Origin of the sequence: Yersinia proxima (genome assembly GCF_902170785.1) — a bacterium.
Taxonomy (GTDB): Bacteria; Pseudomonadota; Gammaproteobacteria; order Enterobacterales; family Enterobacteriaceae; genus Yersinia; species Yersinia proxima.
The window spans coordinates 115343-165260 of record NZ_CABHYG010000013.1 but is presented as its reverse complement, the minus strand read 5'-3'; the positions used below and the strand labels follow the sequence as shown (position 1 = coordinate 165260).

Genomic DNA, 49918 nt, shown 5'->3' with positions numbered 1-49918 from the left:
TCTTCTGCCTGTCGAAACAGGCTTCGATATCGTCTTGCGAGTGCCCACACAGATTGTCTGATAAATTGTTAAAGAGCGTTCGTTACCCGTTTGCCTTGCGGCGAATCTTACGGTAACGCGGGAGGCAGATAATACGCTTTCCCGCTGAAGAGTCAAGAGTTTATTTGGTTTCTTTCGAAGTCAAACTCAATCATTTCTCTTCCTGACCCGGCGAAGTGTGTTTCGTTGTTCCCGGTCAGTGGAGGCGCATTATAGGGAGTTCCTGACAGCCTGCAACCCCTAATTTCAAAAAACTTTTCAACCGCTCACTAATGCGGCAAAAACACGAAATACGGTGAAAAAGACAACAAAAAGGGGGCGATTTCTCGCCCCCTCAAGGAGTTACCATTACTGTTTGGCAATGATATGCCCATTTTCCACATCAAGAGTAACAGGGACTCCCGGTATTAATTTGCCGGAAAGTATCTGTTGCGCCAGTGGATTCTCGATTTCCTGCTGGATTGCGCGTTTCAATGGCCGCGCACCATAAACAGGATCGAAACCAGTCTCGCCCAAGAACTCCAACGCAGGCTGAGTGATGGTGACCTGATAGCCACGTTCTTCCAACCGTTTGTACAGGCGCTCCAGTTGGATGCTGGCAATTGAAGCCAGATGCGCTCGACCCAGTGGATGGAAGACAACAACCTCATCTATACGGTTGATAAATTCAGGGCGGAAGTGGTGAGTAACAACTTCCATCACCATTTCCTTCATTTCGCTATAACTTCTTTCACCGAAACGTTCCTGAATCAAATCGGAACCGAGGTTAGAGGTCATGATGACCACCGTATTACGGAAGTCGACTGTTCTACCCTGCCCGTCAGTCAAACGCCCGTCATCCAAAACCTGTAAAAGAATGTTGAATACATCCGGATGCGCTTTTTCTACCTCATCCAGCAGAATGACAGAATAAGGGCGACGGCGCACAGCTTCTGTCAGGTAGCCACCTTCTTCATAACCCACATAGCCTGGAGGTGCACCAACCAACCGAGAAACGGAATGTTTTTCCATAAACTCGGACATATCAATACGCACCATGGCATCATCACTGTCGAACAGGAAGGTTGCCAGCGCTTTACACAACTCGGTTTTACCGACCCCTGTTGGCCCTAAGAATAAGAAGGAACCAATTGGGCGGTTCGGATCTGATAACCCAGCACGACTACGGCGAATAGCATTGGATACAGCTTCAACAGCTTCATCCTGCCCAATCACGCGTTTATGTAGATCCTGTTCCATGCGCAGCAACTTATCACGCTCACTTTCCAGCATGCGAGATACAGGAATCCCCGTCCAGCGCGCCAGCACTTCCGCAATTTCTGCTTCCGTCACCCGGTTACGCAGCAACTTCATGGTTTTCCCTTCAAGCGCCGTTGCCGCCGCTAGCTGTTTTTCCAGCTCAGGAATTTTACCGTACTGAAGTTCTGACATCCGCGCCAAATCGCCCACACGACGAGCTTGCTCTAAGCTGATTTTGGCTTGTTCCAATTCGGTTTTAATATTCTGAGTTCCGGTGAGGGCGGCTTTTTCTGCCTTCCACTCCTCTTCCAGCTCTGAATATTCACGTTCTTTTTGCTCTAATTCGGTATTGAGCATTTCCAGACGTTTTTTGCTGGCATCATCAGATTCTTTCTTCAATGCCTGCTGTTCCAGTTTCAATTGGATAATCCGGCGCTCCAGACGATCCAATGATTCCGGTTTTGAATCCATCTGCATACGGATACTAGAACCAGCCTCGTCAATAAGGTCGATAGCTTTATCCGGTAACTGACGATCCGAAATATAACGGTGCGATAGCGTTGCCGCAGCCACAATTGCCGGGTCAGTTATCTGCACATGGTGATGCAGTTCATAGCGCTCTTTCAGCCCGCGTAAAATGGCGATAGTGTCTTCAACAGTTGGCTCCGCCACATACACTTTCTGGAAACGCCGCTCTAGCGCCGCATCCTTCTCTATATATTGACGGTACTCATCAAGTGTTGTGGCACCAACGCAATGTAATTCACCGCGCGCTAACGCAGGTTTCAGCATGTTGCCGGCATCCATCGCCCCGTCGCCTTTCCCGGCTCCGACCATGGTATGCAATTCATCAATGAACAAGATCACACTACCTTCTTGTTTTGATAAATCATTCAACACGCCTTTCAAGCGCTCTTCAAACTCACCGCGATACTTCGCACCTGCAATCAGTGCACCCATATCTAATGAAAGCACACGTTTATGCTTCAGGCCTTCTGGCACTTCACCATTCACGATTCGTTGCGCCAGACCTTCAACAATGGCTGTTTTACCCACACCAGGTTCACCAATTAACACCGGGTTATTTTTAGTCCGGCGCTGTAGTACCTGAATAGTACGGCGAATCTCTTCATCACGGCCAATAACCGGATCGAGCTTGCCTTGCTCCGCCCGCTCAGTCAGGTCGATAGTGAATTTTTTCAATGCCTGACGCTGGTCTTCAGCACCCTGGTCATCAACTTTGTCACCACCACGCATATCTTCAATTGCCTTATTTATTTTATCTTTTGTTGCACCGGCTGCTTTTAACATGTCAGTTAAAGTGCCGCGATCTTCAAGTACGGCCAGAACAAACAGTTCTGACGAAATAAACTTATCTGCACGTTTTTGCGCTAATTTGTCGCAAAGATTCAATACACGGACTAGCTCATTTGATGGCTGAACATCACCGCCAGTCCCTTCAACTTGTGGAAGACGACCTAATGCTTGCTCAATGCCGCTGCGCAAACTGGCGACATTAATACCCGCCGAGGTCAACAATGGGCGAACCGTCCCCCCATCCTGATTGAGCAGTGCGCTCATCAAATGTAACGGTTCAATAAATTGGTTGTCGCGCCCAAGAGCTAAAGATTGGGCATCGGCGAGGGCAAGCTGGAATTTGCTAGTAAGACGATCCAGACGCATAACACCTCCAATATTGGTCAAAATTGCTACTGGAGATTAGATGAGGTCATCCCTCAAATTTTCAAGGTTATTTCGACACTATATTTAAAGTACAACGTCATGCGCCAGCGGATCGCCCTAGCCCAATAGGTTATATCAGCCAGATTAAACTTGCCATACGTCCAGTGATTCCATCGCGCCGATAAGAGAAAAAATGTTGTTTTTCAGTCACTGTGCAGCGATCACCGCCATATATAGCGTGAATACCTGCGGCCTGTAACCGCAATCGAGCTAATAAATAGATGTCGGCGAGATATTTAGAGCCGGAAGGTGTGAACGCAGTCGCGAATTGTGCGTCGATTTGGATAAATGCCTGTTTAACCTCTTCACCCACTTCAAACTGCTGCGGGCCAATTGCCGGGCCTAACCAGGCAATAATAGAAGAAGAGCCAGCATTGAACTGAGCTAACGTTTGCTCCAGAACACCGGCACAAAGGCCACGCCACCCCGCATGAGCAGCGGCCACTTCATCACCTGCCGACGAGCAAAACAGCACTGGCAAACAATCTGCTGTCATTACGGCACAAACTTGCCCAGCGACGCGGCTATAAACAGCATCGGCCTGTACATCAGAAATAGTCTTGCCGTCCAGATGCAGGACACGAGTGCCATGCACCTGCTCGAGCCAAACAGGCATTTGCGGCAATCCCGCTTGCTCCACTAAAGATTGGCGATTTGCAACCACACTGGCGACAATATCCCCGACATGGGTGCCAAGGTTTAATGAATCATAAGGGAATTCGCTGATACCACCATGACGGGTAGTACTACATGCCTTAACAGTGGCAGGCATCGGCCAGTCGGGAAGTATCAGCTTGTTCATTACCAATCCATCTGATCTTTGAATTCTTCAGTATCGGCTTTCAGCGCATTAATCAGCTCAACCATATCTTCTGGTAATGCCGCATGCCATTCCATTTGAATGCCACTGATTGGGTGATACAAACGCAACATAGTTGCATGCAGCGCCTGGCGGTCAAAGCCGCGCAAAATAGCAATAAAGGAATCAGAGGCACCGCGCGGTGGACGTGGACGACCGCCATACAGCTGATCGCCTACCAACGGATGGTTGATATGAGACATATGCACACGGATCTGGTGTGTACGGCCCGTTTCTAAACGCAAGCGCAGGCGAGTATGAGCACGGAAATGCTCCATAATACGATAATGCGTGGTCGCCGGTTTACCCATCGGATGCACCGCCATATGTGTCCGCTTGGTAGAGTGACGAGAAATAGGCTCGTCAACTCTGCCACCAGCTGTCATATTGCCGATTGCTACCGCTTCGTATTCACGGGTAATCTCACGCGCTTGGAGCGCTTCCACCAAACGAGTCTGTGCCGGAACGGTTTTCGCCACCACCATCAAGCCCGTGGTGTCTTTATCCAGGCGATGTACGATACCCGCGCGTGGGACATCCATGATTTCTGGATAATAGTAGAGCAATGCATTCAGAACCGTGCCGTCCGGATTACCGGCGCCAGGGTGCACGACTAAACCACGGGGTTTATTAATAACGAGAATATCGTTATCTTCATAGACGATATCCAGTGGGATTTCTTGAGGCGCCCAGCGGGCATCTTCCTCAATTTGCGCGTCAATTGCGACGAGCTCACCACCCAACACTTTTTCTTTAGGCTTGTTAATAGTTTTACCGTTTACAGTCACCTTGTCTTCCAAGATCCATTCTTTTATGCGAGATCTTGAATAATCAGGGAACAATTCGGCCAAAGCCTGATCTAACCGTTGACCGAGTTGTGATTCGGCCACCGTTGCGCTGAGTTGTACTTGTTGTGCCATATGCAGCTTCTTGTTCGTTAACGTTGGGTTTTGACGGCGATGCCGTTTAATATAATGTGCTATTGTATCTAGATCTTTGTCGGGAGCTTAACGGACAGTCTCCCGGAATAACACTTCGAGGATAATCAAAACGTCATGACGCGTATGAAATATCTGGTGGCTGCCGCCACGTTGAGCCTGGTGCTGACCGGTTGCTCCAGTAACAAGGACGTGGTTCCCGATAACCCGCCTTCTGAGCTCTATGCTACCGCTCAGCAAAAACTGCAGGACGGTAACTTTAAGGGAGCCATTACGCAACTAGAAGCGTTAGATAACCGCTATCCTTTCGGGCCTTACTCCCAGCAAGTTCAGCTTGATTTGATTTATGCGTATTATAAATCTGCTGATCTGCCGTTGGCGCAAGCCTCAATCGATCGCTTTATGCGCCTCAATCCCACACATCCTAACATCGATTACGTATTATATATGCGTGGTTTGACTGACATGGCTCTGGATGACAGCGCATTGCAAGGCTTCTTTGGGATTGATCGTTCAGACCGCGATCCGCAACATGCTAAAGCTGCATTCCGCGATTTTAACCAGTTGATTCAAAGTTATCCGAACAGCCAATACGCAACTGACGCTCAAAAACGTTTGGTGTTCCTGAAAAATCGTCTGGCCAAGCATGAATTGGCCGTGGCGCAATATTACACTAAACGAGGCGCTTACGTCGCGGTAGTTAACCGTGTCGAGCAAATGTTGAGAGATTATCCGGATACTCAAGCAACTCGCGATGCGCTACCGTTGATGGAAAATGCTTATAAGCAATTGCAACTGAATGCAGAGGCAGACAAAGTTGCCAAGATAATTGCGGCCAACCCAGCCTGATATTGTCAGTTACGAGAAAATAACAAACGGCAGCCTAGGCTGCCGTTTTCAATTCTGTCTTATCATCATAAATCCAAGAGATTCATGTCATCAGACTATCGCGCTGATATCTTATCGGAAAGGCAAAAATAATGCCGTTTTTGACTATATCCAGGCGATATAACTTATCGATAATGCGGCATTCTGTTCAATGATTCAAGCCCTCAGCACCTATTCCTGACGTTAAATCACAGTTCCCACGACCTTTGCAAAAAGTGACAAAAATTAGTGATCTTGATCATACATTTTGGTAAAAAGCGAGGTATGCTGAAGTTATCCAAGATGGAGTAGACAGAGAGGTAAGTCATATGACAGTCAACATCACCAGTAAACAAATGGATATTACCCCAGCAATCCGTAAACATGTCGAAGACCGTCTCACCAAACTGGATAAATGGCAGGCCCAGTTGATAAACCCACATATTGTACTGTCTAAAGATCCGCAAGGATTTGTTGCAGACGCCACAATCAGTACACCGATGGGCCCATTGGTTGCCAGTGCCAAACATGATGATATGTATGCTGCAATTAATGAACTGATCACCAAACTAGAACGCCAATTAAATAAAGTGCAACACAAAGGTGAAGCTCGTCGCGCAGCAAGCAGTGTTAAAGAAGCTAATCTGGAGTCAGCAGATGTAGATGTAGAGGAAGAAGAGTCCGAGCAGCAACAATAGCCGGCATAATCCATCTCATTTCGGATCTAACGCGCCTTTGGGCGCGTTTTTTATTGACAGCAATTCAGGCTGGCGGTTAGTTTAGAGGCTGCTTGTTTTAGCTATAACATATCGTTTCAGTCAGTATCAAAAACAGCCTTCAATAACAGGTAAGCAGCAACGATGATGAATAAAGTGTTTTTCTTCGCATTCTTTTTTACCTTCCCCTGATTGGGAGGCGTTTCGTCGTGTGATAAAGAATGCGAAGACGAACAACAAAGCCTCCCAAGCGGGAGGCTTTTTTTATGCACAAAACATTTAGAATGATAATTAAGGCAAATCCCTATGACCGATAATCCATTACTGGTGCTACGTGAACGCATCAGCGCACTAGACTTAAAACTGCTGGCATTGCTGGCAGAACGGCGTGAATTAGCGGTAGATGTGGCTAAAACCAAACAACTTCATCACCGCCCGATCCGCGATAAAGAGCGTGAGCGTGATTTGCTGGATGCGCTCATCACCGCCGCCAAACCTTATGACCTTGATGGCTTCTATATCACTCGCCTGTTCCAGCTGATTATTGAAGATTCAGTATTAACTCAGCAGGCACTGTTACAACATCAGCTAAATCAAACCGCCCAGCACTCAGCCCGTATCGCCTTCCTTGGTCCAAAAGGCTCTTACTCACATCTGGCAGCGCGCCAATATGCGGCTCGTCACTTTGAACAATTGATTGAATGTGGTTGCCAAAAATTCCAGGATATCTTTACTCAAGTAGAAACAGGCCAGGCGGATTACGCCGTATTACCCATAGAGAACACCAGTTCAGGTTCTATTAATGATGTATATGACTTGCTGCAACACACCAGCTTGTCAATTGTCGGTGAGATAACCAATCCGATTGATCACTGTGTGCTGGTCGCGGCTGAAACAGATCTGAGTAAAATTAAAACCGTCTACAGCCATCCACAGCCTTTCCAGCAGTGCAGTCAATTCATTAACCGTTTCCCGCATTGGAAAATCGAGTATTGCGAAAGCAGTGCTGCGGCAATGGAAAAAGTAGCGCAATTGAACTCGCCTGAAGCGGCTGCATTAGGAAGTGAAGCCGGTGGCGCGCTGTATAATTTGCAGGTGTTGGAGCACAATCTGGCAAATCAGCAGCAGAACATCACTCGCTTTATTGTTCTTGCCCGTAAAGCTATTGATGTCTCTGACCAAATCCCGGCAAAAACCACCCTAATTATGGCGACAGGCCAACAGTCAGGGGCATTGGTTGAAGCACTACTGGTACTGAGAGATCACGGTATCATCATGACGAAACTCGAATCACGGCCAATAAATGGCAATCCGTGGGAAGAGATGTTTTATATCGATGTACAGGCTAACTTGCGTTCTGAATCTATGCAAAAAGCGCTGGCAGATCTGACGCCAATAACTCGGTCATTAAAAGTATTAGGCTGCTACCCAAGTGAAAACGTGGTTCCGGTCAATCCGAGCTGACGTCGCTTTTGAGGCTCTTCCATTAGGCTTTACGCAACGTGAGATCTATACCCTATAGATTTCACGTTGCAGGAAGGCGGCAAACAAGTGAGTCCCGATGAGCTTACTCAAGTAAGTGATTCGGGTAAACGAGTGCAGCCAACACACCTGCGGCTTGAAAGATGACGGGGATGATTACTGGCGATTATCGTTCGCCTGACGCAATAATGAACGGCTCTCTACCAGGAAGCGTTCCGCATAATCCCCAAACCAATGCTCAACTTTCTGGAAACTTTGCACAAAGGCTTGTTTATCACTTTGCTCAAGCAAGGTGATCGCCTCACCAAAACGTTTGTAATAGCGTTTAATCAGCGCCAGATTATCTTCCGATGACATGATAATGTCGGCGTAAAGCTGTGGATCTTGGGCGAATAGCCGGCCCACCATGGCCAGTTCCAGCCGATAAATCGGTGAAGAGAGCGCCAATAGCTGCTCAAGCTGCACATTTTCTTCTGCTAAATGTAGCCCATAGGCAAAGGTTGCAAAATGGCGCAATGCTTGAATGAACGCCATATTCTGGTCATGCTCAACCGCACTAATACGATGTAATCTCGCGCCCCACACCTGTAACTGCTCAAGCAGCCACTGATAGGCTTGCGGGTCACGCCCATCGCAATACACCACTACTTGCTTTGCCAGACTACCAACATCTGGCCCAAACATTGGGTGTAATCCTACCACCGGCCCTTCATGGGCAGCGAGCATGGCTTGCAGCGGTTTATTTTTGACTGAAGCAAGATCCAACAAAATGCAATCTGACGGCAATTTTGGCAATCGGGCTATCACTTCTTCAGTGATATGAATGGGCACACTGACAATCACCATCCCGGCATCTGCCAAAATAGATTCAGCCTTTGCCCAGTCCTGTTGCTCAAGCGTTTTTACCTGATATCCGGACAGTGTGAGCATTCGGTTAAATAAGCGCCCCATTTGCCCTTCACCACCAATGATGACCACCGGGCGCAGCTGTGGGCATAGCGTCTTAAACCCTTTGTCGTTTTCGCTGGTATAAGACTCTCGCATTATCCGACGCAATACGTCTTCAATCAAATCAGGTGGAACACCTAAAGCCTCGGCTTCCTGTCGGCGTGAGGCCAACATCGCCGCCTCACGGTCTGGAACATAAATAGGCAAACCATAACGGCTTTTAACTTCACCTACTTCTGCGACTAAATGCAGGCGCTTTGCCAGCAAATCCAATAGTGCTTTATCGACTTCATCAATTTGATCACGTAAAGCGGTCAGTTCAGCCACCATACTTACTTTTCCTCTGCAGTCCGTGCCGCCAGCGCTGAACGTAATTCCTGGTGCATGCCTCGTAACAGGGTTTCGGTACTGTCCCAATCAATACAGGCATCGGTCACTGAAACACCGTAGCGCATATCAGCGCGTGGTTGCTCAGAGGATTGATTACCTTCATGAATGTTACTTTCCAGCATCACACCAGTGATAGAACGATTGCCAGCCTTGATCTGTTCAGCCACAGATTCAGCGACCGCAGTCTGACGACGATAGTCTTTATTCGAATTACCATGACTGCAATCTATCATTAAGGATGGAACGAGTCCCGCATCCTGCATCTGTTTTTCACATTGCGCGACATCTTGTGCACTGTAATTAGGTGTTTTACCGCCACGCAAAATCACATGACCGTGTGGATTTCCCTGCGTTTGCAATAAGCAAACCTGACCTGACTGGTTAATCCCCATGAAGCGGTGTGGCATGGCGGCGGCACGCATAGCATTAATAGCCGTGCCCAAACTGCCGTCAGTGCCATTTTTAAACCCAACTGGCATCGACAAACCCGAAGCCATTTCACGGTGAGTTTGTGATTCAGTGGTGCGCGCACCAATAGCTGACCAACTGAATAAATCGCCTAAGTATTGTGGACTATTCGGATCCAGCGCTTCAGTTGCCAGAGGCAGCCCCATGCCGACTAAATCCAGCAATAATTGACGTGCAATATGCAACCCTCTTTCCACATCAAAAGAGCCGTCCATTGCCGGATCATTGATCAAACCTTTCCAACCGACCGTGGTTCTCGGCTTTTCAAAATAGACACGCATCACGATGTACAGGCTGTCACTTAATTGTGCAGAAAGCGTTTTCAAACGACGCGCATAATCCAGAGCCGCATCCACATCGTGAATAGAGCAAGGACCACATACCACTAATAAGCGCGGATCTCGTCCTTGAACAATGTCAGCAATGGTTTTGCGCGCGCTAGCAATCGCATACTGATCATTGTCGCTCAATGGAAACTGATTTTTCAGTTCTTCCGGCGTTATCAGTACTTGTTCGGCACTGATGTGGACATTATTGAGCGCATCTTTTTGCATGATCATATTCTTTACCTGTCTCTGTTTAGCGGATGTCGTTTAGCGTGTTTGTCGTTTGAGGTCTCCACAATATCACGATGTGTAAACATTTCAATCCATATGTGTAAATAAATAATTACCCGCATATTTACAGGCATATTTTGTTCTGACTTTTGCGGTGAGTCGCAGTTTCTGCAGATGCTCCTAACCTCCCCCTGAGGCCATGATAAAATGCGGAAAATTTGTGGAGGCCGTATGTTAAGAGTCATCATCGTCGACGATGAACAACCTGCGCGTGAAGATTTACGCGAGAGATTAAGTGAAGAACATGATATTGAGATCGTCGCCGAATGTAGCAACGCCCTGGAAGCCATCCCCGCAATCCAACGCCTGCAACCCGATGTGATATTTCTCGATATCCAAATGCCGAGAATTAATGGCCTGGAGTTGGCTTCGATGCTCAATCCAGAAAAGATGCCGCAGATCGTGTTTGTTACCGCTTACGATGAATATGCTATCCGTGCTTTTGAAGAACATGCCTTTGACTATCTGTTAAAACCGCTCGACCAGCAACGGTTAGCCAAAACGCTAGTTCGTCTAAGAAGAGGCCTTAGTGTAAATAATAATTTACATAAAATCACAGAGCCAATGCTGCGCCATATTCCTTGTTCCGGTCATAACCGTATTTTTTTACTGAAAATTGAAGAGGTAGAGTATCTCAGTTCTGAGCTGAGCGGCGTGCATGTAGTCGGAACCGTACAATCGGGTTATACCCAGCTATCACTCAAAACGCTGGAAGAGAAAACCCCTTTTGTCCGCTGCCATCGCCAATATATGGTGAATACTGAACAACTGGGTGAGATACAGTTGATGGACAACGGCTCTGCCGAAGTGATCACCCGCAGTGGTAAACATATCCCCGTAAGCCGCCGTTATTTGAAACCGCTTAAAGAGAAATTAGGAATTAACTAACAGCTATTTTACTCTGGGATATATTTATATGTTGCACCATTGTGGTATTGGTGATTTTTTAAAACAATATTAATACATTATTTTCACAACATGATTTTATATCTTATTAGCACCTTCCAATTCCACTTTAATTAATTAGAAAAGTCCGGACTGATATAAAAACAGAGGCAGATCCCAGATTTAATTAATTACATAACTAAACAATATAGCCTTGATATTAGCAAGGTTTTAATCAATTCAATCTGTGCTCTGATAGATAAAAATGAGTTAGAGCCATGTTTATTGCTTAAAACCGGCTAAATACAACGGAATTTCATTCATGTTGGAAGCAAGGTAATATTATGATAACACTACAATTTATAATTATAATTCTCTGCCTGTTAGTCGGTACACGCTATGGCGGCATGGGACTGGGGTTAATAAGTGGTATTGGTTTATTTATTCTGACTTTTATCTTTGGCCTCGAACCAGGTAAACCCCCTGTCGATGTGATGCTGACAATATTAGCCGTTATTGGATGTGCTGCTGTATTACAAACTGCCGGTGGCTTAAATGTAATGATGCAATTTGCTGAACGATTATTACGAAAACATCCTCAGCATATTACGCTATTGGCACCATTTACAACGTGGTCATTAACCTTTTTATGTGGCACCGGACATGTTGTTTATACCATGTTCCCTATTATTTCTGATATTGCCATTAAAAAAGGTATTCGTCCGGAACGACCAATGGCGGTTGCATCAGTTGCCTCGCAAATGGCAATTACAGCTTCCCCGGTATCGGTCGCAGTGGTGTCATTAGTATCAATTATTGGTGCCAACCACGGTATAGGTCAGGCTTATAGTATTCTGGAAATTCTGGCCGTATCGGTGCCAGCGTCTTTAGTTGGGGTGCTGATGGCTGCATTGTGGAGCCTACGCCGTGGTAAAGATCTGGATAAAGACCCAGATTTCCAGGCAAGAATCAAAGACCCTGAGCAGCGCGACTTTATCTATGGTTCTACAGATACCTTGTTAAATCAGGTTTTCCCGAAACAAGCCTATTGGTCAACCGGGATATTTTTCGTTGCTATCGCGCTGGTTGTCTTACTGGGCGCATTTGCAGACCTGCGTCCTGCTTTTGAAGTTAAAGGCAAAATGCAGTCATTATCAATGAATCTGGTTATTCAGATGATGATGCTGATTGCCGGTGCCGTTATTCTGATTGGTTGTAAAGTTAAACCCAGCGATATCTCTAACGGCGCGGTATTCAAGGCGGGTATGGTAGCCATATTCTCTGTATTCGGCGTTGCCTGGATGAGTGATACCTTCTTCCAGGCTCATATGGGTGACCTGAAACTCGTACTGGAAGATGTGGTGAAAGGCCATCCATGGACCTATGCCATCGTTCTATTTCTGGTTTCAAAATTGGTTAATAGCCAGGCCGCCGCGCTTACTGCCATTGCTCCAATGGGATTGCAGTTGGGTGTTGACCCTAAGATGCTAATTGCCTTCTTCCCTGCAGCTTACGGCTACTTTGTTCTGCCAACCTACCCAAGTGATCTGGCTTGTATCGGTTTTGACCGCTCAGGCACTACCAAAATTGGCAAATTTATTATTAACCACAGCTTTATTATCCCAGGCCTTATCGGTGTTATCTGTTCATGCATTACCGGCTACGTGTTAGTCACCACTTTTATGTAAAAACACGTGAGAACTAAATTAGGGGCCAGAGCAATTCTGGCTCTTTCGTTTATTTATCTCGTATGTATCCAAGTGCAGATTCTTGCTGTTTATTACATTTTAAGAATGAACTCATCAAAAAAAACCTCTTATTATAATTAATTATTCAATCCGAAATATCTTCTGAGTAAGTAGGATCACAACTGCTACAATGCGTGCCGCATCACAAAAATCATTTTCTTCACCATGGACCTATTATGTTTTCTTTGCGTCATACCAGGGCGTTGCCGTTTTATATCAGCACACTCGCTTTATCTCTCATCAGCACCTCAGTTCTTGCTGACGCGACTGTTTTTACTGCCTTAGACGATCCAGCCACAGCCAAAAAGAGCTTCGATGGTACCGTTGAAGCAGGTTATACCGCCCAGTCAGGCAATACCACTAACTCAACATTGACTGCCAACTCAACGTTAACCTGGTTTCAGCCTAATACCGCTTATAGTTTGTGGGGGGCGGCCCGTAATACTAGCGCCAACAATGAACGCTCTTCCGAACGTTATCAGTTAGGTGGCCGTACTCGTTATAATTTGACTGATCGAAATTACCTGTTTGGGCAAGCCAGTTGGTTGAGTGATCGTTATAACGGTTTTGATTCCCGCTCTGTTTTAACCACCGGTTATGGTCGTCAGATTATGACCACACCACTGCATAATCTGCGGGTGGAATTTGGTCCAGGAGTTCGCCATGATGAGTTTTATGAAGGTGGACGTGCGACGAAAGCCTTAGCCTATGCTGGCGGTAACTATACTTATCAGTTAACCGACAACACCGTGTTCAGTGAAGGCGTTTCAGCTCTGGCAAACGAAGAAACGACGTTGAACTCAGAAACGGCATTGAACGTGGCTATCAATAAAAGTTTTGCATTACGTTTAGCCTATGTTGCCACTTATAACACCAAGCCACCTGCCAGCGCTCCCAAAAATACCGATACCACTACGTCGGTAACTCTGGTTTACGGCCTCTAATCATTATCTATAGCGTGGTGTGATGCCACGCTAATTCCCTCTGATATCCCTTCTATTTATCTTTTATACTCTAAATAATTCGAGTACAGGAAGGCAGCTAATGCATATGCAATTTGAAATATGACGAGTATAGGAATAAAAAAAGGGGTTAGCACATGGCTAACCCCTTCATAACTATTAACTTTTGGATGAAGCCTGAGCTGTACCTTAGTTAGTGCGGTTAAGGCGCTCTTTGATACGAGCAGACTTACCAGTACGCTCACGCAGATAGTACAGTTTCGCTTGACGAACGGCACCACGACGTTTCACAGTAATGCTGTCGATTACTGGGGAGTGAGTTTGGAATACACGCTCAACACCTTCGCCGTTGGAAATTTTACGAACGGTGAACGCAGAATGCAGACCGCGGTTACGAATAGCGATAACCACGCCCTCGAATGCCTGCAGACGCTTTTTAGAACCTTCAACAACCCATACCTTAACTTCCACGGAATCACCCGGACGGAATGCAGGCACGTCTTGCTTCATCTGCTCTTGTTCGATTTGCTTGATAATATTGCTCATAATAAGTCTCTTACCCTAGGTAAACTGATATATCAGGAAGTTGGCACGCGGCACAACATTCCTTTCATAGTTCTGTTGCTTCAGGGCTTGTGTTCCCGTTGGAACTCAGCCAGCAACACCATTTGCTCGTCAGTCAGAGCTAGGCTTTCTAGAAGTTCAGGTCTTCTAAGCCAGGTACGGCCCAGCGACTGCTTTAAGCGCCAGCGACGAATCTCGGCATGGTTACCCGACAGTAAAACTGGCGGTACTTCCATCCCTTCTAACACCTCAGGACGAGTGTAGTGTGGGCAATCCAACAATCCATCAACAAAGGAATCTTCCTCCGCTGAGGCCTGATGACCCAGCACACCCGGGATAAAGCGGGATACTGAATCTATCAGAGTCATTGCTGGTAGCTCGCCACCGCTGAGAACGTAATCTCCAATTGACCATTCTTCATCAATTTCGGTTTTGATTACGCGCTCATCAACTCCTTCGTACCGACCACACACCAGAATCATCTTCTGATTAGTCGCCAGTTCGCAAACACCGGTTTGGTCCAGTTTGCGCCCTTGAGGTGACAGATAAATCACCTTTGCTCCCTCGCCTGCCGCTGCTTTTGCTGCATGAATGGCTTCCCTTAGCGGTTGCACCATCATCAACATTCCCGGGCCACCACCATATGGGCGGTCATCCACGGTACGATGCCGGTCGTAGGTAAAGTCACGAGGACTCCAACACTGCACGCTCAGCAGGCCATTTTTTACTGCCCGGCCAGTCACCCCGTAATCGGTTATTGCGCGGAACATCTCGGGAAACAGGCTAATAACACCAATCCACATTGTTTTGTTCCACTCATCTTTGCCGTTTAATTCGGAGGTCAAAAACCAGGATCCCAATCTACTTCAACACGTTGAGCAGTGAGATCGACATTCTTGATAACCTGCCCATGAAGAAACGGGACCAACCGCTCCTTCATACCGAATGCATCTTTCAGGTTTGCCTTTACTACCATCACATCGTTAGAACCGGTTTCCATCATATCGATGATTTTACCTAGTTCGTAACCCGCGGTTGTTACTACCTGACAGCCCATAAGGTCTTTCCAGTAGTAATCATCCTCTTCCAGTTCAGGCAGTTGTTTGGAATCGACGACAATTTCACAATTGGTCAGTAGATTCGCTGCATCCCGATCATCAACACCTTTAACTTTAATGATCAGATCCTGACTGTGGCGCTTCCAGTCTTCCAACTCGACATGCTGCCACTTACCACCCTGCTGGATAAACCACGGCTGGTAATCAAAAATACTTTCGGCGTTCTCGGTGGATGAAAATACTCTGAGCCAACCGCGAATGCCGTAAGTTGAACCCATTTTACCGAGTACAATCGGCTGTTCGGGAACTACTGGATTGAGTTGCTTGCTCATAAGAACCACCACCGCGACAGATTAAGCTGCTTTCTTAGCTTCTTTGATCAGCGCAGATACGCGATCAGAAACTGTTGCACCCAGGCCAACCCAATGTTCGATACGGTCCAGGTCCAAACGCAGAGGTTCAGCCTGACCAGATGCGATCGGGTTAAAGAAGCCTACACGTTCGATGAAACGGCCGTCACGAGCATTACGGCTGTCGGTCACTACTACTTGATAGAACGGACGCTTTTTAGCGCCGCCACGAGCCAAACGAATTGTTACCATAACATCCTCTTTAGTTAATAAAACAACTGGACCCCATCGGGGAACGGGGTCCAGTTGCAATATAAAAAGCCCGAAAATTTTACTCATTTTGGCGCAAAAAGCAATCTAAAGCGTAGATTCCTATGCGCCAGTTTTGTAATGAGCACAATTCTCTTCGTTTACCGCTGTTTTCAACGGGAAATCTTTACTCACATCACGCCGGTTAACATCACAGCGCGAAATATACCCTTCGGACTTGAAGTCGCAGGGTTGTTAGCTGCGCGCGCTCACCCGAATCACTTACTTGAGTAAGCTCATCGAGATTCGTTTACTGGCCGCCTACCTGCGACTCCAATCACTTTGGGTGTGACATTTAGCGGCCAGGGAAACCCGGTGGCATCATACCTTTCATGCCACGCATCATTTTGGCCAGGCCACCATTTTTCATTTTCTTCATCATGCGCTGCATTTCATCGAACTGCTTGAGTAAGCGGTTAACATCCTGCACTTGCACACCAGAACCAGTGGCAATACGGCGCTTACGTGAACCTTTAATGATTTCTGGCTTGGCGCGTTCTTTCAGCGTCATCGAGTTGATGATAGCCTCCATCCGCACGGTCACCTTGTCATCCATCTGCGATTTCACGTTATCTGGCAACTGGCCCGCACCTGGCATTTTACTCAACATGCTGGCCATACCGCCCATATTGCGCATTTGCTTCAGTTGATCCAGGAAGTCATTGAGATCGAAGCCATCGCCTTTTTTCAGCTTAGTTGCCAGTTTTTCCGCTTGTGCACGGTCAACTTTACTTTCGATATCTTCAATCAGCGACAGAACATCGCCCATTCCCAAAATACGTGAAGCCACGCGATCGGGATGGAAAGGTTCAAGTGCATCTGACTTTTCACCGACACCGAGGAACTTAATCGGCTTGCCGGTAATATGACGGATAGATAACGCAGCACCGCCACGGGCATCACCATCAACTTTGGTCAGCACGACACCGGTGAGCGGCAGCGCTTCGTTAAATGCTTTTGCCGTATTGGCAGCATCCTGACCGGTCATGGCATCAACCACAAACAAGGTTTCAACCGGATTAATCGCAGCATGAACTTGTTTGATTTCGTCCATCATCGCTTCATCAACGTGCAAGCGACCGGCGGTATCGACAATCAGGACATCATAAAATTTAAGTTTCGCCTGCTGTAGAGCACGATTGACGATATCAATCGGTTTTTCCTGCACATCAGACGGGAAGAAATCAATGCCAACACCCTGAGCCAGGGTTTCCAACTGTTTGATCGCCGCAGGGCGATAAACGTCAGCGGAAACAACCAGCACCTTTTTCTTCTGTTTTTCTTTAAGGAACTTACCCAGCTTAGCCACACTGGTGGTTTTACCTGCACCTTGCAAGCCAGCCATTAACACCACCGCTGGCGGTTGAGCAGCCAGGTTTAGTTCGTTATTGACCTCGCCCATTGCGGCAATAAGTTCATTTTTAACGATTTTGACGAATTCTTGCCCTGGCGTAAGGCTCTTATTTACCTCATGCCCGACAGCGCGCTCTTTTACCCGGTTAATAAAATCACGAACAACCGGCAGAGCTACGTCAGCTTCCAGTAACGCCATGCGTACTTCACGTAGCGTTTCTTTAATATTCTCTTCTGTCAGCCGGCCACGGCCGCTGATATTGCGCAGTGTGCGCGACAATCGATCAGTTAAGTTCTCAAACATTGTCTCATACTCAACGTGGAAACAGGCCGCTCTGGCGACACAATGGGGGGATTATAACACGAAGATTAAACGATCTCTGCCCTCACGTCGGAGATCGGTTGGAGAGGGACGCGCTCGACGCTATACTGGCTATCTAATTCACTTAGCCGATGCTCATATAACGCTATGCCCGTGTTCTCCATTTTGGCTTTGATCGCCTATTCGCTCAGCCTGGGTTTGATTGTCCCAAGCCTGGTGCAGAAAAATAGTGCTTACCGGCGGTTAGCGCTGGTTTCTGCCGTCGTGGCACTAGTGTGCCATGCTATTGCTCTAAAGCATCAGGTTTTTGATGTCAGCGGCGGACAAAATCTCACTTTATTGAATATCGGCTCCATTGTCGGGTTGATGATTTGTACCATCATGACTATCGTCGCCTCGCAAGGTCGTGGCTGGTTCTTGCTGCCGATTGTTTACAGTTTTGCCATGATCAATCTGGCACTTGCCAGTCTGCTCCCTGGTGAGTTCATTACTCATCTGGAGGCCAGCCCAGCCATTTTCATTCATATTGGGCTCGCACTCTTTGCTTACGCAACCCTTATCATTGCAGCGCTATATGCCCTACAATTAGCGTGGCTCGATTATCAGTTAAAAAATAAAAAAGTTACCTTTAATGCTGATATGCCGCCCTTGATGAGCATTGAACGTAAAATGTTTCACATCACCCAAATCGGGGTGGTTTTACTGACCCTAACGCTGTGTACTGGCTTGCTTTATATGGATGATATATTCAGTAAAGAAAACGTCCATAAAGCGGTGTTATCAATCATGGCCTGGTTTGTCTACATCGTTTTATTGTGGGGCCATTACCATGAAGGTTGGCGCGGACGTAGAGTGATTTGGTTCAGTTTCGCAGGTGCATTTTTACTGACTTTGGCTTATTTTGGCAGCCGCCTGCTACAGGAGATCATGATCTCTTAGTCATTATTACAATCATCCACACATAGCCTTGTTGAACCCACAAGGCTTTCATTGTTATTAAGGAACACTGTGTTGGATCATGTCTCAACTAGCACGCTGATCATCATTCTGGTCATTATGGTCGTGGTTTCGGCTTATTTTTCAGCCTCAGAAACCGGCATGATGACACTCAATCGCTACCGTCTACGCCACTTATCCAAGCAAGGTAACCGCTCCGCACGTCGAGTTGAGAAACTCTTACGTCGTCCTGATCGCCTGATAAGTTTGGTATTAATCGGCAATAATCTGGTCAATATTCTGGCTTCAGCACTGGCAACCATTGTAGGTATCAGGCTCTATGGCAATGCAGGGGTTGCCATAGCCACTGGCGTTTTAACTTTTGTGGTGCTGATTTTTGCTGAAGTGATGCCGAAAACCATCGCTGCCCTTTATCCTGAGCGCGTGGCGTTCCCCAGTAGTGTTTTACTGGCCCCGTTACAAAAAATCATGCTGCCACTGGTATGGCTACTCAATACCATCACACGTGGGCTGATGCGCTTGTGTGGTATTCGCGGCAATGTGCACAGTAGTGATGCAGTGAGCAAAGATGAATTGCGCAGTATTGTGAATGAATCGCACTCACAAATTTCTCGCCGTAATCAAGATATGTTGATATCCGTGCTGGATCTGGAGAAGGTCACTGTCAGCGATATTATGGTGCCGCGTAATGAAGTGGTCGGCATTGATATCAATGATGACTGGAAATCAATCATGCGGCAGCTCACTCACTCGCCACATGGCCGCATCGTTTTATATCGCCAATCATTAGACGATGCTATCGGTATGCTACGCGTGCGAGAGGCCTACCGGCTTATGACTGAGAAAAAAGAGTTCAATAAAGAAAATTTGCTGCGCGCTGCCGATGAGATCTATTTCATCCCTGAGGGCACACCATTAAATGTGCAACTGGTGAAATTCCAGCGTAATAAAGAAAAAGTCGGCATGATTGTTGATGAGTATGGTGATATTCAGGGGTTAGTGACCGTTGAAGATATTTTGGAAGAGATAGTCGGCGATTTCACAACATCAATGTCTCCTAGCCTGGCAGAAGAGGTCAATCCGCAGAGCGATGGCTCTGTACTCATCGATGGCAGCGCCAATGTGCGCGAACTGAACAAAGCATTCAACTGGTCACTCCCTATCGAAGCACGCACGATCAATGGCATGTTATTGGAAGAACTCGAAGAGATCCCTCAGGTAGATGCGCAGGTCCGTGTTGGAAATTATCTGATTGATGTGCTGGACGTACAGGAAAACATGATTAAGCGGGTGCGGGTTACCCCTATCCTGCCTGATAACCAAGCGAGCTAATCAGTGATATCAAGGAAATAAAAAAGACGCCTTTTCAGCGTCTTTTTTGCATTTATCTACCGAACATCAAAATCTACAACTGAAAGCTAGATATGTAATTCAGTCAGTTTTTCTTTCGGCAATGCCAGTTCTTCGTTGTGATTGATACGCACGCCGCGGTCGATAATCCCTTTGGCAATCTCCTGCGCCTCTTCCAGCGAATGCATGTGGTAAGTGCCACACTGGTATTCGTTCAATTCAGGAATTTTTCGCTGGTCAGTCACTTTCAATACATCAGCCATTGCCGCTTTCCAGGCATCAGCAACGCGTTGCTCATCTGGCGTACCAATCAGGCTCATATAGAAACCGGTACGGCATCCCATTGGGGATATATCGATAATTTCCACGCCATTACCATTGAGGTGGTTACGCATAAAACCGGCAAACAAGTGCTCAAGTGTATGAATCCCTCTTTCTGGCATCACTTCTTTATTTGGCACACAGAAACGTAAATCGAATACTGTTATCTCGTCGCCATGAGGGGTTTTCATCGTCTTAGCAACGCGTACAGCCGGAGCTTTCATAATGGTATGGTCTACGGTAAAGCTATCCAATAATGGCATTTAGTTACCTCCTCATAAAAAAATAATTTTTATTCGATCTTTTTTTCGCAACCCATGAAACTTTTTTGTATCCCGCACGTCTTAATATGTGAAAGACGCGCATTTGTTATCATCATCCCTGTTATCAGAGATGTTAATTTGGCCACAGCAATGTGGCCTTTTCTTTTTTATTGGCCGCCGTGAAGTGCCAAATACTCTTCAAAGTTTAGCTTATCTTTGAGTTCCAGCTCATGTTGACGCACCCAGGAAGCTGCACCCTCTTCGGATAATTGCTCCTCAGTTAGCAATTCCAACGGTTCATTTTGCAACATTTCTCTGTAGCGCTCAGCTAACTCAAGGCCAACACCACCAATACCACTTTCCTTCATCGCTTGCAAAATACGCGCAGAGAACGTCAGGTTCGGATCATCAAAGGATGCAACAAGTTCATCGCAAACCTGTTGATATTCGGTGCTATCTTTACCATCCAATACTTCTGCAACGCGGCGCAAGTCAGCAAACAGATCTTTGCCCACCTTTTCCAGCGGCTCACGGGTGTCGTTACATCCCATCCCGATGGTCTGCCCCGGTTTACGCCCTTCCAAAATAACCCGATTCCAGTTTTTACGGGTGCACAGCAGCTCATCACTGCTCATTTCAGGCGCATCTGCCAGTACGCACCAAATCAAGAACAGATCAAGGAAGCGCGCCTGTACCGCATCTACGCCAATAGGTGAGAATGGATTGATATCTAAGGAACGGACTTCAATATACTCAATACCGCCGCGCAACAATGCATCAGATGGCGACTCGCCAGCACGGGTAACCCGCTTAGGTCGAATCGGAGCATAGAGTTCATTTTCAATCTGTAGCACATTGGTGTTCAGTTGCAGATGACGCTCACCGTCTTTTAGTCCCAGTGCCGCATATTCTTCTGATGGTGTTTGAATGGCGCGCTTCAACCCAGCAACATAGGTATGCAGGTCATTAAACGTAATCCCCAAATTGCTTTGTGATTTATTGGTATAACCCAAATCACTCAGGCGCAATGAAGTGGCATACGGCAGATAACACATTCCTTTATCATTGCGCTCGAACGGTAATGCCGTTTCACGCCCTTGCAGGAATGATGCACAAATGGCCGGTGACGCACCAAACAGATAAGGAATGACCCAGCCGAAGCGATAATAGTTACGTATCAGGCGAAAATATCCCGCTGAAATCTCTTCCTTGCCGCTTTTTTCATCGGTAACACCCGCCCACGCTTGCCAAAATTCCAGCGGCAAAGAGAAGTTATAATGCACGCCGGAAATCGTTTGCATCAAGGCACCATAACGGTTTTTTAAACCCTCACGGTAAAGCGTCTTGAAACGACCAATGTTAGAAGAGCCATATTTAGCGAGCTCAATATCCTGCTCGGCACCAATAAAGCAAGGCATGCTAAGTGGCCACATACGCTCATCACCGAGTTTGCGTGCGGTATAGCGGTGAATATCACGCAAAAAAGTCAGCAAATGGTCAATATCGCCATCTACTGGAGTAATAAATTCCAGCAATGCCTCAGCAAAGTCGGTGGTAATCCATTGATGTGTCAGCGCTGCACCCAATGACTCTGGGTGGCCTGTCGAGGCTAATTGGCCATCGGCAGTTACTCTCAATGTTTCCCGCTCGATACCGCGGCGGATACCTTTCAGGGCTTTAGGGTGCGCTTCCAACCAAGTCAGCGCGTGTGATACATCCGGGATCAAATCGACCTCCCGCTCTTGAAAACCATAACTCGCCAGCATACTGAAACTGCATAGATGTGACCACGTAAGTTTGTCACATTCTTTACTGCCACCAGGCAATTCCTTGTAACGTAATTACCGTTAACACGATATAACGCAATGCTTTTCCCAGACACAGAAAAAAAGCCACAAGACCCCAAGGCATACGCAACCAGCCTGCCAACACACACATCAAATCGCCCACTACCGGTAACCAACTCAATAATAGAGCTGCCGGGCCAAAACGTTGAAGCCAGCCAAGAGCTGTACTCATCCCGCGTTGTGGTTTTAGTTCCGGTAATAAACGGCCTATAACAACGTTTGTTAGCCCCCCGAGGGTATTTCCGACAGTGGCAGACAACACCAGCATCATCGCCGGCGCACTACTTGCCGTTAAGAGGGTGACTAACAGAATTTCAGAATTTCCGGGTAAGAGCGTCGCGCTGAGAAAGCTACTCCCAAATAATGAAACAATAGCTAGCGTACTACTCACAGTAGACGCACATCAACTATTGCCATATTTGCCCTTTTTGCCGCCTCAATACCAAAATCAGCATCTTCAAAAACCACACACTTCTCTGGAGGCACACCTAATAGCTGTGCACAGCGCAAGAATGTTTCTGGTTCTGGCTTATGTTGAGTGACATCGTCGGCACCGACGATAACATCAAAATAGTCACGTAAGCCTAAGTGGCGTAAAAGCAGCTCTGCCATGGCGTGCTCGCTTCCAGTACCGACAGCCATAGGTTTACACCCATGATAGGCTTTAACCACGTCTATGAGCGGCAGAGGCTTCACATTATCCAGTAGCAAGGATTTAAATACCGCTGTTTTCTCGGCGGCCAGTAAATGGGGATCCAAGTCCGATTGATTATTTTCAATGATTACGCGGGCAATTTTCCACGTGGGTGCCCCATTCAAAGCCACTAATGCCTGCTCATCAAATGCCATGCCATAAGGCGTCAGAATCTGTCGCCATGCCTGCCGATGCGTAGGCTCAGTATCCAGGATGGTGCCATCCATATCAAAAATCAGGCCTTCATAGCGCTCGTACATCGTGGCTCCACGACCAGGGAGAAATGAAAAGCTACTTTATCGCAAACTAACTAAATTGTCGCTCTCTGTATAATCAATTGAATTTAATCAAAAAAAATACAACTCCCAATAGGAAGTAGCGCTGTTATGCATAGTAAAAATCAATGCGTTGAGAGGTGTAGTAAGATGAGAGAGTTAAAACATGCTAATCGCTGAATAGCACGAGGCTTAAAAACAGAAAACCCCGCCGCAGCGAGGTTTCTTAAGATGGTGCACCCAGGAAGATGACTCGGCTAACGCCTCGCCCTGCGGGCCGTTGCTAAAGCAACGTTGTCTCGCTACGCTCGGCTCGAACTTCCGACCGCTCGGTTCTGCGTGTTTATAGAATCTAAAAACAGAAAACCCCGCCGTAGCGAGGTTTCTTAAGATGGTGCACCCAGGAAGATTCGAACTTCCGACCGCTCGGTTCGTAGCCGAGTACTCTATCCAGCTGAGCTATGGGTGCAGTTTTGTATTTCTAAATTTTACGGAGGTGTTTCAGCGAGTGAAACTTAACAACAAGATTGATGACCTAGAAGATGGTGCACCCAGGAAGATTCGAACTTCCGACCGCTCGGTTCGTAGCCGAGTACTCTATCCAGCTGAGCTATGGGTGCAATTAATTCTTTGACACTACCTGATGTTCATTTGACTATTTCACCATACTGCAAAATATGGTGCACCCAGGAAGATTCGAACTTCCGACCGCTCGGTTCGTAGCCGAGTACTCTATCCAGCTGAGCTATGGGTGCATAGTAAATGGCGGTGAGGGAGGGATTCGAACCCTCGATACAGCTTTTGACCGTATACTCCCTTAGCAGGGGAGCGCCTTCAGCCTCTCGGCCACCTCACCATACGCTTCTTTCGAATTGTGCCTAACTTGCTTTTGAAGAAGCTCATCGGCACTGCGTGGCGCACATATTACTTTCCCGCACTTATAAGTCAAACAATTTTTCCCAACTAGCGTTCATTTGCACAATTCACACGCAACATGGCCAGTTTGACGCCAAAAAGATTGTTTTATCAACAGGCAACATACTGTTTATTGCAGCGTAATCAGACAGAGAGAAAAACGAAATTATCCTGGCCACCCCGATAAATTGGTCGCAAACAGAAAATTATTACCAGAATAAGAACACAAAAAGGGAATGAACAGCGAAATACGAGGGGAATAAGCAGCAGTAGCGCCTCGTGTAACACGAGACGCTTCTTCAAAATCAGTAAGTCGTCGGTTGAGACTTTTCTGCTTGGATGCGCTGGTAGATTTCTTCACGGTGAACAGAAACCTCTTTCGGAGCATTTACACCAATTCGAACCTGGTTGCCTTTAACTCCTAATACAGTAACCGTAACCTCATCGCCAATCATGAGTGTTTCACCAACTCGACGAGTCAGAATAAGCATTCTTTGCTCCTTGAAAAATTAAAAGAGTCGGGTCTCTCAGTTTCCCCGCCATTATCCATCATACACCGTGAAAACGTAAGCTATCACATTCACATTAAATGTAAGTAGCTTGGTCAAGTCTCTAACTAATACAAGTTTAGCTGAAGCAAATAACTTTGCGTTTAACTTTGTTTTCGAACTATGACAGGAAAATTGAAAAACGCCATACCCAACATAGAGATATGGCGCATTGATTTAATGGGTCATTACTGACTTATAAACGGGATGCCACCCAAGTTTCCACGCTGGCTAATGCTGATGGCAATGCTTGCACATTAGTACCACCCGCCTGAGCCATATCCGGGCGTCCACCACCTTTACCACCGACCTGTTGAGCAATATCAGCGATTAATTCACCCGCTTTGACTTTACCTGTCAGGTCTTTAGTTACACCAACAATTAGACTGACCTTATCATCTGCGGTCGTTGCCAGCACAATAATAGCTGAGCCCAGTTGATTTTTAAGATCATCAACCATGGTACGCAACATTTTTGGCTCAACATTATCCAACTGGCTAACTAAAAGTTTCACACCATTGACCAATTTCGCATTGGACGATAATGAGGCACTTTCCTGAGCCGCTTGCTGATCTTTCAACTGCTGAAGCTCACGTTCGAGCATTTTACTGCGATCCAGCACCGCACGGACTTTATCAGCCAAGTTATTGGTATCACCTTTCACCAGGTGAGCAACATCCTGTAGCAGGTCGCTCTGCTGATGCAATAGCGCAATAGCACCCTCGCCAGTGACCGCTTCAATACGTCGAATCCCAGCTGCGGTGCCTGATTCAGATAAAATACGGAACAGACCAATATCACCGGTGCGGCTGGCATGAATACCACCACATAGCTCGGTTGAGAAATCACCCATGGTCAAGACTCGCACCTGGTCGTCATATTTCTCGCCGAACAGGGCCATCGCGCCTTTTTCTTTCGCCGCATCCAGTTCCATCACTTCAGTTTGGACTGGCATATTACGGCGAATTTGCTCATTAACCATATCCTCTACCAGGCGAATCTGTTCCGGTTTCATTGCTTCAAAATGAGAGAAATCGAAACGCAGGTATTTATCATTCACTAATGAGCCTTTCTGTGCAACGTGGTCGCCCAGAGTCTTACGTAGTGCTGCATGCAATAAATGAGTGGCGGAATGATTCAAGCGAATACGGTTACGTCGTGCGACATCAACCTGAGCATCAATACTGTGATTAACCCGTAATGTTCCATGGGTTAATTGCCCTAAATGACCGATAGCCTGACCATATTTCTGAGTGTCAGCTACTGCAAAGGTTGCAGTAGCATTTTTCAGCTCGCCTGTATCACCAACCTGACCACCAGACTCACCGTAGAATGGCGTTTGATTCAGGACAACAACAGCCTCTTCGCCTTCATGAATTTCATCAACGGCTTCGCCATTGCGGAACAATGCGGTCACTGTAGCCTGCTGATGAACGTGGTCATAGCCAGAGAATGTGCTTGCACTATCAACACGGATCAAATTGTTATAATCGGCCCCAAAGCCGCTGGATTCTCGAGCACGACGGCGCTGAGCTTCCATTGCTTGCTCGAAACCAGCTTCATCCACTTTCAGATTACGTTCACGGCAAACATCTGCGGTTAAATCAACCGGGAAGCCGTAGGTGTCGTAGAGACGGAAAGCTGTCTCACCATCGAGGGTATCACCAGTCAATTTACTGAGTTCTTCATCCAACAGAGCTAAGCCGCGCTCTAATGTGCGCGCAAACTGCTCTTCTTCGGTTTTCAGAACCTGTTCAACCATTGCCTGTTGTTGCTTCAACTCATCGGCAGCAGACCCCATAACAGCAATCAGCGGAGCAACCAGTTTGTAGAAGAACGTCTCTTTTGCGCCCAGCATGTTGCCATGACGGATAGCACGACGAATGATACGGCGCAGAACATAGCCACGGTTTTCATTCGACGGAATAACACCGTCAGAGATAAGGAAAGCACAAGAGCGGATATGGTCAGCAATCACTCGCAGCGACTTGCTGGAAAGGTCTGTCGCACCAGTAACTTCCGCTACCGCTTTAATCAAATCGCGGAACAGGTCAATCTCATAGTTGGAATTAACATGTTGTAAAACCGCAGCAATACGCTCAAGCCCCATACCAGTATCGACCGATGGCTTAGGCAATGGCAGCATAGTGCCATCAGACTGGCGGTTGAACTGCATGAAGACGATATTCCAGATCTCAATATAACGATCGCCGTCTTCTTCTGCCGACCCTGGAGGGCCGCCCCAAATATGGTCACCATGGTCAAAGAAAATCTCTGTACATGGACCGCAAGGGCCAGTGTCACCCATCTGCCAGAAGTTATCTGATGCAAAGGCACTGCCTTTGTTATCACCAATGCGAATAATACGCTCACGAGGGATACCAATGTCATTGGCCCAGATCTCATAAGCCTCATCATCGGTTTCGTAAACAGTTACCCACAATTTTTCTTTCGGTAAATTAAACCACTGTTCGCCAGTTAATAACTCCCAAGCGAAACTGATGGCATCATGTTTGAAGTAATCGCCGAAGCTAAAATTACCTAACATTTCGAAGAAAGTATGATGGCGCGCGGTATAGCCTACGTTTTCAAGGTCATTATGCTTACCACCTGCTCGCACACAGCGCTGAGAGGTCGTCGCACGGGAATAAGCCCGCTTATCCAAACCTAAGAAAACATCCTTAAACTGGTTCATCCCGGCATTGGTAAACAACAGCGTAGGGTCATTATTAGGGACCAAAGAGCTGCTTGATACAACCTGATGTCCCTTGCTATGGAAGAAATCGAGAAACGCTTGACGAATCTCAGCGGTGCTCTTGCTCATAATTGTCCCGGAAACAAGCTAAAAGAAATAGCCCGCGAGCAAATTGTGTAACCATAAAAGGCAACACAATGTGTAAGCTCACGAACAAAAAGTGGGACTAAGATAAATTTTCTTCGCGGGGAAGTAAAATCCTGTGTGCATTCATTCAACAAAATCATTGTAAATCGACTGAATTTCCTCCTGGAAGAAACCACGATACAGGAGATAGCGCTGAACTTTAGCTTTCTCTTTCCATTCAATCGGTAAAATTTCACTAAATTTGCGTTGAGCAACTTCTTTTGCCAACAAACACCAATTTATTTCACTGATTTCAAAAGCAGCTTGAATGAGTTCTTTATCGACACCCTTTTGCATCAATTCAGAACGAATACGCTGTGCACCATATCCTTTACGACTACGACTATTAATATAGCTGGTAGCAAAGCGGGCATCATCCAGCCAATTATGCTGGTAACAATAAGCAATCACTTGCTCAATCACTTTCGGATCGATGTCTGCGACGGGTTCACAATCCCCATTGCCGACTCGTTTTCCCCAATGGCCTTTTGCCGGGAACGGTTGTGATGCAAGTTTACGGCGCAGTTCAGATTCACTATGGTCACGTTGAGACAAGAGCCTCATAGCACGACTCAATAGGTCATTCATAATTACCCTTATTACTTGAAACTGCAGCCGTGTTAGCTGCGCTCGTTACTCGGCCCATCCATGGGTCTCGCTTCTGTGAGGCCGCTGTAAGCAGCGTTCAAATCTGCTCCCAGCATATTTGTCACCCAAATCACTGACTGATGTCAGCTCATCGGGGTTCATTCGTTTGCTGCCTTGCTGTAACCCAATTACTTTGGGTGTAGATATAACTTGAAGCACTTATGTACATCATCATTAACTAAAACGGCCCACTGATTAAGTGAGCCGTTTGCTAATTGCTTAATTTGCTAACCCGGTCGATGACCTTACAAATTAAAACTCTTCGCTGGTTTCATCAGTTTCATCAGCAAATGCGGTTGTTGCTACAGCCTGCTCGCCATTGCCACCATTGAGGAGCATTTCACGCAGTTTTTTATCCAACTCAGCAGCAACTGCTGGGTTTTCTTTTAAGTAGTTACTGGCATTCGCTTTACCCTGACCAATCTTGTCACCGTTGTAGCTATACCATGCACCGGCTTTCTCAATCAGTTTGTGCTTAACACCTAAATCAACCAATTCGCCGTTAATATTGATACCTTCACCATACAGAATCTGGAATTCAGCTTGTTTAAATGGCGCTGCGATTTTGTTTTTCACCACTTTAACGCGTGTTTCGCTACCAACAACCACATCACCTTCTTTTACTGCACCGATACGGCGAATATCCAAACGTACAGATGCATAAAATTTCAGGGCATTACCACCCGTCGTAGTTTCAGGGTTACCAAACATAACGCCGATTTTCATACGGATTTGGTTGATGAAGATTAACAGGGTATTTGCGTTTTTCAGGTTACCCGCTAGTTTACGCATAGCCTGGCTCATCATACGAGCCGCAAGCCCCATGTGAGAGTCACCGATTTCACCTTCAATTTCAGCTTTTGGTGTTAATGCTGCAACGGAGTCAACGATGATGACATCAACTGCACCCGAGCGAGTCAACGCATCACAGATTTCCAGTGCTTGTTCGCCGGTATCTGGCTGAGAACACAGCAGGTTATCAATATCTACGCCTAATTTTTTAGCATAAATAGGGTCAAGAGCATGCTCCGCATCGATAAAGGCACAGGTTTTACCTTCGCGCTGTGCGGCAGCAATGACCTGTAAGGTCAGGGTTGTCTTACCGGACGATTCAGGACCATAGATCTCAACAATACGTCCCATTGGCAGGCCACCTGCCCCCAATGCGATATCAAGAGAAAGAGAACCAGTAGAGATGGTTTCAACATCCATTGAGCGGTCTTCGCCAAGGCGCATGATAGAGCCTTTGCCGAATTGTTTTTCAATTTGGCCCAGTGCTGCTGCTAACGCCTTTTGTTTATTCTCATCAATAGCCATTTTTACTCCCTCTCTGGGATGCTGGGTTACCCCGTCATCACCACTGAATGTTGTTTTATACCCGTTATACTTCAAGCTGCATGCGCGTTGGCTGCTTTCCCTCACCCGAATCATTGACTGACGTCAATTCATCGAGATTCACTCACTTGCCGCCTTCCTGCAACTCAAATTATTTAGGGTATATGCAAGAAATTATCACTAATTATACTGTACAATCATACAGTATCAAGACTAATTTTATAGAAAATCATCTAAAAGTGTTTGTAGTGCGAAAACAGCCGCTTGCGACCTGACCTCGTCACGATCGCCGGAAAAAAGTTGTTTTGTCGCACTAATCTGGCCGTTACGCGTAGCAAAAGCAAACCACACGGTGCCCACCGGTTTCTCCGTCGAGCCGCCATCTGGCCCGGCAACTCCGCTAATCGATATTGCGAAATCCGCATTAGCTGCTCGCAATGCACCCAAAGCCATTTCCTGGACGACATTTTCACTAACGGCGCCATACTCAGCCAAAGTGCTTTCTTTTACACCCAGTAAATCATGCTTTGCCGCATTGCTGTACGTGACAAAACCACGATCAAAATAGGCTGAGCTGCCAGCAATATCGGTCAGGGCTTTAGCCACCCAACCACCTGTACATGATTCGGCACAGGTAACCCAGGCACCACGATCTTTAAGTTTATGACCGACTGCGGTACTAAGCTGACGTAATTGTTCTTCGCGCATTATTGCCCCTACTCGAATAAAGTCTGCCGCCGCCGATAGTAGCACTTCTTTGCGGCGTAACGACAACAGCTGTTCGTTTTGCGAAACGCCTCGCAAGGTGTAATGAAAAAAAGCACATTACCGTACAACGCTTTACCTCAGAGACTCAGCTGTTAGTATCAAAATAATGAAGATGCGGCTGGCGACATCTGTCGTACCGGTAATTTACCGGCATGATGAACTAAGGACGTGACAGTGAAAAAAATTCTTAACGCCTTCTTCCCTCTTTATAGCGCCACCGTGCTGATGCTATTGGGTTCAGGTTTATTAACCACCTATATCTCGTTACGGTTGACTGCTATCCATGTTTCCGGTGCATTAATCGGGGCAATTATTGCTGCAAACTATATTGGTTTGGTGATTGGAGGCAAGGTCGGTCACTTCCTGATAGCTCGGGTAGGTCATATCCGTGCCTACGTGGCCTGTGCCGGCATTATTACAGCTGCGGTGTTAAGTCATGGCCTCACTGAATATATCCCTGCGTGGGTAGTTCTACGCTTGATTATTGGCCTCTGCATGATGTGCCAGTTTATGGTGTTGGAAAGTTGGCTGAATGATCAAGCAGAGTCTAGCCAGCGCGGCACGGTGTTTGGCTTTTATATGGCGGCAACTTATGCTGGTATGGCATTAGGCCAAGTCGTGTTGATGCTTCAACCTGAACTGGGTTTAAGCACTCTCATGATTATTGCTCTGTTTTTTGCTCTGTGTTTGGTCCCTGTAGCCCTGACCACTCGCAGTAATGCTCAGCAGATGTCACCGGCTCCTATGGAACTGAAATTCTTTATCAACTCCATCCCCAAAATACTGGCCTCGACATTAGTTATCGGCATGATTGTCGGCTCGTTTTATGGTCTGGCACCGGTTTATGCCAGCTTGCAATCGCTTTCCACTCAAGAAACCGGCCTGTTCATGGCGTTATCTATTTTTGCCGGATTGGTCGCCCAACTCCCACTCAGTTGGCTGTCCGACCGCTATAACCGCACACTCCTGCTACGTATTAACGCATTATTACTGGCCTTAACAGCACTGCCGCTAGCGCTGGTGCCGCATATCTCGTTCCATTTTTTATTGGGTTTAGGCTTTATCGTCAGCATGTTGCAGTTCACGCTTTATCCATTGGTCGTTGCACTTGCCAATGACCTGATTGCACCGGAACGGCGAGTCTCTTTAGCGGCATGTTTACTGATGTCATTCGGTGTGGGTGCCAGTATCGGGCCACTTGCCGTGGGCGCGCTGATTGCCCCTCTGGGTGGCAATATTCTGTATGCGTTTTTCTCACTCTGCGGCTTAAGTTTGATAGCCTTCAGCAGAACAGTTAAACAGGATCAAGACGAATTTGTTAATGATGCTCCGGTGCCACATATGGCCATACCCGATAGTTTGGTCAGTTCTCCACTCTCCCCGGCACTTAACCCCAGCTTTGATGAACAGTTGATTCACGACATCATGCCCCCGCCTGATCAGGCTGAAGCAGGAAAAGAACCGGTAGAAAACTCATCAGAAGAAGAGCCTCAGCAGCAATAGTCCCAATGGTGGCGGGCATAGAGACTTTAATACCTATGACTTTGCTGTATAGATACTTTGCTCTATAGGTGCTGTGCTAAGTATTGATTAAAAAGGAGTTGAAATGGGTACTGCTTGTTATTTATTCGGCTTTGAATAAAAATACCAACATGAGGTATTTAGCGGGGTGGAGCAATGTCGAGACAAGATGAACAGCGGTTACTGGTGAAAATAGCCACGCTGTATTACACCGAAGGTATGAAGCAGTCCGAAATTGCGGAAAGCCTGCATTTATCCCAGTCATTTGTTTCCCGTGCGATCACCCGTTGCGTTAAAGAGGGGGTGGTTAAAATCAGCGTCATCCAGCCCCCTAATATGTTTATTGGCATCGAATCGCGCATTCAGAAACACTATGGAATCGACCAGGCCATCGTGGTCGATATCGCCGATGACGCCAGCTCTGCTCAGATAAAACAAGCTATCGGTTCCGCCGCAGCCCACTATATGCAAACCAGTATTCGTCCAAACGATATGGTGGGTATTTCTTCGTGGAGCAGCACAATTCGGGCAATGGTTGATAACCTTCATCCGCTTAACATCAAAACCAGCGGCGTCATTCAATTATTAGGCGGGGTTGGCCCCAACGGCAATGTGCAAGCCACATTGTTAACCCAGGCACTGGCAAATATTTTGAATTGCCCAGCTTACTTACTGCCCGCACAAAGTATTGAGCGTTCGACTGAAGATCGCACCCGTCTAATATCGAGTGGCGAAGTCGCTGATGTGGTGAATAAATTTGCTGAGGTTGATCTGGCGTTAGTTGGGATTGGCGATCTGGAACCCTCCCAACTATTGAAAAACTCCGGTAACTATTACCACGAAGAGATGCTTAAATTACTGGCTGATCGCGGTGCCGTGGGGGATTTGTGCCTGCATTATTTTGATGCTGCGGGGAACGCAGTACTTAGTGACGAAGAAGATCCGGTGATTGGTATGTCTTTACCACAATTACGGGCTTGCCCGCGAGTCGTCGCACTGGCCGGAGGGGTAGGGAAAAGTGCCGCCATTCGTGGTGCACTGACAGGTAACTATATTGATGTATTGATTACCGACAGAATTACCGCCGAGACATTACTGTAGCCATAGGTTTACTGAAATTCCAGGTTTACTGAAGCCCTGGATTTAACCGCGCCATCCCTGGTGCGGCATAATTTAAGCACTTAACGCCAACACGCTATTTCGCATGCCAATAGCAGTCAACACCCAGGTATTTACTGAATGCTTCTTGCAGCACTTTAGCTGTAGCCGAATGGTTCATCGCCACATGGTGCTCGAAACCATTATTACAGATATGTGTGAGTAAACTTTCCAGTTGCGGCACTTCTACAACTGCGCGGCACCCAACGGTATCCAACTCATCACTGACTGAACGCCCTTCCCCCACATAGGCTCGCACCTGCCCGGTGAAATCGTCTGATGAGAGGCGGAAATAGGTCAATGGGCCTGATTTCATGCGGCCATGAACCGCGCCACAGGTATTCTCACAACCCACAGTTGTTCCGATAATATCCGCAGTGCCCATAGTTGAGCTTTCTAAACTTTCACTGGCAAAGTTGCCGCAATGGAATAGCACGCATTTATCACGTTCTTCGCCAAAGTTATTATTCCAGTCAGCAATCGAGGCCGGTGCCAACGAACAACTCGCCAGGGCATACATCGATAATGCGCCCATCACATCCACTTCACAGGCACTTGGCATTAATTGCCCGGACATCACACTCATGATGGAGCAGACGTTAATTCCCAGATTCTGTTGTAATGAAGTCCAACACTGCATAGCGGTGGTATCAATATCATTGGCAATAATCCACTCACTGATAACCACAAACAGTTTTGCCATTTTGTGCAGTTTATCTTGTGGGATAGCACTGGTATCACCATTGGCTTTCAATAACGCCAGTTTTTCACCGACACGGATATCATTGTCACTGAGGTTAGCTACGCGGAAAAATACTTCAGATAGATCAAGGGTCTCAACGGTAATCCCCAAATTCTCTAATAACTTTTCACTATAACGCACGGTATTAAAGTTAGTTGGGCGCGCGCCAATAGCCCCAACTCTGACGCGTTTCATGGCATGTACCACACGGCACAGTTGTACAAACTGCTCTACGTCACGACTGAATATGTTACTGTTTAAGCTGCAAACATGTTGCTGGGTCAATGTGAAGGGAATGCCATATTGGCGCAAATTGTTGCAGAGCGAGATTTTACCGCAGAAGCTGTCACGCCGTGTCGCCAGCCCCATTTTGTCCAGTGCGTCTTCTTCTGCTTGCACCAGTACCGGCACTTTAAGGCCAGAGAGACGAATGGCATCGGAGACACTTTTTTCATCGCCAAAGTTAGGCAGAATGACCACCACACCATGAATTTCTTCACTGTGTTTACGGAATAATTCGGCACACACTTTGGCATCGCGCCAGTTTTCCACCCCACCCAGCGGCGTTTGCTCTTCATTCAGCATGATGATGTTGATCCCCAAGCGGTCAAACAGTGCCTGAGCATCGCGGCGTGCATCTGCAACCAAATAACTTGGGAAGAAACCCCGGTTGCCGATAATCACCGCGAAAGTTAACTTACGAGGTATTGCTGACATATGCTTACTCCTGGTTTGGGTTATTTCGGCTGAAAACGCGCACGCGCGATGGCCGTTTGCCAGAGGCTATAGTTATCTTGCATCTCCGCGCTTTGAACGCGCGGTTCGATGTATTCCACTTCACGGGGGAGTGCCGCCAGTTGCTGACTATCCTGCCACCAGCCCAAAGTTTTCCCCCCTAAATAAGCCGCCCCCAATGCCGACACTTCTGCGGTATGGTTGCGTATCAGGGTGCGCTGCAACAAATCGGCCTGAAATTGCATCAACCAGCGGTTACTGGTTGCGCCGCCATCCACCCGCAACCGTTCAAGGCGATGATGACCGGCCTGCTCCATGGCAAAAAAGACATCCGCTATTTGGTAGGCGACAGACTCCAACCCGGCACGGGCCAGAACTGCGGGCGTAGTTGCATCAGTGAGGCCGCAAAACAAACCGCGAGCTTGACTGTCCCAATAGGGTGCCCCCAAACCTGATAATGCCGGGACAAAATAGACGCCTTGATTACCCGGCTGGCTTTGCGCCATTTCAGTCAGACGAGCTAAGTCAGTCACCCCCAACATGCGCGAAACCCACGCTACACCGGAACCGGTATGCGTGATATTGCCTTCAAGGGCGTAACGTAATTCACCGTCATGCCAGGCAATCGTGGTGCTTAAGCCGAGACTCTGCGCACTGGCTTGTTTCACGGTGGTCATCAAAGATGAACCGGTGCCGTAGGTGGCTTTGATTTCGCCAGCACGGTCACCGCCCTGCCCATAGAGCGCGGCATGGGAATCACCAATTTGCGCCACAATCGGTATCCCCTGACCCAAGCCAGTGATACCCATATTGCCAGTGTGCCCGTGGACAGCCGCCGAAGGTAAAACCGCGGGCAGACAAAGACTGGGAATGCCAAATAGCGCCAACAGGTCTGGATCCCATTGACCAGAATGAATATTAAACAGTTGAGTTCGGGCAGCGTTGGAAAAATCAGTCGAGAAACTTTGGCCGCCACTGAGCTGCCAGGTGAGCCAGCAATCGATAGTGCCAACACATAATTCGCCGTGGGCCGCACGCTCGACACCCAGCGGAATTTCCGCCAACATGCCGTGAACTTTAGCCGCTGGGAATAAGGGATCAATCTGCAATCCGGTACGTTCGGCTATTATTGCCGCTTCCGGTAACTGACTCAGCGCCTGGCAGAATGCCTCCGAGCGCCGACACTGCCAACTGACCACTCGAGTCAGAGGTATTCCTGTCTTTCGCTCCCAGATAAGCACCGATTCGCGTTGATTACTGATAGCTATACCGGCAACCCGTACCCCTGCCAACTGGCTCAAACACCCTTCTATGGCTAAAGAAACTGCCTGCCAGATAGCCAGCGGATCTTGCTCCGCCCAGCCGGGCCTCGGATGCTCCAACAACAGCGGCACCGAGGCTTTCGCCAGAATTTGTCCAGCAGCATCCACCGCAATGGCTTTGGCGTTGGTGGTTCCTTCATCAATGGCCAAAATAATCGGCGTTGGCATGATTACTCTCCCCGGCAGAACCGCAAAGCACGAGCCACAATGCCTGCTGCATCAAAACCATGATAAGCCCGCATTTCTGCCCGGTCGGCCGCAATCGCATAACCGCCATCAGGAATACCGAGTCTCACCAATGGAATGCCACTGCCTGCTTCGGACAGCACTTCAGCCACCAGACTGCCCACACCGCCATTAATATTGTGCTCTTCGATGGTTATCACCCGTTGGCTGTTTTTGAGGATGGTTAACAGCTTTTGAGTATCACATGGGCGAATCGAAGAAACGTTGACCACCGCAGCAGAAACGTTGTTATCTGCCAGTATCGCAGCCGCGCTAACAGCTTCATGAACTGTAGAACCCATAGCTACCAGAGCAATATCCTGCCCTTCCTGCAAAATATCAATCTGGCCGGGAACAAACTGGTAGTGCTCATCATGCAGTGGCGGCAAAGATTTACCGTCGAGACGGATATAAACCGGCCCAATATGCGCCAGAGCATAATCAATTATCTGGCGGCACTCTTGCGGGTCGGAGGGGGCATAAATCTCAATATTGCCAAAGCCGCGTAGAATGGCGATATCGTCAATACAGTGGTGAGTACTCGCCAACGGCCCATAACTGGCTCCTGAGTTCAAACCAAACAGTTTTACATTGCTATTGTTGTAGCAAACATCGATTTTGAGCTGTTCGTTGGAGCGCGAAATCAGGAAGGGCGCGGCATTACAGGTTACTGCCACTTTTCCGCCCATGGATAACCCTACCGCCGTGCCCACCATCGCCTGCTCGGCAATCCCGACATTAACGACTCGGTCTGGGAAACGAGCTATAAACGGCCCAATTTTCGCTGTCGAAGTGGAGTCAGCGACAACAGGTATCAGATCAACCCCGTTCTCCACGGCTTTAATAAACTGCTCAACCATCACTGCGGCCAAATGTTCTGCATTACTCATCGCTCAATTCCTCCAGCGCCAGATCAATTTCAGCACCTTTCGGCACCCGGTGGTGCCACTCCACGCGCCCTTGAATAAAGGAGATACCGGCACCTTTTTCGGTGTTGGCAATCACCACGTTGGGTTTACCGTTCGCTTGTAATCCCTCCAATGTGTCCACCACTGATTGCATATCATTACCCTGACATTCAGTGACTTGTAGGCCAAATGCCTGCCACTTATCCGCTAGCGGATCGGTGTTCATAATGGATTTGGTAGTACCTGCCAGTTGGAGTTTATTTTTGTCGTTAATGATTATCAGGTTGTCTAACTGATAGTGAGCAGCCACTAACGCAGCTTCCCAGTTACTGCCTTCGGCCAGTTCACCATCACCGGTCAGTACAAATACCCGACGTTTGCTGTTAGCTCGTTTTGCTGCGAGTGCAATCCCCACAGCCACCGGTAAGCCGTGCCCCAAAGCACCGGTATTTAATTCAATACCTGGAGTTTTATGTTTGACGGGGTGCCCAGGGAGATGTGAGTTAGCGTGCTGATAAGTCGCCAACCACGCTTCGGGGAAATAACCCGCCTCGGCCAAACAGCAGTAATAACCGCCGACCGCATGCCCCTTAGACTGAACATAGATATCGCGCTCAGGATCGGTAAGTCGGTCTGGCGCACAATTGAGGATACGGAAATAGAGTGCAGTCAGAATCTCTACTTGTGAAAGATCAGCGCCGGTATGCCCCCCTGCGGGGCTGTTCGCATTAAGCAGGACGATGCGGCGACGGATGGCCCGTGCCTTTTTCACCAGCTCATCGACTGACAGTGAATACGGATTCATGACATTACCTCTCTTAAATTTTATCGATAACTGAATTTTTACTCATTACCGAATATTTATTCCTGATGGTGCTAAAAAATAGCTTTCATCAAGCCTGTCCGGAAATCGCCCTCCGGCGTGACATCTTCGTGTTCTGTCGCCAATATATTTCTGTAGCTAATCTGTTTATGTAGCTAATAGGCAGCCACAACCTGTTTTGCCTATTTTTATGCCTGTTCGCTCTTCCCAACTTGCGCCACCACAGTGGACTTTTGCGAGACAATCGCTGCCTTGTGCTGCATCCGGTTCTGCATCTGATCAATAATGACCGCCACTATAATCACGATACCTTTAATCACCATTTGCCAGAATTCGCTCACCCCCATCATGACTAAACCGTCAGCCAAAATGCCGATAACAAAGGCGCCAATCAGCGTACCGAGAATAGTGCCCCGGCCTCCGGCCAGAGAAGTCCCACCCAGTACCACGGCGGCAATGGCATTCATCTCAAAACCACTGCCGTTGGCTGGGTGGCTGGCCACCAACTGAGCGGAAACAATGATCCCGGCAATAGCGGCGCAGAAGCCCGATATGGTGTAGACCCACACTTTGACCTGCCGCACTTTAACGCCAGAAAGCTCTGCGGCTCGTTCGTTATCACCAATGGCATAAACATGGCGGCCAAAGGGCAGACGGCGGGCAACATAAGCAATAACCAGTGCCAGAATAAACATGATCCAGATGGCAATCGGCAAGCCCAGCAAGGTGCCAGACCCCAACAGGTCAAAGCCGGTATTACCCAGTTGTGGATTCCCTTGTAAGCCGGGGAAGGTTTCACCACCAGAAATCAGCATCGCCGCACCGCGCACCACATACATGGTGCCGAGGGTGCAGATAAACGGGGCAACGTTATAGCGGGTAATGATCCAACCATTAACCGCGCCAATCAGTGCTCCGATAACCAATACCACCGGAACTACCACCCAGACGCTCGGGAAGATCGCAATACCAAACATCGGTAAAACAATACCTTGAGTGATCATCCAACCCGCAATCATGCCGCACAGCCCCAAGGTTGCCCCGATAGAAAGGTCAATCCCTGCGGTGATAATGACAAAAGTAATACCCAACGCGAGGAAGGCATTGATCGCGATATGCTTGACCATAATGATCAGGCTACCGGTCGCCAAAAACCCCGGAACCATGACAGAGAAGAAACCCAGGATCAGGAACAGGGCAATAAAAGTGCGCATCTTGAGCAGAAGCAGCAGCATATTTTCCCGTGACCACGACGCTCCACCGGGCTGGTGACTCGCCAACGCAGTGCCAGTTGTTGCTTTCATCATTCAAACCCTTGTGCGCTTGCCGTAACCAATGCCGATTCATTGGCTGACTGACGGGAAACATTCGCGGTCAGCTTGCCGTTCGACATCACCAGAATGCGGTCTGATACCGCCATAATTTCTTTCAGATCTGAGGTGGAAAACAAAATGCCGATCCCCTGCTCAGAGAGTTTCACCATCATTTCAAACACATCCGCTTTCGCACCGACATCAATGCCCCGTGTCGGTTCATCCAGCAGCAAAATGTTCGGACTGGTCAGTAATGAGCGGCCAATGACGACTTTTTGCTGATTACCGCCACTGAGCGCCTGAATTTCCACTTCAGGTGAAGAGACTTTGATAGACAGGTCGCCAATCACCGAGGCTACCACCTGTGATTCACTCTCCTGCCAGATGGCGAAGCGGTGTTTCAACCGACGCCATAAGCTGGAAATGGTCAGGTTATTAGCCACCGATGACACCGGGAAAATGCCGGTTTTTTTGCGATCTTCCGGTACTAAACTCATGCCAAGGCGGATGCGCTCTGCGGTTGAGGTTTTGGCACTAATGGCGGTGCCATTGAGCCGAATGGTGCCGAGATAGCTCTGTTGCGTGCCCAGTAGGCATTCGAACAGTTCAGTGCGCCCAGCCCCCATCAGCCCATAAATACCGACGATTTCACCAGCACGCACTTGCAGCGAGACTTGATTCACCACGGTATTACCGGATTCATTGATTAAAGTGACGTTATCGACTTCCATCATTGGTGCACCGAAAGTCCGGTCGGGATGAAGGAAGCTGGAAACCGGATCACTACCCAGCATTTCACGCACAATCCACGGCACATCAATATCTTTGACGGCAGCTTCCGCCTGGAAACGGCCATCGCGCAGGATAGTGATATAGTCGCCAATGGCCATCAACTCTTCCAATCGATGCGAAATGTAGACGATAGAAACGCCCTGACGCGTCAGTTCACGAATCACCCGGAACAAAATATCGACTTCAGTTTTGCTCAGCGCCGAAGTTGGCTCATCCAAAATCAAAATATCTGCCTGCTCAGCCAGAGCCTTAGCAATTTCAATCAATTGCTGCTGGCCGACTTTCAGATTCGACACCATTTCTTTGGGTGAAATAGCCTGATCAAGACGTACCATCAGTTGTTCGGCGATCAATTCCTGCGCCGCCTGGTTGATCGGCTTCAAACCTTGCTGAATCTCGCGTCCCAGAAAGATGTTTTCCGCAACATTAAGATTTTCTGACAAATTCAGTTCTTGATGCACCATGCCGATACCCAATGCTGCCGCTTCACGGGTATTGGCAATGGTTACCGGCTGTTCGTTGAGGTAAATCTGGCCGGAAGTTTGTTGCTGCACCCCCGCCAGAATCTTCATCAGAGTGGATTTTCCCGCGCCATTTTCACCAATAATCACATTCACTTTGCCGCGATATACATGGTAACTGACGGCATCTAACGCCAATGTACCGGGAAATCGCATCGAAATGTCCTCAGCACGCATGACGATGTCAGGTCGATGGTCCATTAGTGGCTCTCCTTATTCAAACTGAGCGGCACCGCATTGCTCAAGCCGGTGGGAGCCACTGTTACCGCAGCTAATACTTCAACTTGCTGGCCGACCCAACTGGCATCGGGTTTGGTCACATCCTGTAAAGCGCGTTTGCTTAATGCCTTGGAGAGCTGGGCATATTGCACCTGATTTTTAAAATCTTCGAAGCGGATAAAGGTCGATGCGTCACGAATAGCATTGCCCTTGACGATAGGCCCCAATTGCAACACTTGCTCATCGCCCTCGACTGCCACTCTTATTGCCCCTTCCCGCCCTTCTGTTTCTACCGCCACCACTTTGCCGTTGAAGCGAACAAAATGACTTTGGCTATTTTTCCCTGTTGCTGGCTGATTCTGTTGTTTCACTTGCTGCCAACTGAGCGCGTTGCTATTGGCAAATGGCATCACTTTGCTCACCCAAATGGTGGAGGCGACTTTGTCCGGTGGTTGGTTATAGTCACTGACGACTGCATTCGGATCGACCGGCAGAATCGGCTTGCCGTTTTCATCCAAATCCACCACGGTGCAAGCTACCAACACAGTGCTGATAACTAACAAACCGCCCGCTTTCGATAGGGCACTGAACCACATACTGCCTCCTGTCAGGAGGGGCTGGTGCGCCCCTCATTGCCTTTTAAATGCGCGTGTTAGCAAACCTTGCTTAAGGCGTTACTCTTTCAGCGCAAAGACATTCAGGTTTTTGGCATTGTTTTCATCAATCAATACGCAGTCCATCAACTGTTTTTCTTCTTGCCCGGTGGAACCGGTTTTCAGATATTTATCAGCTTGAACCACCGCCATCTGGGCTTGTGCCCAACCTGGCTGAAGTACGGTGGCTTTGATATTACCTTTATTGATGATGGAGTCGCGAACATAGTCGCTACCGTCAAATCCGACCACAATCACATCATTGCGCCCTGCTGCTTTTAATGCGGCTTCAGCGCCTAACGCCATAGTGTCGTTACCCGAAATCACCCCGGTAATATCCGGGTTAGCCTGCAAAATGGACTCCATACGGTTGAAGGCTTCAGTCTGGCTCCAGTTTGCAGTCTGTTGGGCGACCATCTTCATGTCGCTATGTTCGTCGATCACGTCGTGATAACCCTGTGAACGCACGTGTGCGTTGGTATCTGATTCACGCCCCAGTAATTCAACATACTTGCCTTTGCCCCCCATCAGGACGACAAATTTCTCAGCACCGAGCTGTGCCCCCTGATAGTTGTTGGACACGATTTGTGAAACGGCAATGCCGGTCTCATTGATTTCGCGGTCAATCAGGAAGGTGGGAATACCTGCGGCTTTGGCTTTTTTCAACGGCCCGATAGTGGCATCCGATCCGGCATTATCCAGAATGATCGCTTTGGCTTTACGGGCGATAGCGGTTTCCAGTAGTTGGTTCTGTTTGTTCACATCATCGTCATGAGACGCCACCAATACGGTGTATCCCAGCTCCGTCGCTTTAGCTTTGGCACCTTCGGCTTCCGCCTTGAAAAACGGGTTATCGTGGGATGGGGTGATAATGGCGATCAGGCCGTTACTGGCAGCACCAGCAATACCCGCCATTGAGATCAATGCTGCGGTAAGACAGGATTTCAGTAGGGTATTTTTCATTATTTTTCTCCGCATTGAATATATATTCACTATTAAATTTATATTCAATGTAATAATACAAACGCCCCACGGCTTGTCCAATATGAGAGCAAGGAAAGTAGAAGCCGGTCACAAATTAGTCGATTGGGAGAGCGAGGGTATCAAGTGAAGTTCTGACTCAAGAGAGGAAACCACAGTAAAAATGAATTGATTATCTCACCATAGAATGTATAAAATTTTATACACACATCAAGGAGTGATGAATGGCTGGCAAAATAATTGATTGGCGTGGCAGTTCGCTAGAGGATTTGAAGACTTTTCCGGAAAGTGCTCGCATAGTTGCAGGAAGGCAACTACGAAATATTCAACATGGCCTGGAACCTAACGATTTCAAACTCATAAATAATTGGGGAGCTGGCGTTATTGAAATACGTTTGGATGATCATTCAAACGCTTATCGCGTAGTATATATTGCTAAATTTGAAAGAAAAATTTACGTATTGCATAGTTTTCAGAAAAAAACACAAAGGACTAGCCAGAAAGACGTCAGCATTATTAAAACGCGTTACAAAGACGTTATTCACGAGCGGAGAACAGAAAATGACAGATAAAATTGATACAGCATCACGTCACATAACTACCGCAGAAGATAATATTTTTAGTGATTTAGGGTTTTCTGATGCTCAGGCCAGCCAACTATTAGCAGAATCAAATGCAGAGATTGAACAAGCTTTGGTAATGAAAAAAGCACTGATGACGTCGATTGCCAGTTGGATTAAATCAGAAGGGATACGGCAAGTGGACGCGGCCACATTACTGCACGTATCGCGTCCGAGAATATCAGATGTCGTTAATCAAAAAACAGAGAAATTCACTCTTGATTCACTGGTTAGCATGGCCGGTAATATTGGTAAAAAAGTCACACTTATCATTGAATAAAAGACGAGATTCTTGTTTAGCGATATAACTCAGCCATTGGCGGTCGGCCAGTGTCCCACCATCATCCTGCCTGTACCATCGATAAGTGCGGAAAATGAGATCCACCCTTTATAAAGAGGGTGGAGCCATCGCCTCGCAGCGACAATCTATAGTAAAATTCTTGTTAAAGTCATATCCCCAAAGAGATTGGAGCTGCAGGTAGGCGGCAAGTAAATGAATCCCGATGAGCTTACTCAAGTAAGTGATTCGGGTGAGTGAGCGCCGCTAACACCGCTGCAGCTTCAAGCTCGAAGGGGAAACAAAAAATATCGGCTTGGTTCTTCTATCGATTGTTTCTGTTATCGAACACTTTCGCTAACTGATGTTGAATGTGAGAAAAATATGTCAAACAAACCGTTCCACTATCAGGATCCCTTCCCGTTAAAGGAAGACGATACTGAGTATTACCTTGTCAGTAATAATCATGTTTCGGTCGCACAGTTTGAAGGTCACGACATTCTAAAAGTCGAACCTGAAGCCCTGACCCTCCTCGCCCAACATGCTTTCCACGATGCCTCGTTCCTGCTCCGCCCCGCTCACCAAAAACAAGTTGCTGCCATTTTGGATGACCCGGAAGCCAGCGAAAACGATAAGTATGTTGCCCTGCAATTCCTGCGCAATTCTGAAATCTCAGCCAAAGGGATTTTACCGACCTGTCAGGATACCGGCACTGCTATTATCGTGGGTAAAAAAGGCCAGCGCGTCTGGACCGGCGGGAATGATGCCGAAGCCCTGTCACGCGGTGTGTATAACACGTTCATTGAAGACAATCTGCGCTACTCACAAAACGCGGCGCTGGATATGTACCAAGAAGTGAATACCGGCACCAACCTGCCAGCGCAAATCGACCTGTACAGCACTGAGGGTGAAGATTATAAATTCTTATTCGTCACCAAAGGTGGCGGCTCAGCCAACAAAACCTATCTGTATCAGGAAACCAAAGCTCTGCTCTCTCCGGGTAAGTTGAAAGACTATCTGGTTGAGAAAATGCGTACTTTGGGTACGGCTGCCTGCCCGCCGTACCATATCGCCTTTGTTATCGGCGGCACCTCGGCTGAAAGCACGCTCAAAACCGTGAAACTGGCCTCCACCAAGTATTACGATGGTCTGCCAACTGAAGGCAATGAGCACGGGCAAGCATTCCGTGATATCCAACTGGAGCAAGAACTGCTGGAAGCCGCACAGGATTTAGGTCTGGGCGCGCAATTTGGCGGTAAATACTTTGCTCATGATGTGCGGGTGGTGCGTTTGCCGCGTCACGGAGCCTCCTGCCCAGTCGGCATGGGGGTTTCCTGCTCTGCTGACCGGAATATCAAAGGTAAAATTAACCGCAAAGGTATCTGGTTGGAGAAATTGGAGCAAAACCCAGGAAAATATATCCCTGAGCACCTGCGCCATAGCACCGAAGGCAAAGTGGTTAAAATCGATCTTAACCGCCCGATGACCGATATCTTAAAAGAGCTGTCACAGTATCCGGTATCAACCCGCCTGTCGCTGACCGGCACCATTATTGTTGGCCGTGATATTGCTCATGCCAAATTAAAAGAACGGCTGGATAACGGCGAAGGTTTACCGCAATACATTAAAGATCATCCGATCTACTACGCAGGGCCAGCGAAAACCCCGGAAGGTTATGCTTCTGGTTCACTTGGCCCCACCACCGCAGGGCGCATGGATTCTTATGTTGATCTGCTGCAATCCCACGGCGGCAGCATGATCATGCTGGCAAAAGGCAACCGCAGCCAGCAAGTCACCGATGCTTGCCACAAGCACGGCGGCTTCTATCTGGGCAGCATTGGCGGCCCCGCAGCCGTCCTGGCGCAAAACAGTATCAAGAGTTTGGAATGTGTGGAGTACCCTGAGCTGGGTATGGAAGCCATCTGGAAAATTGAAGTCGAAGATTTCCCAGCCTTTATTCTGGTAGATGATAAAGGCAACGATTTCTTCCAACAGATCCAGGCATCAAAATGTAACCGCTGCGGTTAATATCGCAATCCGACCTCGGTAATTTTGCCGAGGTCGGATCGATTACAGGTAACAGATAAAAAGCAGATAAATATTTGAATATTTTTTAAGCACTCCACTGGTGCAATTTATTAACCTCCACTCCCCTATTCCACACCCCCATCCTTGATAATTTCACCGCATTACGCCTCTTCACTCGCAGTTAGCGCTTGCGGATGAATGAGCCATTTTCGTGCAACCGAAAGCCCTGATTTAGTGCAACGAGTTTCAATTTTACTATTTGATTTTTATTGAAAATTCTTCGTTGACAATAACTCTAAATGCTTTTTATAGTGACCCTGACTTCTCCGCAAGAACGCCAACGTTGTCGGCTTGTGGTTATGGCAATAGAGCCCTCGCAATGTCATCTGACTTTGCCGGGCTTTTTTTTTGGCTTTTTTTCAGACTCACTTTTTTAACCAATGCCAGGGGTACTTATGTCAGGAATAAAATGGTCCAAAATTAAGTGTCATCACACCACACTCTCCATCGCGCTGGCCGCGGCATTTGTCATGACCTACTCAGGAATGACGATGGCGGCAGAGAAACCGGTAAAAATTGGTTTGTTGGAAGATGCATCCGGTAATTTTGCTCTACCAGTTATCCCCAAAATTCATGCCACAGAACTTGCTGTAGAAGAGATTAATGCCAAAGGCGGCATACTCGGACGCCCAATCGAGTTGGTCAAATACGATACGCAATCCGATAACACCCGCTTCCAACAAATGGCTCGTCGCTTAATTAAAAATGACAAAGTGGATGTGATCTTCGGGGCGTTTTCCAGTGCCTCACGCGAAGCTATCCGCCCAATAATGGATCGCGAAAAACAACTCTATTGGTATAACAATCAGTATGAAGGCGGCGTGTGTGACTCCAATGTTTTCGTCACCGGTGCAGTGCCTGAACAGCAGTTCTCAACCTTGATCCCGTGGATGATGGAGAAGTACGGCAAAAAAGTTTATACCATTGCCGCTGACTATAATTTCGGTCAAATCTCAGCCGAGTGGGTACGCAAAATTGTGGAAGAAAATGGCGGCACTATGGTCGGTGAGGAGTTTATCCCGCTAAGTGTCTCGCAATTTGGCCAAACCATTCAAAACATCCAGAAAGCCAAACCTGATTTCGTCATGACTTTGTTGGTCGGAGCCAACCAATCCTCCTATTACGAGCAGCAAGCCGCGGCAAAACTGAATTTGCCAATGGGTAGCTCCGTTAACGTCGGCCAGGCTTATGAGCACAAGCGCTTTAAAGCTCCGGCGCTGAAAGATATGTATATCACCGCTAACTACATTGAAGAGGTAGATAGCCCTGCCAGTAATGATTTCAAACAGCGTTTCCACGCCAAATTCCCGAATGAGCCTTACATTAATCAGGAAGCGGCCAATGCCTATGACGCGGTTTATCTGTACAAAGCTGCGGTAGAAAAAGCGGGCAGCACCGATATGGATGCTGTGCGTAAGTCACTGGAAAGCGGTGATATCTGTACTGACGGCCCTTCTGGGAAAGTCTGTATCGATCCGAAAAGCCATCATTTGAGTCATACCATCTATCTGGCTCATGTGAAGGACGACCACTCGATCGAGATCCCGAAAGTGTGGGCCGATATCAAACCGTATTGGTTGGGTGAAGCCGGTTGTAACTTGCCAGTGAAACCGGATAACAGTCAATACACGCCATCATCTCCGCCGAAAAAGGCCTGATTCAGTAGACCGATAACAAAGTTGATAAGCGGAGAAATGTGCCGAATGGGTCGTAGCGGCGTGCGCCGCCGGAGCGCCCATCGGTGCAGTCGCTCCGCCAATCTCCAAGCGTTAAAAGGTCTACCTGCGACAGTCAGACCATTTTATAGGGAAGTCACCGCTTGAGCGGGCTTCCCTGTGTTATCCATTTTCAATTGTGTCAATCAGGACACCAGGGATTGCCAAACGATGTTAACGCTATCCTTTCTCTATTCGGTGATTTATCAGTTTGGCGATAACTTCGCCTATCTGGTGCTGGCAGCACTAGGGCTGGCGGTTATTTTTGGCATGATGGGGGTTATCAATCTGGCACACGGCGAATTCATTATGTGTGGAGCTTATGTCACCATTTTAATGAATAAAGCTGGCCTGCCACTCCCCTTCGCCATGCTGGCCGGTAGCCTGGCGGCGGCATTCTTCGGCGGCGTCGTCGAGCGACTGGTCGTCCGTCATCTCTATGGTCGCTTATATGATTCGGTGGTGGCGACCTGGGCTATCAGCTTGATTGTGCAACAAAGTATGTTGCTGATCGCTGGCCCGTCACTGGAGGGGTTGTCCACGCCTTTCGGCTCTTTCACCCTCGGCGAATACTCTTTTGCCACCTACCGTGCATTACTGCCCTTCTTCGCCATTGCCATCTTGATGGTGCTCTATTGGCTGTTTTTCCACACCAATTACGGCGTCTGCGCCAGAGCTACCATTCAAAATGCCCGCATGGCTTCCTGTTTGGGCCTGGAAACTGATCGTATTTATACCCTGACATTCGCGCTGGGTGCAGGACTGGCGGGATTAGCCGGGGCCATTTATGCCCCGACCCTCACCGCCGTTCCCACCATGGGCAGCAGTTTTATTGTTCAGGCTTTTGTTTCGGTGGTCGTTGGTGGCGCAAATGTCCTTGTTGGCACCATTCCTGCAGCGATTGCATTAGGCGCAATACAAACCGGGCTGAATTCCTGGTATGGGCAGTTGGCCGGGCAAATTGGCTTACTGGTCACCGCCGTATTGGTTATCCGCCTATTGCCAAACGGTGTTGGCAGTCTGTTTACCCGTAACCGCTAGGAGCTGCATGTGACAACGACTTCTCTTAATTTATCGGCGGCAAAACAACGCTCGCCATCGACAACCCGGCTAGCCGCATTGCTCATTCTGGCGGGCGCACTCGCGCTGCCATTGGTGGTCGATAGCGCGATGATCGGCGACTTTTCCTACTTCCTGCTATGGACCTTCTGTGCCATCGGATTAGCAGCAATGTGGGGGCATGGTGGCATTTTATCTTTCGGGCAGACCGCGTTCTTTGGTCTTGCCGGTTACACCTACGGCGTGATGACGCTGAACTTCGGCGACGGGGTACTCTCCACCTGGTCGGGCTTGATTATGGCACTGCTGGTGGCGGCGGCTGTCGCGGCGGCGCTGGGTTATCTGATGTTTTACGGCGGCGTGACCGGCATTTTTATCGGCATTGTTACCTTGTCTTTCACTCTGGTATTGGAAACCTTTATGTCGCAGACCGCAGGCCCACAATGGGCAATCGGTAGCGCGCGACTGAATGGGTTTAATGGCATGTCAGGTATGCCACCGCTCTCTTTACCGTGGTTCGGCGGCGAATTACTGACTCTGGAAGGTAATGCCTTTTATTACCTGATTATCCTGTTACTCGCGGGAGTTTACTGGGCTGTGCGGCGGCTATTGCGCTCTAATTTTGGCCTGACTCTGGCCTCTATTCGTGAGAATCCGCGTCGGGCAGAGATGCTCGGTATTGATATTCGCCGCTACCAATTGCTGGTGTTCGTGCTCGGCGGCGTGCTCTCCGGTTTATCCGGCGCGCTGTATACCTTGTGGGGTTCATATATAACGCCATCTTCCATGGGGCTAACCGCCGCCGCTATGCCGGTTATCTGGGTGGCGACCGCCGGGCGTAAAAACATCTTTGGCACCGTGGTTATCACCGCCCTGCTGGTGTGGTTATCCCAATGGTTGGCTATCTATGGCAGCGAATACGCCATGATCCTGCTCGGCGCTATCTTGTTGTTCGTGGTACTGGCCGCCCCGAATGGCTTATTGCCCTGGCTGGCAGAAAGAATCACCCGCTGGTCGAAAAAAGGGGAATCGCTATGAATCAGGCAGCTCAAGATCTGATCCTCGAAACCCGTGGGCTAAGCAAGCGCTTTGGCGGTATTCAGGTTATCAATCAAGTTGATTTGCAAATCCGTCGCGGTGAAGTGCGTTGCGTCATTGGCCCGAACGGTGCGGGTAAAAGTACCTTTTTCAAATTGCTGACCGGCGAACATACGCCAAGCGAGGGGGATATCCGCTTCTTCAATCGGCGGCTGAATACTTTAGCCCCCTTCCAGCGCATCCGCATGGGTATGAGTATTAAGTTTCAGATTCCCGGCATCTTCCCTGAACTGACCGTCGAGCAGCATTTGCAGTTGTCACTCAGTCATTTACGCCCAGAGGTTAGCTCGCAAGCGGTTAGCGTCGATGAGCTATTAGAGCGCTTTAAGCTCAGCGCCGAATACCACCAGCTGGCAGGAAACTTATCCCACGGCAAGAAACAGTGGCTGGAAATTGCTATGGCGGTGTCGCTGCAACCCACGCTGTTAATGCTTGATGAACCGGTAGCAGGCTTATCTATCGATGAAACTTATCTCACCGGCGAGCTTA

The 49918-nt window shown here is 47.9% G+C and carries 44 protein-coding genes, 4 tRNA genes, 1 other RNA gene and 1 other annotated feature (1 of these 50 only partly in view); of the genes, 17 read left to right on the top strand and 32 right to left on the bottom strand.

Annotated elements, in window-relative coordinates; all coding sequences use genetic code 11:
* Positions 1-387: 387 nt before the first annotated feature.
* From clpB to rluD, 3 genes are all read right to left on the bottom strand, one after another.
* Complete coding sequence (gene clpB, locus FTB31_RS11770; RefSeq protein ID WP_227719802.1) at positions 388-2961, bottom strand: ATP-dependent chaperone ClpB; 2574 nt, start codon at positions 2959-2961, stop codon at positions 388-390.
* Between the two features lie 130 nt (positions 2962-3091).
* Positions 3092-3823 carry a purine nucleoside phosphorylase YfiH gene (yfiH, locus tag FTB31_RS11765; protein ID WP_227731400.1) on the bottom strand — a complete coding sequence of 244 codons (732 nt, stop codon included), beginning with the start codon at positions 3821-3823 and terminating at the stop codon, positions 3092-3094.
* On the bottom strand, positions 3823-4800 hold the full coding sequence (gene rluD / locus FTB31_RS11760) for a 23S rRNA pseudouridine(1911/1915/1917) synthase RluD (RefSeq protein ID WP_005166515.1): 978 nt from the start codon (positions 4798-4800) through the stop codon (positions 3823-3825). Before rluD ends, yfiH begins: the two co-directional genes overlap by 1 nt.
* A 135-nt stretch (positions 4801-4935) precedes the next feature.
* On the opposite strand from rluD, the gene bamD reads away from it, so the two are divergent.
* The 3 genes from bamD (at position 4936) to pheA (ending at position 7865) form a co-directional block, all read left to right on the top strand.
* Positions 4936-5667, top strand: coding sequence for an outer membrane protein assembly factor BamD (gene bamD, locus FTB31_RS11755; RefSeq protein ID WP_019210866.1), 732 nt, complete (start codon positions 4936-4938; stop codon positions 5665-5667).
* Positions 5668-6014: 347 nt separating this feature from the next.
* A complete protein-coding gene (gene raiA / locus FTB31_RS11750) occupies positions 6015-6383 on the top strand; it encodes a ribosome-associated translation inhibitor RaiA (RefSeq protein ID WP_050076103.1) in 369 nt (122 codons plus the stop codon).
* 161 nt (positions 6384-6544) lie between these two features.
* Positions 6545-6669: a sequence feature (Phe leader region), on the top strand.
* Positions 6670-6707: 38 nt separating this feature from the next.
* Complete coding sequence (gene pheA, locus FTB31_RS11745) at positions 6708-7865, top strand: bifunctional chorismate mutase/prephenate dehydratase (protein ID WP_227731399.1); 1158 nt, start codon at positions 6708-6710, stop codon at positions 7863-7865.
* Between the two features lie 174 nt (positions 7866-8039).
* Here the strand turns inward: pheA and tyrA are convergent, their stop codons facing one another.
* Together tyrA and FTB31_RS11735 are read right to left on the bottom strand one after the other, a co-directional pair.
* Positions 8040-9161, bottom strand: coding sequence for a bifunctional chorismate mutase/prephenate dehydrogenase (gene tyrA / locus FTB31_RS11740; protein ID WP_077295862.1), 1122 nt, complete (start codon positions 9159-9161; stop codon positions 8040-8042).
* A 2-nt stretch (positions 9162-9163) separates the two neighbouring features.
* Entirely contained in the window at positions 9164-10243 is a 1080-nt protein-coding gene (locus FTB31_RS11735) for a 3-deoxy-7-phosphoheptulonate synthase (protein WP_077295867.1), read from the bottom strand.
* Positions 10244-10477: 234 nt separating this feature from the next.
* Here FTB31_RS11735 and btsR point away from each other — a divergent pair, with 234 nt between their 5' ends.
* From btsR to FTB31_RS11720, 3 genes are all read left to right on the top strand, one after another.
* On the top strand, positions 10478-11194 hold the full coding sequence (btsR, locus tag FTB31_RS11730; protein WP_077295861.1) for a two-component system response regulator BtsR: 717 nt from the start codon (positions 10478-10480) through the stop codon (positions 11192-11194).
* A gap of 341 nt (positions 11195-11535) precedes the next feature.
* Positions 11536-12879 carry an anaerobic C4-dicarboxylate transporter gene (locus tag FTB31_RS11725; protein WP_005167439.1) on the top strand — a complete coding sequence of 448 codons (1344 nt, stop codon included), beginning with the start codon at positions 11536-11538 and terminating at the stop codon, positions 12877-12879.
* A gap of 236 nt (positions 12880-13115) precedes the next feature.
* Positions 13116-13883 (top strand): DUF481 domain-containing protein, encoded by a 768-nt coding sequence (locus FTB31_RS11720; protein ID WP_050076098.1) that lies wholly within the window; start codon positions 13116-13118, stop codon positions 13881-13883.
* A 207-nt stretch (positions 13884-14090) separates the two neighbouring features.
* On the opposite strand, the gene rplS is transcribed toward FTB31_RS11720, so the two are convergent.
* The 5 genes from rplS to ffh form a co-directional block, all read right to left on the bottom strand.
* A complete protein-coding gene (gene rplS, locus FTB31_RS11715; protein ID WP_004393427.1) occupies positions 14091-14447 on the bottom strand; it encodes a 50S ribosomal protein L19 in 357 nt (118 codons plus the stop codon).
* Between the two features lie 80 nt (positions 14448-14527).
* Positions 14528-15268: a tRNA (guanosine(37)-N1)-methyltransferase TrmD gene (gene trmD, locus FTB31_RS11710; protein ID WP_050076096.1), complete on the bottom strand. Its 741-nt coding sequence runs from the start codon at positions 15266-15268 to the stop codon at positions 14528-14530.
* 38 nt (positions 15269-15306) lie between these two features.
* Entirely contained in the window at positions 15307-15855 is a 549-nt protein-coding gene (gene rimM, locus FTB31_RS11705; RefSeq protein ID WP_005166009.1) for a ribosome maturation factor RimM, read from the bottom strand.
* 21 nt (positions 15856-15876) lie between these two features.
* Positions 15877-16125: a 30S ribosomal protein S16 gene (gene rpsP / locus FTB31_RS11700; RefSeq protein WP_050076147.1), complete on the bottom strand. Its 249-nt coding sequence runs from the start codon at positions 16123-16125 to the stop codon at positions 15877-15879.
* 352 nt (positions 16126-16477) lie between these two features.
* Positions 16478-17839 (bottom strand): signal recognition particle protein, encoded by a 1362-nt coding sequence (gene ffh, locus FTB31_RS11695; RefSeq protein WP_005167432.1) that lies wholly within the window; start codon positions 17837-17839, stop codon positions 16478-16480.
* Positions 17840-18004: 165 nt separating this feature from the next.
* On the opposite strand from ffh, the gene FTB31_RS11690 reads away from it, so the two are divergent.
* Together FTB31_RS11690 and FTB31_RS11685 are read left to right on the top strand one after the other, a co-directional pair.
* Positions 18005-18796 carry a cytochrome C assembly family protein gene (locus FTB31_RS11690; RefSeq protein ID WP_050076093.1) on the top strand — a complete coding sequence of 264 codons (792 nt, stop codon included), beginning with the start codon at positions 18005-18007 and terminating at the stop codon, positions 18794-18796.
* A 72-nt stretch (positions 18797-18868) separates the two neighbouring features.
* A complete protein-coding gene (locus FTB31_RS11685; protein ID WP_175631777.1) occupies positions 18869-20146 on the top strand; it encodes an HlyC/CorC family transporter in 1278 nt (425 codons plus the stop codon).
* Between the two features lie 86 nt (positions 20147-20232).
* Here FTB31_RS11685 and luxS read toward each other — a convergent pair whose 3' ends face one another.
* From luxS to pncC, 14 genes are all read right to left on the bottom strand, one after another.
* Positions 20233-20748, bottom strand: coding sequence for an S-ribosylhomocysteine lyase (gene luxS, locus FTB31_RS11680; protein ID WP_004877244.1), 516 nt, complete (start codon positions 20746-20748; stop codon positions 20233-20235).
* Between the two features lie 167 nt (positions 20749-20915).
* Complete coding sequence (gene gshA, locus FTB31_RS11675; protein ID WP_175631776.1) at positions 20916-22514, bottom strand: glutamate--cysteine ligase; 1599 nt, start codon at positions 22512-22514, stop codon at positions 20916-20918.
* A gap of 43 nt (positions 22515-22557) precedes the next feature.
* The gene (locus FTB31_RS11670; RefSeq protein WP_050076092.1) at positions 22558-22986 is read right to left on the bottom strand and encodes a YqaA family protein; all 429 of its coding nucleotides are present in this window, start codon (positions 22984-22986) and stop codon (positions 22558-22560) included.
* Positions 22983-23549 carry a fructose-1-phosphate/6-phosphogluconate phosphatase gene (yqaB, locus tag FTB31_RS11665; protein ID WP_227731398.1) on the bottom strand — a complete coding sequence of 189 codons (567 nt, stop codon included), beginning with the start codon at positions 23547-23549 and terminating at the stop codon, positions 22983-22985. Before yqaB ends, FTB31_RS11670 begins: the two co-directional genes overlap by 4 nt.
* A gap of 247 nt (positions 23550-23796) precedes the next feature.
* A non-coding RNA gene (locus tag FTB31_RS11660) (RtT sRNA) lies at positions 23797-23920 on the bottom strand.
* A 36-nt stretch (positions 23921-23956) separates the two neighbouring features.
* Positions 23957-24033 (bottom strand) — tRNA-Arg (locus FTB31_RS11655).
* 74 nt (positions 24034-24107) lie between these two features.
* Positions 24108-24184: transfer RNA gene (locus FTB31_RS11650), tRNA-Arg, on the bottom strand.
* Between the two features lie 58 nt (positions 24185-24242).
* Positions 24243-24319 (bottom strand) — tRNA-Arg (locus tag FTB31_RS11645).
* Positions 24320-24327: 8 nt separating this feature from the next.
* A tRNA-Ser gene (locus FTB31_RS11640) sits at positions 24328-24420 on the bottom strand.
* Positions 24421-24784: 364 nt separating this feature from the next.
* The gene (gene csrA, locus FTB31_RS11635; RefSeq protein WP_002209449.1) at positions 24785-24970 is read right to left on the bottom strand and encodes a carbon storage regulator CsrA; all 186 of its coding nucleotides are present in this window, start codon (positions 24968-24970) and stop codon (positions 24785-24787) included.
* A 253-nt stretch (positions 24971-25223) separates the two neighbouring features.
* A complete protein-coding gene (gene alaS, locus FTB31_RS11630) occupies positions 25224-27851 on the bottom strand; it encodes an alanine--tRNA ligase (protein WP_050076088.1) in 2628 nt (875 codons plus the stop codon).
* A gap of 141 nt (positions 27852-27992) precedes the next feature.
* The gene (gene recX / locus FTB31_RS11625; RefSeq protein WP_050076087.1) at positions 27993-28496 is read right to left on the bottom strand and encodes a recombination regulator RecX; all 504 of its coding nucleotides are present in this window, start codon (positions 28494-28496) and stop codon (positions 27993-27995) included.
* 312 nt (positions 28497-28808) lie between these two features.
* Positions 28809-29873 carry a recombinase RecA gene (recA, locus tag FTB31_RS11620; protein ID WP_050076085.1) on the bottom strand — a complete coding sequence of 355 codons (1065 nt, stop codon included), beginning with the start codon at positions 29871-29873 and terminating at the stop codon, positions 28809-28811.
* A gap of 237 nt (positions 29874-30110) precedes the next feature.
* Positions 30111-30599 carry a nicotinamide-nucleotide amidase gene (gene pncC / locus FTB31_RS11615; protein ID WP_050076083.1) on the bottom strand — a complete coding sequence of 163 codons (489 nt, stop codon included), beginning with the start codon at positions 30597-30599 and terminating at the stop codon, positions 30111-30113.
* 234 nt (positions 30600-30833) lie between these two features.
* On the opposite strand from pncC, the gene FTB31_RS11610 reads away from it, so the two are divergent.
* Positions 30834-32162 (top strand): MFS transporter, encoded by a 1329-nt coding sequence (locus FTB31_RS11610; RefSeq protein WP_077293236.1) that lies wholly within the window; start codon positions 30834-30836, stop codon positions 32160-32162.
* Positions 32163-32336: 174 nt separating this feature from the next.
* Complete coding sequence (locus FTB31_RS11605; RefSeq protein ID WP_077174165.1) at positions 32337-33281, top strand: sugar-binding transcriptional regulator; 945 nt, start codon at positions 32337-32339, stop codon at positions 33279-33281.
* 94 nt (positions 33282-33375) lie between these two features.
* Here the strand turns inward: FTB31_RS11605 and FTB31_RS11600 are convergent, their stop codons facing one another.
* From FTB31_RS11600 to FTB31_RS11565, 8 genes are all read right to left on the bottom strand, one after another.
* The gene (locus FTB31_RS11600; protein ID WP_227731397.1) at positions 33376-34797 is read right to left on the bottom strand and encodes an L-fucose/L-arabinose isomerase family protein; all 1422 of its coding nucleotides are present in this window, start codon (positions 34795-34797) and stop codon (positions 33376-33378) included.
* A gap of 20 nt (positions 34798-34817) precedes the next feature.
* Entirely contained in the window at positions 34818-36305 is a 1488-nt protein-coding gene (locus tag FTB31_RS11595; RefSeq protein ID WP_050076075.1) for an FGGY family carbohydrate kinase, read from the bottom strand.
* Between the two features lie 2 nt (positions 36306-36307).
* Complete coding sequence (locus FTB31_RS11590) at positions 36308-37252, bottom strand: transketolase family protein (protein ID WP_050076073.1); 945 nt, start codon at positions 37250-37252, stop codon at positions 36308-36310.
* Positions 37245-38075, bottom strand: coding sequence for a transketolase (locus FTB31_RS11585; RefSeq protein WP_050076072.1), 831 nt, complete (start codon positions 38073-38075; stop codon positions 37245-37247). Before FTB31_RS11585 ends, FTB31_RS11590 begins: the two co-directional genes overlap by 8 nt.
* A gap of 206 nt (positions 38076-38281) precedes the next feature.
* Positions 38282-39397 (bottom strand): ABC transporter permease, encoded by a 1116-nt coding sequence (locus FTB31_RS11580; RefSeq protein ID WP_050076066.1) that lies wholly within the window; start codon positions 39395-39397, stop codon positions 38282-38284.
* Positions 39397-40920, bottom strand: coding sequence for a sugar ABC transporter ATP-binding protein (locus FTB31_RS11575; protein ID WP_019080369.1), 1524 nt, complete (start codon positions 40918-40920; stop codon positions 39397-39399). The genes FTB31_RS11580 and FTB31_RS11575 overlap by 1 nt, the downstream gene beginning before the upstream one ends.
* A complete protein-coding gene (locus FTB31_RS11570; protein WP_050076064.1) occupies positions 40920-41534 on the bottom strand; it encodes a DUF2291 family protein in 615 nt (204 codons plus the stop codon). The genes FTB31_RS11575 and FTB31_RS11570 overlap by 1 nt, the downstream gene beginning before the upstream one ends.
* 78 nt (positions 41535-41612) lie before the next feature.
* Positions 41613-42554 (bottom strand): D-ribose ABC transporter substrate-binding protein, encoded by a 942-nt coding sequence (locus FTB31_RS11565; RefSeq protein WP_227731396.1) that lies wholly within the window; start codon positions 42552-42554, stop codon positions 41613-41615.
* Positions 42555-42796: 242 nt separating this feature from the next.
* On the opposite strand from FTB31_RS11565, the gene FTB31_RS11560 reads away from it, so the two are divergent.
* From FTB31_RS11560 to FTB31_RS11530, 7 genes are all read left to right on the top strand, one after another.
* The gene (locus tag FTB31_RS11560; protein ID WP_227731395.1) at positions 42797-43144 is read left to right on the top strand and encodes a type II toxin-antitoxin system RelE/ParE family toxin; all 348 of its coding nucleotides are present in this window, start codon (positions 42797-42799) and stop codon (positions 43142-43144) included.
* Entirely contained in the window at positions 43134-43472 is a 339-nt protein-coding gene (locus tag FTB31_RS11555; RefSeq protein WP_227731394.1) for a helix-turn-helix domain-containing protein, read from the top strand. The genes FTB31_RS11560 and FTB31_RS11555 overlap by 11 nt, the downstream gene beginning before the upstream one ends.
* Before the next feature lie 381 nt (positions 43473-43853).
* Positions 43854-45497 carry a class I fumarate hydratase FumA gene (gene fumA / locus FTB31_RS11550; RefSeq protein ID WP_050076058.1) on the top strand — a complete coding sequence of 548 codons (1644 nt, stop codon included), beginning with the start codon at positions 43854-43856 and terminating at the stop codon, positions 45495-45497.
* 551 nt (positions 45498-46048) lie between these two features.
* Positions 46049-47215, top strand: coding sequence for an urea ABC transporter substrate-binding protein (locus FTB31_RS11545; RefSeq protein WP_019080392.1), 1167 nt, complete (start codon positions 46049-46051; stop codon positions 47213-47215).
* Between the two features lie 228 nt (positions 47216-47443).
* The gene (locus FTB31_RS11540) at positions 47444-48313 is read left to right on the top strand and encodes an ABC transporter permease subunit (protein ID WP_019080393.1); all 870 of its coding nucleotides are present in this window, start codon (positions 47444-47446) and stop codon (positions 48311-48313) included.
* Positions 48314-48322: 9 nt separating this feature from the next.
* Complete coding sequence (locus tag FTB31_RS11535; RefSeq protein ID WP_050076056.1) at positions 48323-49369, top strand: ABC transporter permease subunit; 1047 nt, start codon at positions 48323-48325, stop codon at positions 49367-49369.
* On the top strand, positions 49366-49918 hold the 5' portion of the coding sequence (locus FTB31_RS11530) for an ABC transporter ATP-binding protein (RefSeq protein ID WP_077293240.1). The gene runs 182 nt beyond the window's last position; only the first 553 of its 735 coding nucleotides appear in the window; the start codon lies at positions 49366-49368; the stop codon falls past the right edge of the window. The genes FTB31_RS11535 and FTB31_RS11530 overlap by 4 nt, the downstream gene beginning before the upstream one ends.

What these genes read in the sequence shown, in the direction of transcription:
- FTB31_RS11570 (WP_050076064.1), bottom strand. Translation starts at nt 41,534, where the DNA reads ATGTGGTTCAGTGCCCTATCGAAAGCGGGCGGTTTGTTAGTTATCAGC.
- FTB31_RS11600 (WP_227731397.1), bottom strand. Translation starts at nt 34,797, where the DNA reads ATGTCAGCAATACCTCGTAAGTTAACTTTCGCGGTGATTATCGGCAAC.
- clpB (WP_227719802.1), bottom strand. Translation starts at nt 2,961, where the DNA reads ATGCGTCTGGATCGTCTTACTAGCAAATTCCAGCTTGCCCTCGCCGAT.
- alaS (WP_050076088.1), bottom strand. Translation starts at nt 27,851, where the DNA reads ATGAGCAAGAGCACCGCTGAGATTCGTCAAGCGTTTCTCGATTTCTTC.
- FTB31_RS11690 (WP_050076093.1), top strand. Translation starts at nt 18,005, where the DNA reads ATGCCCGTGTTCTCCATTTTGGCTTTGATCGCCTATTCGCTCAGCCTG.
- bamD (WP_019210866.1), top strand. Translation starts at nt 4,936, where the DNA reads ATGACGCGTATGAAATATCTGGTGGCTGCCGCCACGTTGAGCCTGGTG.
- rpsP (WP_050076147.1), bottom strand. Translation starts at nt 16,125, where the DNA reads ATGGTAACAATTCGTTTGGCTCGTGGCGGCGCTAAAAAGCGTCCGTTC.
- FTB31_RS11565 (WP_227731396.1), bottom strand. Translation starts at nt 42,554, where the DNA reads ATGAAAAATACCCTACTGAAATCCTGTCTTACCGCAGCATTGATCTCA.
- recA (WP_050076085.1), bottom strand. Translation starts at nt 29,873, where the DNA reads ATGGCTATTGATGAGAATAAACAAAAGGCGTTAGCAGCAGCACTGGGC.
- raiA (WP_050076103.1), top strand. Translation starts at nt 6,015, where the DNA reads ATGACAGTCAACATCACCAGTAAACAAATGGATATTACCCCAGCAATC.
- FTB31_RS11560 (WP_227731395.1), top strand. Translation starts at nt 42,797, where the DNA reads ATGGCTGGCAAAATAATTGATTGGCGTGGCAGTTCGCTAGAGGATTTG.
- gshA (WP_175631776.1), bottom strand. Translation starts at nt 22,514, where the DNA reads ATGCTGGCGAGTTATGGTTTTCAAGAGCGGGAGGTCGATTTGATCCCG.
- FTB31_RS11590 (WP_050076073.1), bottom strand. Translation starts at nt 37,252, where the DNA reads ATGAGTAATGCAGAACATTTGGCCGCAGTGATGGTTGAGCAGTTTATT.
- FTB31_RS11595 (WP_050076075.1), bottom strand. Translation starts at nt 36,305, where the DNA reads ATGCCAACGCCGATTATTTTGGCCATTGATGAAGGAACCACCAACGCC.
- rluD (WP_005166515.1), bottom strand. Translation starts at nt 4,800, where the DNA reads ATGGCACAACAAGTACAACTCAGCGCAACGGTGGCCGAATCACAACTC.
- FTB31_RS11725 (WP_005167439.1), top strand. Translation starts at nt 11,536, where the DNA reads ATGATAACACTACAATTTATAATTATAATTCTCTGCCTGTTAGTCGGT.
- FTB31_RS11575 (WP_019080369.1), bottom strand. Translation starts at nt 40,920, where the DNA reads ATGGACCATCGACCTGACATCGTCATGCGTGCTGAGGACATTTCGATG.
- fumA (WP_050076058.1), top strand. Translation starts at nt 43,854, where the DNA reads ATGTCAAACAAACCGTTCCACTATCAGGATCCCTTCCCGTTAAAGGAA.
- FTB31_RS11555 (WP_227731394.1), top strand. Translation starts at nt 43,134, where the DNA reads ATGACAGATAAAATTGATACAGCATCACGTCACATAACTACCGCAGAA.
- pheA (WP_227731399.1), top strand. Translation starts at nt 6,708, where the DNA reads ATGACCGATAATCCATTACTGGTGCTACGTGAACGCATCAGCGCACTA.
- FTB31_RS11585 (WP_050076072.1), bottom strand. Translation starts at nt 38,075, where the DNA reads ATGAATCCGTATTCACTGTCAGTCGATGAGCTGGTGAAAAAGGCACGG.
- yqaB (WP_227731398.1), bottom strand. Translation starts at nt 23,549, where the DNA reads ATGTACGAGCGCTATGAAGGCCTGATTTTTGATATGGATGGCACCATC.
- rplS (WP_004393427.1), bottom strand. Translation starts at nt 14,447, where the DNA reads ATGAGCAATATTATCAAGCAAATCGAACAAGAGCAGATGAAGCAAGAC.
- trmD (WP_050076096.1), bottom strand. Translation starts at nt 15,268, where the DNA reads ATGTGGATTGGTGTTATTAGCCTGTTTCCCGAGATGTTCCGCGCAATA.
- FTB31_RS11605 (WP_077174165.1), top strand. Translation starts at nt 32,337, where the DNA reads ATGTCGAGACAAGATGAACAGCGGTTACTGGTGAAAATAGCCACGCTG.
- ffh (WP_005167432.1), bottom strand. Translation starts at nt 17,839, where the DNA reads ATGTTTGAGAACTTAACTGATCGATTGTCGCGCACACTGCGCAATATC.
- FTB31_RS11580 (WP_050076066.1), bottom strand. Translation starts at nt 39,397, where the DNA reads ATGAAAGCAACAACTGGCACTGCGTTGGCGAGTCACCAGCCCGGTGGA.
- tyrA (WP_077295862.1), bottom strand. Translation starts at nt 9,161, where the DNA reads ATGGTGGCTGAACTGACCGCTTTACGTGATCAAATTGATGAAGTCGAT.
- FTB31_RS11735 (WP_077295867.1), bottom strand. Translation starts at nt 10,243, where the DNA reads ATGCAAAAAGATGCGCTCAATAATGTCCACATCAGTGCCGAACAAGTA.
- yfiH (WP_227731400.1), bottom strand. Translation starts at nt 3,823, where the DNA reads ATGAACAAGCTGATACTTCCCGACTGGCCGATGCCTGCCACTGTTAAG.
- rimM (WP_005166009.1), bottom strand. Translation starts at nt 15,855, where the DNA reads ATGAGCAAGCAACTCAATCCAGTAGTTCCCGAACAGCCGATTGTACTC.
- luxS (WP_004877244.1), bottom strand. Translation starts at nt 20,748, where the DNA reads ATGCCATTATTGGATAGCTTTACCGTAGACCATACCATTATGAAAGCT.
- FTB31_RS11540 (WP_019080393.1), top strand. Translation starts at nt 47,444, where the DNA reads ATGTTAACGCTATCCTTTCTCTATTCGGTGATTTATCAGTTTGGCGAT.
- recX (WP_050076087.1), bottom strand. Translation starts at nt 28,496, where the DNA reads ATGAATGACCTATTGAGTCGTGCTATGAGGCTCTTGTCTCAACGTGAC.
- FTB31_RS11720 (WP_050076098.1), top strand. Translation starts at nt 13,116, where the DNA reads ATGTTTTCTTTGCGTCATACCAGGGCGTTGCCGTTTTATATCAGCACA.
- pncC (WP_050076083.1), bottom strand. Translation starts at nt 30,599, where the DNA reads ATGCGCGAAGAACAATTACGTCAGCTTAGTACCGCAGTCGGTCATAAA.
- btsR (WP_077295861.1), top strand. Translation starts at nt 10,478, where the DNA reads ATGTTAAGAGTCATCATCGTCGACGATGAACAACCTGCGCGTGAAGAT.
- csrA (WP_002209449.1), bottom strand. Translation starts at nt 24,970, where the DNA reads ATGCTTATTCTGACTCGTCGAGTTGGTGAAACACTCATGATTGGCGAT.
- FTB31_RS11545 (WP_019080392.1), top strand. Translation starts at nt 46,049, where the DNA reads ATGGCGGCAGAGAAACCGGTAAAAATTGGTTTGTTGGAAGATGCATCC.